The following is a 57,671-nucleotide window of genomic DNA, read 5'->3' as shown; positions in this document are numbered from 1 at the left end:
CCGATGAACGCGCTGGACATCGCCACACAGGACCGGCTGCGCGAGCTCGCCGAGGAGGCGTCGCGCCGCGAGGACGTGCGCGCCGTCGTCCTCTACGGCGGGGAGAAGGTGTTCGCGGCCGGCGCGGACATCAAGGAGATGCAGGCCATGGACCACACGGCCATGGTGCTCCGCTCCCGCGGACTGCAGGAGGCGTTCACCGCCGTGGCCCGCATCCCCAAGCCCGTCGTCGCCGCCGTCACCGGATACGCCCTCGGCGGCGGCTGCGAACTGGCGCTCTGCGCCGACTACCGGATCGCCGGGGAGAACGCCAAGCTCGGCCAGCCGGAGATCCTGCTCGGACTGATCCCCGGCGCGGGCGGCACCCAGCGGCTGTCCCGGCTGGTCGGCCCCTCGCGCGCCAAGGACCTGATTTTCACCGGCCGGATGGTGAAGGCCGAGGAGGCGCTGTCGATCGGCCTCGTCGACCGGGTCGTCCCGGCGGCCGAGGTGTATGAGCAGGCACACGCCTGGGCGGCCGCACTGGCGAAGGGCCCGGCGCTGGCGCTGCGTGCCGCCAAGGAGTGTGTCGACGCGGGTCTGGAGGCGGACATCGAGACGGGCCTCGCCATCGAACGGAACTGGTTCGCCGGCCTGTTCGCCACCGAGGACCGCGAGCGCGGCATGCGCAGCTTCGTCGAGGAAGGCCCGGGCAAGGCCGAGTTCCGCTGAGTCCGGCCGGGTCCGGCTGAGTCCTGTTGGAGTCTGAACGAGTTTCTCCGGGTTCCACCGAACGCCTTCGCTGCGGCGTCAACCTTGTGCATGCCTTAGCTGCGCCTTAAGGGGTCCTTAAGGCGCAGCGCGCCGACTGCATTCGGCGATCAAACGTAAGCGAGGCGTCAGCGCAGTTCGGAGTGGGTGTAGGCACCCGCATATGGCCACAGTCATATGCCAAGGGCTCCGCCTGGAACGGGCAATTCCGGGGGCCCTATTCCAGCGGAACGGCCACGGGGGCCGTCCGTTGCGGCCATCATGGGGGGCATGGCGGGCCTCGAGGGTGTGGAGCAGCCGCGGCAGCGCATGGGTGCGACGGCCGCGAAATGGGCGCCGACCGTGGAGGACGAACGGGCGCTCAAGGCGGTGGAGTTGTTCGGCAACCCCGCCGAAGAGGTGGTCCGGCTGCCGTCCCGCCCGGAGTCCGCCGCGACCGCGCGCCGGCTTGCGCAGAGCGTGGCGCAGCGTCAGTGGATGCTTCCCCTGCAGTGCTCCGAGAATGTGGTGCTCCTGGTCTCGGAGCTCGTCGGCAACGCGGTCCGGCACACCGGCGCACGCATCTTCGGTCTGCGGATGCGGCGGCCGCGCCCCTGCTGGGTCAGGGTCGAGGTCCAGGACCCCTCGCGCGGGCTGCCGTGTCTGATGCCGGTGCAGCCGCTGGATGTCAGCGGCCGCGGGCTGTTTCTCGTCGACAAGCTCTCCGACCGGTGGGGCGTCGATCTGCTGCCGCGGGGCAAGACGACCTGGTTCGAACTGCGCGTCGCCGAGCGCTGAGGCGGCTCCGGCGCACAGAAGCCCCCTCGCGCCGGGTTGGGGCGCCGCGGGGGCTTCTATGGAGAGCGTGCGTGGATCAAGGGGGTGTATCCGCCGCCGCTGAGACGACCTGGCCCGGGTCAATGGGGGTCGTGGCATCGACTATGGCAGACGGGGGCCTCCTCTCCAAAAGAACACACTGGCGTATACCTCAATGAATCGGGTGTTTCGGATAGTGAATCGTAGGTGAAGTAGGCCACCCACCTCGTAATCAATGAACAAATGGCGACTTAACAGCGGGAATCCTTAGTCGATCAGCCCGGTGGTCATCGGGTTGGGCGGCGACCCGCGAACATCCGAAATTGTGTCAAACATCAGCTTTCGGGCATTTCGCCCCTACTGTGCTCTTCCGTGACCGCGATCGACCACCCCTCCCAGCAAGCCGCCCTCCCCGCGCACCCGGCGAAGGCGCTCGCCCGCCGGGCCGCCGCACTCGCCGCCGGCGCCGTGCTCGTCCTGCTGGCCGGCTGCGGCGCCGCCTCGCAGACCAACGAGGCGCGCGGCACAAACGCCGCCCCGCCCGAGAAGCCGAAGAAGCCCGCCGTACCGGACGGGCTGCCCGGCATGCCGCCGGTGCTCGACCCCAAGGACATCTACGCCGCCGACCGGCCGGGCAAGCTCTCGCCCGTGGTCAAGGACTTCCCCTCACGGGTGTACGTCCCCAACACCACCTCGAACACCGTCTCCGTCATCGACCCGGAGACGTACAAGGTCATCGAGACGATCCCGGTGGGCAACCATCCACAGCACGTCGTGCCCTCCTGGGACCTCAAGACGCTCTGGGTGAACAACAACCGGGGCAACACGCTCACCCCGATCGACCCGGCCACCGGCGCCGCGGGCAAGCCGGTCGACGTCCACGACCCGTACAACCTGTACTTCACGCCCAACGGCAAGCACGCCGTCGTGATGGCCTCCCTCGACCGGGAGCTGGCCTTCCGCGACCCACACACCATGGAGCGCGTGCACACCGAGCCGGTCTCCTGCTACGGCGTCAACCACGCCGACTTCTCAGCGGACGGCCGGTACTTCATCGTCTCCTGCGAGTTCTCCGGCGAACTCCTCAAGGTCGACACCCAGAAGATGAAGGTCGTCGGCCAGCAGAAGCTGCCGTTCGAGGGGGCGATGCCGCAGGATGTGAAACTCTCCCCGGACGGCAAGACCTTCTACATCGCCGACATGATGGCGCACGGCATGTGGGTGCTGGACGGCGAGAAGTTCACCACGCCCAGGCTGCTGCCCACGGGCAAGGGCTGCCACGGCCTCTACGTCAGCCGTGACTCCAAGGAGATGTACATCTCCAACCGCGGCGAGGGCTCCGTCTCCGTCTTCGACTTCCCCAAGAACAAGCTGACGAAGAAGTGGCGGCTGCCGGACGGCGGCAGCCCCGACATGGGCGGCGTCTCCGCGGACGGCAAGGTGCTGTGGCTGTCCGGCCGCTACGACGACGAGGTCTACGCCATCGACACCCGCACCGGCAAGCAACTCGCCCGCATCCCGGTGGGCGGCGGCCCCCACGGCCTGGCGGTCTATCCGCAGCCCGGCCGCTACTCGCTGGGCCACACCGGAATCTTCCGCTGAGCCGGATGCGCCCCGCCGCACGGAGCGGCCGCCGCCGGCCCGGCGGCGGCGGGGCGCATCGCCCACACGCGGGCGCGCTCGCCCTGACCGGCCCCGCTTACGCTGACCGGCCTCGCCTTCCCGCCTGCCCTGCCTAGCAGCCGACAGGCAGAACCGACTCGACGGCCCGGGCATCCGCGACCGGGCTGTCCTGCGTCTGCCAGCCGCCTACAGGCTGAACCCTCCTACGGAACCGTCGCGAGCGGGAGCGCAGCCCTCATGGGGTCAGGCCGGCGGTCCGGCCGTCGCAGGCGCCCTCGCGCTCGCCCGGGCAGAAGGACTAGCCTGCTGCTCCAGCACCTCAGCGGTGATCGGGGGGTACACGTGGGCGATGGGATCACTCAGGTGCGGCTCGACGACGGGACGGTCGTCTGGGCCCGGGTCAGCCAGCCGGAACAGCTCGACACCGGCGGCGGCGCCTACCAGGACTCCGGTGTCGGCAGCCGGATCGCCGATCTGGCCGGTGGCCTGGCGGACACCGTTCGCGGCGTCGTCGGCTCACTGCGCATGGGTATGGCCGCCGCGGCCCCGCACGAGGTCACGGTCGAGTTCGGCCTCGAACTGGCCGCCAAGTCGGGCCAGGTGGTCAGCCTGGTGGCGGACGGTGAGGGCAAGGCCGCCATCACGGTCACGCTCACCTGGTCCGAGCGCGGCAGCTCTGAGCGCGGCAGCTCCGAGCGTGGCGACACCCCCTGCGCCGTATGAGCCCCTTGGACGCTCTCGTGCGCAGGGCCGTGGTGTGCATCTCCGGGCCCGCGGCCGGGTATGACGAGCGCAGCGCAGGGTACTGGGGCAGCGGCTTCTTCATCGCACCGACCTGGGTGCTGACCTGTGCGCACGTGGTGGGCAAGGGGGGTGGCGCCGTGTGGAGCGGAGAAGACGCCGTCGATGTTTCCTGGGCCGGCGGCACCAGCGCCGGCACCGTGCGGCTCGCGCTGCCGGTGCCCGACCCGCCTGGGGCCGCGTTCCACCGCTGGCCCGCCCCTGATCTGGCCCTGGTGCAGGTCCCGGAGGCCGCTGATGCCGAGTGTGTGTGGCTCGGCGACCGGCCCGGGCCGTTCTCCGGAGCGCGGATTTCGCTCCACGGCTGGTCGCTGGAGACCGGCACGCGCAGCTACCGGCCCGCCGCGGGGCAGGTCACCGGCGCGGACGGGCCGTTGATGCTGTTACGCGGCGAGCGCCCGGTCGAGGGCACCTCGGGCGGCCCGGTCGTGGACACCGCCCGCGGCGCCGTCATCGGCGTGTGCAAGGCGCGTGACGAGGCCGACCCCACCGCCGGGATCGCCGTCCCCGTCACCGCCCTGCACGGCCTGTACGAGCTGCCCGGCGGCGAACTGCTGCACGAGGTGATCAGTGCCCACGACAGGCATCATCTGCACCGTCACCGCGCGCTGGGCGGTGATTCCTCCTGGATCGACGCCCACTTCGAGCTGCGGGCCAACCGCTTCGGCGGGTTCGACCCGGGGCGGCGGGCCCACCTCTTCGGCCGGCTCGCCGAGCTGACCCCGCCCACGACCCCCGGCGAGGTCGCCGCCCTGGTGGACGCCGTGCGCCGCCGCAAGATGCTGGGGCGCTGCCAGGGCCTCGACGAGGCCGCCCCGCGCACCTGGAGGGAGGGCGTGGGACTGCTCTACGAGCCGGACGAGACCCAGGAGCTGATGGCGGTTGCCCTGTATGCCGCCAAGGTGGTGGCCGCCGTCCGGGCCCGGGGCCATGCCGGAGACGCAGCCGCGCTGCGGGAGCTGGGCGACTGGGTGCGGGAGACCGTCGAGCCGCTCATCGGCGTCCGGCAGGAGGTGCAGACGATCCTCGACGGCAGCGGCCCCGTCGCCGATGTTTCCTGGCCGCGGCCCCGTGCCGCAGTCCGCGTCGTCATCCGCCCCCGCAGCTACGGCGACCGTCACCCTTGGGAGGTCAAGCTGGACTTCGGCCGGGGCGAGGTGACCGGGCTCAGCGGCGATGACACCGGGACGGTGCGCGGGAAGCTGCGGGACGCCCTGCTGCAGCCGATCGCCGAGGCGCTGGGCCGGTGCGACGTCGGGGACGAGCCGGCTGCCGTGGAGTTCGTGGTGCCGCGCGAGTTGTTCGACGAACCGTTCCACACCTGGCAGCTCGCCCCGCGCCGCACCCCCGAGGGCGGCACCGACCCCAACGGGCTGCCGCTGGGCCAGCGCCGCTTCGTCGTGGTGCGCGACCTGCTGCGCACCACCATGGCGCCCACCCAGGAGTGGCAGCGCCGCTGGGCGGGCGTCGCCGAAGGCCCGCCCACGGCGGTGCCGCTGCGCGCCGAGGTGGCCCGGGAGGGCGCGCACACCCGGCGCGGTGAGTCCTGGCACGCCGCCTACGACCGGCTCTCCGGCGCCGCGCCGGAGAGCGTGGCGGTGTTCTGCGGTCCGGTCGCCGCGGGGGAGGGGGCCGAGGCCATGGACGCGGCGCTCGCCGCCGGGTATCCGGTCGCCATCTGGCGCAGCCTGGCCGCCGGGCACCGGGATTGCGCCGAATTCCACCAGCAGGCCGAGAAGTTCGTGGCCGCCGTCCGCAGCGCCGCGGGGCTGGACTGGCCCGTGCGCAGCCTGCGCATCCGCACCGACGACCCCGGCCTGCAGGACCCCAGGATGACCTGGGGTCGCTCCATCGTCCTGCTGTACGACTCGCCCGAACAGTTGCCGGAGGAGGATGGACCGATACGCGAGCCCTGTCCAGCCCCGCCGATGACATGGTGATTCGTGCGATGGCAACGGACTGTCGTGTTCCCGCCGTTCGGGCCGTTCCGGGGCTTCCGGCCGGTGCCGCGAGCGGTACCGTCGACCTTCCTGGCCTGTGAGGAGGCCCTTGGTGACTGACTGGCGCATCTACCGCGGCGCGGGGCTCCCACACGACGGAATAGGGCGGTTGCCCGCCCCTCCGCCGTGGCGGGACTTCACCGTGGCCGAATCGGGCTCGGAACCGGGCGCGCCGGACGGCACATCCGGTGTGGACCAGGACGCGGCCCGGCGTCTTGGCGTGCGTCGGCGGCTGGTGGAGAATCACCATCCGCGCCCCGAGGAGGTCGAGGCCGTCAACGCCGCCCTCTATCTGCGTCGCCCCCTGCTGGTCACCGGCAATCCGGGCGCGGGCAAGTCCACGCTCGCCCACGCCGTGGCCTTCGAGCTCCAGCTGGGCCGGGTGCTGCGCTGGCCCATCGTCAGCCGCTCCACGTTGCTGGACGGCCTCTACCGCTACGACGCGATCGGCCGGCTCCAGGACGTGCAGCTGGAACGGGCCTCCGGAGCGGCCGGCGCGGAGGAGCCCCGTTCCATCGGGGCGTACGTCCGGCTCGGGCCGCTGGGCACCGCTCTGCTGCCTTCGTCCACCCCGCGGGCAGTCCTTGTCGACGAGCTCGACAAGAGCGACCTCGACCTCCCAAACGACCTGCTGAACGTACTGGAGGAAGGCGAGTTCACCATCCCCGAGCTGGAGCGGGTCGCCGACCGCGAGCCGGATGTCGAGGTCCTCACCGACGACGGCACCCGCACCACCGTGCACGCCGGCCGAGTGCGCTGCACGACCTTTCCCTTCATGGTCCTGACCTCCAACGGGGAGCGCGACTTCCCGCCCGCGCTGCTGCGCCGCTGCATCCAGCTGGAGCTGGAGCCGCCCGGAGAGGAGCAGCTCGTGGCCATGGTCAAGGCCCATCTGGGCGACTGCGCCGCCACCGAGGGCGAGGATCTGATCGAACAGTTCCTCGGCCGCGAACCCGGCGTCGTCATCGCCGCGGACCAGTTGCTGAACGCGCTGTTCCTCACCCAGCACGCGCCGAGCGCCGAGCGCGTCACCCGGGACCGGCTGGCCGAGATGCTGATGCAGCCTCTGGACCGGCCGAGGTGATCGCCGATGATGTCGCCTCCGCGCGATCAGCGGCTCGCCGTGCTGATGGCACGGTTGCGCGCCGCGGGCTGGGAGCCGACCGCCGAGGAGGTCGCCGACGCCCTGTGGCTGGCCCAGTGGACAGGCTCGGCTACGCGGCCCGGGACGGCCGGCGACCTGCCCGGTGCCGACCCGCCCGAACCGCCCCCGGCAGCGGACCCCGGCAGGCCCCCGGCCGAGCGCCCCAGGACACCGGAGCCGCACGGCAGCAGCGCCCAGCCGCAGCGGCAGACGGGCGACCGGGCCGCTGACGGCTCCGTCTCGCTGTTCGCCGAAGGACCCGGCGTAGGCGGGCGCGCCCATGCCTTCCCGGTCCGGGCCCCGGCCGCAGCGGCCCTGCCCGGGCTGCTCGGGCTGCAGCGGGCCCTTCGACCGCTGCGCCGCTACCGGCCGTTGGCCCCGCCCACCCGGCGCCGCCTCGACGAGGAGGCCACCGCCGACCGCAGCGCCCGCGCCGGGGTGCTGCGGCCTGTCTTCCGCCCCGTCGAGCGGTGGGACATCGACATCCAGCTGCTGCTGGACTCCTCGCCCTCGATGGTCGTCTGGGAGCGGATGTTCCAGGAGTTACGCCAGGTCTGCGAGCAGCTGGGCGTCTTCCGGGACGTTCAGGCGCACTATCTGCACCGCGGCGAGGACGGGACGCCGCAGATCGGCACCGCAGCCCGGGCCCGCGACGGCGGGCGGCTGCGGCTGCGCCCCGCGGGACAGTTCCGCGACCCCACCGGGCGGAGGCTGACCTTGGTGATCAGCGATTGCGTGGGGCCGCTGTGGCGGGAGGGCAGCGCCCAGCGCCTGCTCCACCGGTGGCTGTCCTGCTCCCCGGTCGCCCTCGTGCAACCGCTGCCGCCCCGCCTGTGGCACCGCACCGGACTGCCCGCCGCCACCGGGCTGCTGACCCGAGACCGGTCCCTGGGAACCTCGCTCGGCTTCCGGCCCGAGTCGTACGGTCCGGGGCGGCCCCCGGACCGGCGGGCGTTGCCCGTGCCGGTGCTGCTGCCCACTGCCCCGGCGCTGGGCACATGGGCCGGGCTGCTTTCCCGAACCGGGCCCGCCGCGGTGCGCGGCGCGGCCGCCTGGGTGCGCCCGGACCATCCGCCGGCGCCCCCGCCCCGGCAGGAGCAGACGGCCCGCAAAGCCGATGAGCTGGTGCGGGCCTTCGCTGCCAGCGCCTCACCAGGCGCCCGCAGGCTCGCCGTCCACCTGGCGGCGGCCCCCACCACGCTGCCCGTCATGCAGGTGGTGCAGCGGGCGGTGCTGCCCGACACCGGGCCCATGGAACTGGCCGAAGTTCTGCTCGGCGGGCTGCTGTGGCAGGTGCCGGGGCCCGGCAGCGAGGCTGATCTGCCGGCGGAGGTGGCGTTCGGCCCCTGGTACGAGTTCGCAGACGGGGTGCAGGAGATCCTGCTCCACTCGCTGGACCAGGACGCGGCCGCGCTGGTGCTCAAGCGCTGCTCGGCGTTCATGGCCCAGCACTTCGGCAAGGGCACGCGGAACTTCTTCGCGCTCGCCGCCGCCCGCCTCGCCGACACGGCCGCCGCTTCGCAGCAGGAGCCCGCAGCGCAGGAGCCGGAGCGGGACGAGCCGGCCGCCGCCGAGAGCGCCCTGTTCGCCGAGGTGCCCGCCCGGGTGGTGCGCTGGTTCCAGCCCGCGCCCTCGGTCGAGGGCGAGGCGGGCCCTGTCGGCAAGGCGGAGGACCTGCTGCGGATGTGGCAACAGCAGCGGGACCCGGTCCTGCTGGAGGAGGCCCGCACCTACGCTGAGGAGGCCCTCGCTGCCGAGACCGCGCCGGGTGAACGTGCCGTGGAGAGTCCGGCGGCGATTGAGGACAACGGGGTCCGATCACGCCTTGTGCTGGGCCGGGTGCTGCTCGCGCTCTGCGGCACCCGGACCGTGCGGCACACCGCCGGAGCCCTGCACCGCACGCTGGAACGGGCCGTCGCCGTGCTCACCGAGGCGGTGGCGCGGACCGAGCCCGGCACCGAGCGGCACACGCACGGCGCGCTGGAGCTCGCCGCCGCGCACTACGCCGCCTGGCGGGCCGGGGAGCCGTCCGCCCATCTGGCCGCCGCGGAAGAGGTCCTACGGGCCCTGTCGCCCACCGGGCTCGCCGCCGCGGATCGCCGCACCCGCCATCTGCGCCTGGGCCGGGTGCTGCTCGCCGGCGCGGGCGCGGCCCAAGAACCCCACAGCGCGGCCGACGCCGCCGCCGAGGCCGTGACCGAACTGCGCGCCGCCTGTGACCAGTCGACGTCAGGCGAGGTCCCGGACGTGCTGCGGGCCGGGGCGCTGGTCGACCTCGCCGAGGCGCTGCGGCTGGCCGGGGACCGCGGGGCCGAGGTGCTGGACGCCCTGGACCGGGCCGACCGTCTGGCCGACGGCGACGAGGGGCTGCACGCCCGCGTGCTGCCCGCCCGCGCCCGCGCCCTGGGCGAGGCCGGACGCTGGGCCGAGTCCGACGCCGCCTATGCCGCGGCGGCCGACCTCGCGCCCCGGGACAGTCTGCTGCGCGGCGAACTCCTCGCGGAGTGGAGTGAGTCGCTGCTGCGGCGCGGGCCGGAAGCGGAGCCGGAGGAGGCCCCGGCCCGGGACGAGGGCGCCGCCGCCCAGGCGATCGCGCGCGCGGAGGGCGTGCTGCGCGAGGCGTCCGCCACCGTGCCCAGCCGCGAGCCGCTCTTCGGACGGCTGCAACTCCTGCTCGGCCGGACCCTGCTGCTGCGCTACCGCCAGGACCAGCTGCCGCCCGATCTTTACGAGGGCGTCTACCTGCTCGAACAGGCCGCTCGCCGGTCCGCGGACCCCGCGGTTCGCATCGACGCCTGGCTGGAGCTGGGCGCGGCCCGGATGCGGTCCCCGGACAGCCCGAACAGCGAGACGACGCAGACCTGGCTGGCTGCGGCCGCCGCAGCCTATGCGGCGGCGCTGCAAGAGGCCAGGGCGCAGGGCGAGGCCGGGCCGGGCTCGGTGGCCGCGGCCCGGGCCCTGCACGGGCGGGGTGTCGCCCTGGAGCTGATGGGCAGCCACGCCGCGGCGCTGGCGGCCTACGAGGAAGCCGCACGCGAATGGCAGCGGCTGGCAAGCCTTTCCGACCCGGTGCCCTGGCCGGAGGTCGAGGCCACCCGGGCCCGTATCGCAGAGCTGACACGCCCCAGCGGTGCGGAGGCCGAATGACCAGGGGCCCCAGCTCAAGCGGGTTTCCACGTCAGACGACACGGGAAGAACTACCCACCGTGACCGAGCCTCCGGGGCGGGGCCGCAGGGAGGAGAAGAACGTGCCAGAGCAGACCCACGGCACGTCCACCGGATCGGGCCAAGTCAGCTCCGCAACACCTCCGCTTCCCAACCTCAACCACGTTGACTTGCATGTTCTGCTGACCACGGAAGACCCTGCCGTCACAGCCGCGGCGGACCACGCACTGCGCCGGCCAGAGCAGTTCACCGAGATCTGGTGGGGGGACAGTCCGAAGGGCGGGGAAGGAAACAATGGGGGCAGGTGCGGCGCGGGCTCGGCACTGGATGCGATCCGGCCAATCTCAGTGCGCCAAGAGGGCGACTGTGCCGGCCCAGACTACTGCGTTTGAGCTCCCCGAGGCGGTGCTCGCGCGGCTGGGAAGCACCCGCCCGAGGCCCGCAGACTCCGTGTTTCTACGGGGTGCTCTGCACAGCAGACGGCTCGTGCTGCTCAAGTCCCTGCTCACCAGGGCGGAACGGCACGCGCCTGAGACATGCCGGCGGCGGCTGCTGCTGCACTGGCGGCTGCTGGAGAGAGCCGAAGCCGCCCACCCGGCCGCCGCGCGAACGACACTCGGCTATCCGGCCGTCGGCAACTGGCTTCTGCACACGCTCGACGTGCCTGACGGGCCACCCTTCGACAAGTCGCTGGCGGGACTGGGCGCTGCGGCCGCTGCCGCCGCCCTGGGCGCCGGGACCGGCTTCCGGCTCACCCTGCCCACCGACGAGGGGAGACTGGCCCTTCCCGGCATCGGCGCATTCGACGCCCGGGCGGCGAACGTACGCATCGTCGCCGGGCCCGGCAGCGTGTGCCTGACCGCCGAAGGGCGCAGGACGGCGATCCGGCTGCCGCGCCCGGCCGTCCTCGCCGCCCCTCTTCAGGGGTGGCGTCGGCTGCGCCCACTGCCCGGCGGGTCCGGCGTCCTCGACGATCTGGACCCGTACTGGTCCGGTCGCCACCCCAGCCATGGCCGCGCACTGCCCCGCAGCCCGGTCCGGTCGGCCGCCGCCGCCCGCCCCTGGCTGGCCCGCTGGCGCGCGGCGCTGGCCCTGCTGTCGTCGGCCGATCCGCCGCGGGCGGCCGAAGTGGCCTCGCTGGTCGACTCGGTCGTGCCGATCGCCGGGGACGGACCGGGCGTGGCCAGCGGGACACTGCGCGCGGCGCCCTGGGCCGTGCTGACAACGCTGCCGGCCTCGTCTCGGACGATGGCCGAGGTCCTGGTCCACGAGGTGCAGCACAGCAAACTCGCCGTCATCAGCGATGCCGTGCCGCTGCTGCTTCCGGGAGGAGACGCGGAGCACATGGTGGCGTGGCGTGCGGATCCCCGTCCGCTGCCCGCGGTTCTGCAGGGCACCTACGCCCATCTGGCGCTCGCCGACCTGTGGCGTCGGCTCGCCGGGCGACGCGGCGCGACCCCGGGGGGCCGGAAGGCGGCCCTCGCACGGTCCGCCGCCTACGCCGAACAGGTCTCCGCGCCCCTGCGCACCCTGATGGAATCAGGCCAACTCACGGCTGAAGGAAAGGTGTTCGTGGCCGGCATGAAGTGCTATCTGGAGAGTTTGAGCGGTGTTTCGTCGGACGACTCATATCTGCACCCATTGTCATGATCGATAACGTAAAGTAGCCGTCCAAGGGTCGCTGCAGAGCGACGGGGACCTGATCACAAGGGAGAGCGCACCCATGGTCGCTGAACGGGGCCCGGACGGGAGCGAGGCACCGGTCCAGGAGTCCGAGCACTTCGTCGTCGCCTTCTCCGGCCACGACCGCGCCTGGGCGACATGGATCGCCCACCGCCTGGAGTACCACGGCCACCGGGCCTCGCTGTACCGCTGGGACCCCTCCCGTGAGCAGCCGCTGCAGGAGGCCCTCAGCGACCTGCAGCTCGCCTCCGGCCGGGTCCTGCTTGTGCTCAGCGATGTGTTCTTCCAACTCGGCCTCCGCCGCGAGGGCGAATGGAACACGGTCCTGCGCGGCTTCGTCGCCCAGCAGTCGGACCGGTTCGCCGCCGTGACCCTCACCAACCGCCCGTTGCTGCCCGCGACGGCCGTCCTGGAACCGGCCGACCTATGGCAGTTGGACGAGAAGGAGGCCGAGCGACGACTGCTCTACCGGCTCTCGCTGTCCTCCAGGCCGGCCCGGCGGGCCGCCGTCTCCTCGGTCTCCCGCTACCCCCGCAACCAGCCGGCGGCATGGGGGAACGTTCCCCGCCGCAACTCCCGGTTCACCGGGCGGGACGAGATCCTCAATGCGCTGCAGCAGCGGCTGATGGACGCCGAGCCCGGCGCGGCCGTGTGCGCCCTCGTCGGGATGGCCGGCATCGGCAAGACTCAGATCGCGGTCGAATACGCCTACCGCTTCCTCCCCGACTACGACGTCGTGTGGTGGGTCAACTCCGACCAGCGCAACACCCAGCGCGACACCTTCGCGGGGCTGACCACCGCGCTCGGCCTGCCCAGCGGTTCCGAGCCCGGAGAGCGCATCCGCGTCGTCCGCGAGTCCCTGCGCAGAGGCGTGCCGTACGGGCGCTGGCTGGTCATTTTCGACGGATGGGAGAGCCCGGAGGACGCCGCCGCCTTCCTGCCCCAGGGCGGCGCCGGGCACGTTCTGATCACATCCCGCAACCACAACTGGCGGGCCGCGACGGACACCCTGGAGATCTCCGGCTTCCGAAGGGCGGAATCCACCGCCTATCTCCTGCGCCGCGCGCCGCACATCACCGCCGAGCAGGCCGATCAGGTGGCCGTCGAATTCCACGACGTCCCCCTGCAGCTCGCGCAGGCCGCCGCCTGGCTGGGCGAGTCACGCATGGAGGTCCCCGAGTACCTGCGCATGGTGCGCGACGGCGGCCTCGCCCGCTTCGAGGGACTGGTGATGCCCGACGACTACCCGCAGTCCTCCCTCACCTCGTGGTCGATACTCATCAACAAGCTCAAGCGCAGCGAGCGGCACACCGTCGAACTCCTCACGCTGTGCACCGCCTTCGCACCCGGCCGCATTCCACTGGGGCTCGTGCGCGGGCTGCGCGCCTCCGACCTGCCGGAGAACCTGCGCTGGATCACCAGCGACCTGCCCAGCTGGACGCGAGCCCTGGACTCCCTGGTGAACTACTCCGTGCTGACCAGGGAGACGAGGGGCTCGGCCTTCGACGAGACCGGCCGCGACGAGGAGGCCGCGCACGAGCACGAAACCGTACGCATGCACGGGGTCGTGCACGCCATCGTCAGCGAGCTGGCCAGCGGCCGGGAACGCGAGGAATACCGGAAAGTGGTGCACCGGTTGCTCGCCGACGCCGACCCCGGCGCCCCCAACGACAGCAAACAGTGGCCCCGCTACGCGGAGCTGCTGCCGCACCTGTCCGCGTCCGGCGCCCTCGACAGCCAGAACCAGCGGGTCCAGAACACCCTGCTGAACTGCCTGCGCTACTGCTTCGCCAGCGGCGAGAACCGGGCCGGCTCCCAGCTGGCAGAGCAGATCAGGGCCAGGTGGTCGCAGTACATGACTCCCGACGCCCCGCTCATGCTCAGCCTCACCACGCTCCAGGGCAACGTCCTGCGGGCCAGCAGCCGGTTCCGCGAGGCCTACGAACTCGACCACGCACGCCTGGACCGGCTGCGCACCGCCGAACACTCCAACGAGCACGCCCTGCTGGAGGCCACCAGCTGCCTGGCCGCGGACACGCGCTTCCTCGGGCAGTACGACAAGGCTCTGCGTATGCAGGAGGAGGTGGTGGCCACGGCCCACCGCCTCTTCGGAGCCGAAGAGCGCACGACCCTGCTCGCCCAGTACAACCTGGCCACCGGCCTCAGACTGCTGGGCCGCTACCAGGAGGCATACGACGTCGACCTGGACACCCTCCGCAAACGCGAGGTCTCCCTGCGGGAACGCCACCCGGACACACTGCGCTCCATCAACACCTGCGCCCGCGACCTGCGGGTCATGGGCCATTACCGGGACGCCCTGGCCCGGCAGGAACTGGGGATGCGTCTGCACGTCCAGGTGCTGGGGCCGCAGCATCCGCAGACTCTGTGGGCCCGCCACAACCTGCTGCTGTGCCAGTGGCGGGCGGGAACGTCCGGTGAGGAGATCGCATCGGCCATGGCCGCCCTGCTGGAACTGCAGGAGCAGGTGCACGGCCGCAGCCACTTCTACACACTGGCCCTGATCGCCGACTACGGCAGCTTCCTTCGGGAACACGGCGAACTGGCCCGGGCCAAGAAACTGATCAGCGAGGCGGAGAACGGCTACCGCCAACTGCTCGGCCAAGCCCATCCGGTGCCCACCGGAATGCAGTCCAACGCCGGTCTGGTGCTTCAGGCGGAAGGCGACCGCGACGGGGCGCTCAGCATGTTCGAGCAGGCCATGGTGGGGCTGCGCCCGTGGCTGGGCGACGACCATCCCGTGATGCTGGGGTGCGCCCTCAACACCGCCGCCGGGCGGAACTTCACCGGACGACTGGAGGACGCCGCCGAACTGAGCCGGAACACCCTGCGGAGGTCGCGGCGGGTGCTGGGCGAGGACCACCCCCTGACCCTCTCCTGCATGGTCGCACTCGCCGCGGACCTGCGGGCGCTACAGGAGCGGGACGAGGCCGGCAAGCTGGAGGAGGATGCGCTGCAACGCCTGACCCGCACCCTGGGAGCGCAGCACCACCACACCCTCTCCGCCCGCCAGCGGGTGCGCCCCTACTGGGACTTCGAGCCCTATCTCGGCTGAGCCGCGAACCGCACGCACCCCCGGAGCACCCGCGGGGTGCACTCGCCTCTGCCCCGTGCTCGCGCAGCACCTCCCGGCGCGGCCCGGCCCCGCCGGGAAGCCATACGTCAGGGGCTCTTCGCCCGCAGCTTGGCCAGTGTGGTGTTCATCGCAGCCACTTCGGCGTTGTACTCCGTGGTCGCCTGCTCGTACACACCAAGAGTCGGCCCCAGGGGCTTCCCGGCCCGGGCCGCGTCCAGCGCGTCCTCCGCCGCCGCGACGACATCCTCCTGCAACGTGCGCAGCCTGACCGCTCCAGTGTGGAGATCACGGGCTTCCGGTGTCTTGGTGCGGCCCGCCAGGTCCTCCAACTCGACGTCGGTGCCGACCATGGACTCCCGCGCGCCGGCCAGGGTGGTCTCGGCGGTGTCCAGACGTCCGTCGGCGATCGCCTGCACCCCCTTGTTGACCTGCTCCACGGGCGGGTTGAGGATGCTGATGACCTCCTGGGAGTTCCGCAGCACCGGCTCCACGTTGGTGAACCACTCCAAGGTGTCGTTGAGCTCCTCCGGCGTCTCTGCGAAGCTGGGCGCAGGGGCGTTCGCTCCGGTGGCGAGCCGCTGCAGCCGCTCCCGCTGCTCGTCGGGCACCTGATACCCGATGAGCCTGAAGTCGATCGCCAGCCCGGCGGCAGCGAGCCGGGTGCGGATCTCCCGCTCCACGAACCCGGTGTCGGAGTCGCAGGCGTCCTCTCCGTGCCGAGTGATCACGATGATCCGGTTGACCTGCTTGGCTTCCCGCCCGAATGGTCTTGAGAAGTCCTCCACCGCCTCGACGATGCCCCGCACCAGGGTGGGCTTCCCCGTCCGTGACAGCGCACCGGCCGCTTCCGTGATCTGCTGCCGGTTGCCGGTACCGAAGTCGACATGGCGGGTGGTGTTGTCCTTCGCGCCACAATCGCCGCCGAAGGTACGCAGGGCCATGGCCTCGCTGTCGCCGGAGTTCTCCAGCACGGACTGCAGGGAGTCGGTGACGCTCGTTACGCCCTCGGCGCCGTCGGCGATATCGACGAGGAACTCCGTCTTGTACGTGGGGGCGTACTCCGGCAGCACCTTCTCGACCACGATCCACGCGGCGCCCGCCAGCAGCCCCACCACGGTGGTGAGGATCAGCGTGATCCGCAGGCTGCGGGGGATGCTGAGGATGAAGCGGTTGACCTGGCGACCGTAGTCACCGATCAGCACGCCCCGAGCCTCGCTCAGGTCGTACGAGGCGGACCGGCCCAGCCGGACACCCTTCCTTCCCTCCCCCCTGTTCCGCCCGTTCTCGCCTCCGTCGGCTCTGGCGTCATCCCCGACGTCCCCGGAGTCGTTCGCCTCTCCGCTCCGGTGTTCCTCGTCGTCGACGCCTTCCCGCACCGGGTTCTCCGTCACCCGTTCCGCCCCCTCGGCACCTTTGCAGGGACCGCTGTGCCTTTCCATGGCGCGCCGGGTGCGCTAGGAGAAGTGGTTGGTCTGGCTGGCGTGGTCGCCCACGACCACGCCCCTGGCTTCGCGCAGATCCGCCAGGTACGCGCCGACGGACCCGGCGGCGCCGGGGTGGGTCGTGGCCAGCACCCGGCGCGCCGCCTCGATCAGCTCCGCGTCGCGGCCTGCCCCGGCCTTGGCCAAAGCCCGGGCGAGCCGCTCGTGTTGACCAGCCGGGTCCTGCAGGTACGCCTCCAGCGCCGCCGGGTCCGCGGGGTCGGTCGCGTCCTGGCCATGTGTGTCACGGCCGCGCGTCAGACGGTTCCGTACAGCGCCGCAGAGTGCTCGGCTCGACTCCTGGACGGCCGCCGAAGAAGTGCCGGCCACCAGGGCGGTCAGAATGACGGTAACGGGATCCATGGGCCCCCCAAAGATCAGCTTTCCCCGTGTGGTGAAGAGACACGAGAGTTTACATCGCGCGTACGTTTCGGGATCCCCAACGCGAGAACCCGGAAATCGGATCTCTGTGCGCAGAGGAGTTCGCAAATTTGTTCGGCGAGACCATTGTGGTCGAACGCGGCGATCTCTATCCGCATGCTCGATTCGGAATGCCGTACTCCGCGCCCGGGATATCGGCGAAGCTTCCTCTGTAGTTCCCACTCGGTTTCCGCAACTCGCTGAAAGATCTTGCGCGGTAGTGGATGATGGCCGAGGCGTCGGAACCGGGCGTCCGGCGAATCCTGAGCAGGAATTCCGGTTTGCTGCGTGTGCCGCGGCGAAAGGGCGCCTGCATAACCCCGGTTCGGTCGGACGGAACTGCGCCTCGCGCCCGTCAGCAAGCCCTGGCCTGCGCCAAGGTGTCCACCTCGCGGAAGGAGGCGGGCCTTGCCCCTCACCTCACGATTAAGCCGGCGCCGGTTACTGCTTCTCACCGTCGTGGGGGCAGCCCTGGCCGTTGCCGCCACAGCCGCGGCGGTGACGCTGTTCCTGGGGCGGACCGCTTCCGGCCCTGAGCATCGCGCGGTGTTCCTCGTCGACGCCTCCGCCGTCCCGTCAGCGGACGCGGGGAATGTCTACGAATTCACCGACATCACTGATGCCGTCGCCGCCACCGCCCTCAATGCCGCTGATGACGATGCCTTATCTCTCCGTCGCTTCGGCGGCGCGTGCGACACCCCCGACAATACCGCTCAACTCGTCCCCGACGCCGCTCAGAACGGCCGCCCCGTCGCCAACGCGGTCCGCAACCTGAAGCCCAGCGGTCAGGCCACGCTCCACAGTGGAATCCTCGCCGCCGTCGACGACCTCGCTGAAAGCAACGCCGCCCACAACCGCATCATCGTCATCACCGCCCACGGTGCCGACGCCTGCACCGATCCCGAGTCCCTGGACCGTGACATCACCCGACGCCTCGACGAAACCGACCTCGACCTCGACTTCCGCTACGTCGGCTACCGTCTCACCGACGAGGATCGGCGAACCCTCGCACGGACCGCCGCCGCAACCGACGCCCCAGACCCCGTCCAGACCGACACCACTGAGGACCTCGCCACCACCCTGCGGGAGTTCACCGTCCCTAGTTCCTACGAGGCGGCCCCCGCCGAAGTGCCGCGACAGTCGACGTCCGTGACGGCCTGCAAGACGGGGGAACACCACATGGGCAGGGAGATCGGCCCGGTACCCGCCTCCCTCCCGCTGCCTGAGGGGTTCAGCCTCCCGAGCGGCACGGCACTCTACGGATACGGCGACGGAGGGTTCCTGGTCGGACCGGCGCAAGCGCGGTGCACGATGCTGACGATCGGTGCGGCAGCGGGCACCTCTGTCGAGGTGTCGGCCGCAAACGGCTCCCGGACCATGACTTACTTCCTTGGTTCGGCCCACAATCACGTTACGGCCGCCTGCAACGATTTCGGAGGCATCGCGCCCGAGCTGGAAGAGGAGCTACGGGGCTCACCATGGCAAGGCTGCAAGGCCGACGGCGACACCCAAAACATCCCCACCGGCTCCCCGGGTCTCTACATCGGGGTGAGCCAGTGGGAGCCGGAGCGAAGGGACTTCGAAACACCGCTTCCCGAAGGCTCCCTGTCGTTCTCCCTCGATGTCTCTGACCTGCGGAAGGGGATCTCCTCGCACTCTTCGTCATGCACGGCCCACAAGGACCGGCTCGACCTCTGCACCGCCGCGTTCACATATCACTTCATCCAGCTCGCGGAAGAACGCGGGACGTCCGCCGAGGACATCGACCGGGTGAGCGGGAAGATCGCCTCGATCATCTCCGACGCCGCGTGAGTCGATGCCCCCGCGCAACCTGCGAGGATTTCCGAGAGGGGCTGCCATGACCACTGCGACAGCCACAGCGGCAGAACCGAGCGGATCCCGATGGCGATGGTGGGCCGTGCCGGCCGTGCTCCTCGCCGTCGTGGCAGCGGCCGGGGCGCTGATCCTGGGGCGGGCCGGTTCTGGTGCTGAGCACCGCGTGGTGTTTCTTGTCGACGCCTCCGCCGTCCCTTCACCGGATGGGGGGAAGGGCTACGATTTCGCTGACATCAGCGGTGCCGTCGCCGCGAGTGCTCTCAATGCTGCCGATGACGACGCCCTTTCGCTCCGCCGCTTCGGCGGCACGTGCGACGCCTCTGACAACACTGCTCAACTCGTTCCCGCCGCTACTGAGAACGGTCGCCCCATCGTCGACGCGGCCCGCGGCCTCGAGCCCACCGGGCGAGCCACCCTTCACAGTGGAATCCTCGCCGCCGTCGACGACCTCGCTGAAAGCGACGCCGCCCACAACCGCATCATCGTCATCACTGCCCACGGTGCCGACGCCTGCACCGACAACACCACTGAATTCGACAAGGAGTTGCGGGAGCGGCTGGACAGCTCCGGGCTGCGACTGGACTTCAGGTTCGTCGGCCACCGTGTGCCAACGGCGGAGCAACGCGCCCTCACGAAGACCGCCACCGCCAGCGACGCCCCCAGGCCTGTCTTTACCGACACGGCAGAGGAACTGACCGGCGCTCTCCAGGAGTTCGTCGTGCCCGACTCCTATGAGGCGCTGCCCGCCGACGTCCCCACATCGGGAACCGGCGATGTCTTCCATCCATTCGCCTGGACAACGGCGAAGGAGGTCCGCCTCCTTGAGGACCCGGAAGCGGAACCGCGAACTCTCGCGTCCCTGGACTCAGAGACGAACCCCGGGACGGTGGCCTGGTCGGAGGACCGCACCCGGATCGCCTGGACCGAGATGTCGGAGGCCGGCACCGCCGAGTCGCTGATCGGTTATGTTCCCGAGGGGTCGATCCGCTTGATGAACCTGGCCGACGACACCGTCCGCACCTGGGACTGCGAGCAATGCGACATCGCCTTCGCAGGCGATCGGCTGATCTCTGCGGGGCCCGGTGGCACCGGCCTGTGGGCGTACCCCGCCGACGGCGGCGCCCCAGCTCAGTGGCGGGTCGAAGGGCTGCCGGCGATGCCGTCCGGGGAGCTTCACGGCCCTGCGTACGTCCTGTCCTCCTACCGACAGGGAGAGGAACTGGTCGCCTATGTGCGTCCGCTGTACGACGACACGTCGGCCCACAGCGTGTACCGCCTCACGGCGGACGGGGCAGCCCAGGGAGTCCTGCCCCGCAGGCTCGCGGAGAACTTCCAAGCCGTCGACCACGACGGCGCACGAATGATCGTCAGCGACGTGGTCGTCGGACGGGACGCCGCCGGCTCCTGCGAACCGATGAGCCAGCGGACCAAGGTCCTCACCCCGGACTCAGGGGAGGAGTCGGTCGCGGTGGCCCCGGGAGCCGGCTGGGCGCCCTTTGACGCGTGGTTCACGGCCGACGGGAGCGCCCACGTCTCCTATCTGCCCTATCGCACACAGCGCATCGCGACCGGATCCTGCGACTTCGTCCGCAGCGAGGACCCGCGTGTCTACGCACTGGAAGAGGGAGCGGAGCAGTGGGTGGCTGTCTCGGACGCCAAGCGTCGCGTCTGGGACGTCGGCGGCGGCTCCCAGGCCGTAACGGTGCTCGGCGAGGGCGGCACAGCCACCCTCACTCTCACCGGGGAGGGTGCGGAACGGACCCTTGACGGTGCCGTCGGCGAGCTGTTCCCCTCCTCGGCTCCCTGAGCACCACCGGCTCTCGTGCCGAAGGCGACAGTCCTCAGCACTCGATGATGTTGACCGCCAGGCCGCCGCGCGCGGTCTCCTTGTACTTGACGGACATGTCCGCGCCGGTGTCCTTCATCGTCTTGATGACCTTGTCCAGCGAGACCTTGTGGCTGCCGTCGCCGCGCATCGCCATCTTCGCGGCCGTCACGGCCTTCACCGCCGCCATGCCGTTGCGCTCGATGCACGGAATCTGCACAAGGCCGCCGACCGGGTCGCACGTCAGGCCCAGATTGTGCTCCATGCCGATCTCCGCGGCGTTCTCCACCTGTTCGGGGCTGCCGCCCAGCACCTCGGCCAGCGCGCCCGCGGCCATGGAGCAGGCGGAGCCGACCTCGCCCTGGCAGCCGACCTCGGCGCCTGAGATCGAGGCGTTCTCCTTGAACAGCATGCCGATCGCGCCCGCGGCGAGCAGGAAGCGGACCACGCCCTCCTCGTCCGCGCCCGGGACGAAGTTCATGTAGTAGTGCAGGACGGCCGGGATGATGCCCGCCGCGCCGTTCGTCGGGGCGGTCACCACGCGACCGCCTGCGGCGTTCTCCTCGTTGACCGCCATCGCGTAGAGCGTGATCCACTCCATGGCGCGGGCCTGCGCATCGCCCTCGGCGCGCAGCTGCCGGGCCGAGTTCGCGGCCCGGCGGCGCACCTTCAGGCCGCCGGGCAGGATGCCCTCCCGGGACATGCCGCGGGTCACGCACGCCTGCATCACCCGCCAGATGTCCAGCAGGCCCTCGCGGATCTCCTCCTCCGAGCGCCATGCCTTCTCGTTCTCCAGCATCAGCGCGGAGATCGACAGGCCGGTTTCCCGGGTGAGGCGCAGCAGCTCGTCACCGGTGCGGAAGGGGTGCTTCAGGACCGTGTCGTCCAGCTTGATCCGGTCTTCTCCGACCGCGTCCTCGTCCACCACGAAGCCGCCGCCGACCGAGTAGTACGTCTTCTCCAGCAGCGGCCCGCCCTCGGCGTCGTACGCGAAGACCGTCATCCCGTTGGCGTGGTACGGCAGCGCCTTGCGGCGGTGCAGCACCAGGTCCTCGTCGAAGTCGAAGGCGATCTCGTGCATGCCCAGCAGGTTCAGCCGTCCCGCCGTCCTGATCTGCTCGACGCGGTCGTCGGCGCTCTCGACGTCGACGGTCCGCGGCGAGCTGCCCTCCAGGCCCAGCAGCACCGCCTTGGGTGTGCCATGGCCGTGGCCGGTCGCGCCGAGTGAGCCGTACAGCTCGGCCCGTATCGACGCGGTGTGCGCCAGCATGCCTTCGTTCTTCAGGCGCCGGGCGAACATCCGGGCGGCGCGCATCGGGCCGACCGTATGGGAGCTGGACGGGCCGATGCCGATCGAGAACAGGTCGAAGACCGAAATGGCCACGGATGTCTCCTAGGGGTGGTAGACGCCGTCGTCTGCCGGGTGGTGCAGGGCGTGCGGGGGGGAAAGAGCGGGGAAGAGGCGGGGCTGCGAGAGGCGAGGGCATGGTGCGGGGCACCGTGCTCACTGGCGCTCACCGTCCAGTGTGCGCGGTGCCCCGACTTTTTGGACCTCGGAGGCTTTGCCTCCGGATTACAGACCGGGGTAGAGCGGGTGCTTCTCGGCGAGGGCCGTGACCCGGGCGCGCAGGGCGGCCGCGTCGTATGAGGGCTTCAGGGCCTCGGCGATGATGTCGGCGACCTCGGTGAAGTCCTCGGCCGTGAAGCCGCGGGTGGCCAGCGCCGGGGTGCCGATCCGCAGCCCCGAGGTGACCATCGGCGGCCGCGGGTCGTTCGGGATCGCGTTCCGGTTGACCGTGATGCCGACCTCGTGCAGCCGGTCCTCGGCCTGCTGGCCGTCCAGCTCCGAGTGCCGCAGGTCCACCAGGACCAGGTGGACGTCCGTGCCGCCGGACAGCACCGACACGCCGTGCTCGGCCACATCGTCCTGCACCAGGCGCTCCGCGAGGATGCGGGCGCCGTCCAGGGTGCGCTGCTGGCGCTCCTTGAAGTCCTCAGAGGCCGCGACCTTGAAGGACACCGCCTTGGCGGCGATCACATGCTCCAGCGGGCCGCCCTGCTGACCGGGGAAGACAGCGGAGTTGATCTTCTTGGCGAGGTCGGCCGTGCAGAGGATCACACCGCCGCGCGGACCGCCGAGGGTCTTGTGCGTGGTGGTGGTCACGACATGCGCGTGCGGCACCGGGTTGGGGTGCAGACCGGCGGCGACAAGGCCCGCGAAGTGGGCCATGTCGACCATCAGGTACGCGCCGACCTCGTCCGCGATCCGGCGGAAGGCGGCGAAGTCGAGCTGACGCGGGTACGCGGACCAGCCGGCCACGATCAGCTTCGGCTTGGCCTCCTTGGCGAGCCGCTCGACCTCGGCCATGTCGACCTGGCCGGTGGCGTCGTCCACGTGGTAGGCCACCACGTTGTAGAGCTTGCCGGAGAAGTTGATCTTCATTCCGTGGGTCAGATGACCGCCGTGGGCCAGGTTCAGACCCATGATCGTGTCGCCCGGCTTCAGCAGCGCGAACATCGCCGCCGCGTTGGCCTGGGCGCCCGAGTGCGGCTGCACATTGGCGTGCTCGGCGCCGAAGAGCTCCTTGATCCGGTCGATCGCGATCTGCTCGACGACGTCGACGTGCTCACAGCCGCCGTAGTAGCGGCGGCCCGGGTAGCCCTCGGCGTACTTGTTGGTGAGGACCGAGCCCTGTGCCTCCATGACCGCGACCGGAGCGAAGTTCTCCGAGGCGATCATCTCGAGGGTGGACTGCTGACGGTGAAGCTCGGCGTCGACGGCGGCGGCGACGTCCGGGTCCAGCTCATGGAGGGGGGTGTTCAGAAGCGACATGGTGACATCCCTTGGGGTCGTGAGTCGGCGGTCAGCCGGCGAACTCGGTGTACTCGTCCGCGGAGAGCAGGTCCTTCGGCTCCTCCGCCACGCGCACCTTGAACAGCCAGCCGCCCTCGAACGGGGCCGTGTTCACCAGCGACGGGTCGTCCACGACCGCCTGGTTCGCCTCGACGACCTCGCCCGTCACCGGGGAGTACAGGTCGCTGACCGACTTGGTCGACTCCAGCTCGCCGCAGGTCTCGCCCGCGGACACCGTGTCGCCCACCTCCGGGAGCTGGACGTACACCACGTCGCCGAGGGCGTTCGCCGCGTGCTCCGTGATGCCGACCGCCGACACGCCGTCCTCGGCGGCCGACAGCCACTCGTGCTCCTTGCTGTAACGCAGCTGCTGGGGGTTGCTCATGATCTGAATTCTCCTGTACGCGGGTGAGTGCTGGGGGAAGGGGAGACGCGCGTCACTTCTGGCGCTTGTAGAAGGGCAGCGCCACGACCTCGTACGGCTCGTGCGCACCGCGGATGTCCACGCCGACGCCTGCCGTGCCGGGGGCGGCGTGCGCCGCGTCCACATAGGCCATGGCGATCGGCTTGCCGAGCGTCGGGGACGGCGCGCCGGAGGTCACCTCGCCGATCACCTGGCCGTCCGCCACCACGGACATCCCGGCGCGCGGCACCCGCCGCCCCTCGGCGATCAGGCCGACCAGCTTGCGCGGCGGGCTGGACTCGGCGCGCTCCTTGGCGTCGGCCAGCGCCGCGCGGCCCACGAAGTCACCGTCCTTCTCGAACTTGACCACCCGGCCCAGACCCGCGTCGAACGGCGTCAGGGAGGTCGTCAGCTCATGCCCGTACAGCGGCATGCCCGCCTCCAGGCGCAGGGTGTCCCGGCAGGACAGGCCGCACGGAATCAGACCGGCGGGGGCGCCGGCCTCGGTGATCGCCTGCCAGAGCTTCTCCGCGTGCTGCGGCTCGACGAACAGCTCGAAGCCGTCCTCGCCCGTGTAACCGGTTCGGGCGATCAGCGCCGGAACCCCGGCGACCGTGCCCGGCAGGCCCGCGTAGTACTTCAGGCCGTCCAGGTCGGCGTCCGTGAGGGACTTCAGGATGCCGGGGGACTCGGGCCCCTGGACGGCGATCAGCGCATAGGCGTCGCGGTCGTCGCGCACCTGTGCGTCGAAGCCCGCGGCGCGCTCGGTCAGCGCATCCAGCACGATCTGGGCGTTGCCCGCGTTCGCGACGACCATGTACTCGGCGTCGGCGAGGCGGTAGACGATCAGATCGTCCAGGATGCCGCCGTCCTCCTGGCAGATCATGGTGTAGCGGGCGCGGCCCACGCCGACGCCGCCGATGTTGCCCACCAGCGCGTGGTCGAGGAGGGCGGCGGCCTGCGGCCCGGTGACGGTGATCTCACCCATGTGGGAGAGGTCGAAGAGACCGGCCTTGGTGCGTACGGCGTTGTGCTCGTCGCGCTCACTGCCGTACCGCAGCGGCATGTCCCAGCCCGCGAAGTCGGTCATGGTCGCGCCCAGCGACCGGTGGAGGGCGTCGAGGGCGGTACGGCGCGGGGAGGTGCTCGAAGGGGCGTTGCTCATAGACAGGGCTCCCAGGGGCATGGTCAGGGCGAGGACAATCCTCCCCATCTGTCATCGGAACCTGAGAGGTTCGTCGCGACCGCACATATGGGTAGTCGTGACTTGCACCTTGGGTGGAGCCGCTCGACGGCGGCTCGCTTTTCAGATCTGCCTCGTCGCACGCGGTACGGGGCCTGAGAGATTCAAGGGAGGAACTTGCTCCTTCGGCGCCCGGCGGACACTCGTGTCGCCGGGACTCTCCCGCGTGGATTCAAACGGCCGGTATGCAGTTGGCGCGCACATCATTGCATGCATCGGGGAAGAGTGGGGGGTCCGGCCACGATACGGGAAAGGTTGTGCCGCATTACCGGTTCTTTACACTCCATGAGCAAGGGTTGGGTGGTCCTGCACAGGGCCCGACATGGGGGAGGGGCGATGACGTCGCAACGGACCGGTCAGATCGCACCGGCGGCCGCGGGCGTCCCGGCGCGACCCGCGCCGGGAATCGCCGTACGGGCCTCCGCGCCGCTCCTGCGCGACCTGCGCGAACGGGCCGGGCGCAGCCCCGGCAGCCTGCTGTTCGCCGCGGGCGACGTGGTGGTGGTCTCCGGGCTGCCCGGCAGCGGCAAGTCCACCCTCATCAGACGTGCCGTCCCCGGCGGGGGCGTCGACTCCCAGGACGCGCGGGAGCGCTGGGAGGCCCGGCTGCCGCGGTTCCTGCCGTACGCCGTCTACCGTCCGCTGGTGCGCGTCGCCCACTACGCCGGGCTGCGGCGGGCCCTGCGCTCCGGCGCCGGCGTCGTCGTCCACGACTGCGGCACCCAGGCGTGGGTGCGCCGCTGGCTCGCCCGCGAGGCCCGCCGGCGCGGCAGCGGGCTCCACCTCGTCCTTCTCGACGTCCCGCCCGAGGCGGCCCGCGCAGGCCAGCGCGCCCGCGGCCGCGGGGTCTCCCGCTACGCCTTCACCCGCCACCTCCGCGCCGTGTCCCGCCTCCTGCGCGCCGCCGAATCCGGCGACCTGCCGGCCGGGTGCGCCTCCGCGACCCTCCTGGACCAGGAGTCGGCGAAGGCGCTGGGGGTGCTGGGCTTCCGGCGGTCCTGAGGTGCGGGGGCTCCGCCCGGACTCCCGTACCGGGGCTCCGCCCCGGACCCCGCGCCTCAAACGCCGGCGAGGCTGGATGTGCGGCCTCGCGCCTCAAACGCCGGCGAGGCTGGATGTGCGGCCTCGCGCCTCAAACGCCGGCGAGGCTGGATGTGCGGCCTCGCGCCTCAAACGCCGGCGAGGCTGGATCGTGCCCCCGGGCGAGGCTGGTTTGTCCTCGGTCGCCGGACGGGCTGGACCTTCCGGCCCGTCCAGGGACGCCGCCCGGACGAAATCCGGGGCAGATCGAGGACACGGCTTTCATGCCGTACGGGGGTCCGGGGGCGGAGCCCCCGGTTTCGGGAAGGGCGGGGCAGCAGCCCGCCGCAGGCGCCCCCGAGCCCCGACCCGCCGCACGCTAGGGTCGCCCCGTAGCACCGAGGGAAGAAGAGGAAAGAAGAGGGGCGCCGCACGCATGGACATCCCGCCGCAGGCCCACACCGCCTGGCCCGGCAACGAGCTGGAGGAGACGCTCGCCGCCTCCGTCGGCAACCCCGCCGCCGGCCCCCGCCTCGTCGAGGTCCTCGCCCGCAGCCATGTCTGGGTGCCCCTCCCCAACGGCGGCGGACCCGACAGCCCCTCCCTCGACCTGCCCACCGTGGAGGTCGACGGCGCGGCCTACGTTCCCGTCTTCAGCTCCGAGCAGCAGTTCCTCCAGTGCGCGGGCGCGCATATGTCGTTCACCGTCGCGCCCGCCCGCGACTTCGCCCGCGGTCTGCCCCCGCAGCTCGGCATCGCCGTCAACCCGGGCGGCGCCGTCGGCATGCCCCTGCCGCCGCCCGCCGTAGCGGAGCTCTGCGGCCCCGGGCGGACTTCTCCGGACGCCCCGGTGACCGGCGGCCGAGTGCGGCTTTTCGAGCCGGACTGGCAGGAGGAGCCCGTCGACTTCCTCGCCGCAGCAGCCGGCGAGTTCGAGGAGTCCGGCGTCGTCCTCACCGCCCGCCGCGCCCTCGCCTCCGTCGAGGGCGAAGCGCCCTCGCTCTTCGTCGGCGTCCAGCTCTCCTCCTGGGACGGCCCCGACCGCAATGCGCCCATGGACGCCCTCGGCCGGGCCCTCGGCCGCGTCCAGGTGAGCTGGCCGGTCAGTCTCGTACTGCTGGACGTGGCCCAGGACCCGGTCGGCGACTGGATGCTGGAGCGCGTCCGCCCCTTCTACGAGCGCCGGCGCGCATGACCTGCCGTATGACGCGCCGCCGGACTCGTCAAGTCTGCGTTAAGAGGGCCGATTAAGCTGGTCCCCGAGGGACGACGAGGGACGACGAGGGGCGGAACCCAGAGTGAGCGCGTCAGGCACCGCTGCGGCCGGGCAGGTCGAGCACATGCTGCGCCAGGTGACTCCCGGACGCTACGACTCCTACGAGGCGTTGCTGCACGCGCTCGCCGACCCCGCTCAGGGCCGGGTCTGGATGCTGCTCTGGCAAGGCGCACCCGGCGCGCCCGACGCCCAGTTCGGCAACATGGAGGTCGACGGCGTCGGATACGCCCCCTGCGTCACCTCGGCCCAGGAGCTCGCCGCCTCGGGCTGGAACCGCGCCCATGAGGTGGTCAGCGGGCTCGACATCGCCCGCGCCCTCTTCCCCGAGCGCTGGGGCATCTGGCTCAACCCGCACGCCCCCGGCGGCGGGGTCGGCATCCCCTGGCCGGATCTGCGGAGGATCGCCACCGGCCTGGACCGGATGCCCGCCGGCCCGCTGACCCTGTCCGAGCCCGTCATCGAGCTGCCCCACTTCTACGGCCTGCTCGCGCAGAACGCCCACCGCACCCCCGCGGTCCGCTCGCTGCGCCGGGCCTGGGTGCAGCCTTCGCTCGGCGCCCCGTATCTCGCCATCGGCCTGGATCTGTACGACACGGGCGCCGCCTCCGTCGACGCGGTGCGCGCGATGATGCGGCAGACGGTGACGGCGGTCCCTGACGGGCTGCCCGTCTCCACGGTGGCGATGTCCGACGAGTACGACCCCGTGGCGATGTGGCTGCGTGCCCGCGCGCGCCCCTTCTACGACCGTGAGGCACACGGCCCGTCCCGGCCCGTGGACGGCGGCTATGGCTATCCGCCCGTCCCGCCCCGCTGATCGCTGCTGAACCACGGGTCAATAGCTGCACTCAACTTCTTTGTATGTCAACGGTGTTAATTCGGGCATCATGTGGCGTTCGCTGTTGTCCCGTATCTGCCCGGTTTGTTGAGTGTCCGGGTCTCAGCTAGGTATCACCGCTATCCGGACTGTTCTCCGCCGTCCTACTCGTCTGTAGTGTTCGGCCGGTCAAGACCTCTTCTCCACACGGCGGAATCCCTGGGGTGGACCCATGCGTATTAGCAAGTCGAGAGCCGTCCGGGCGGTGACAGCGGCGGTCGCCGTTGGCCTGATCGCCACGGGTTGCTCCAGTGAGCGGGGCAAGGACGACGCGAAGGGCGGCGACAAGGACACGTTCGTGTTCGCCGGCACCGGAGATCCCGGCTCGCTGGACCCCGCCCTCGCGGCTGACGGCGAGACCTACCGGGTCACCCGCCAGGCCTTCGAGGCGCTGCTCAAGCACGAGCCCGGCGGCTCCAAGCTGGTCGGCGGCCTGGCCGAATCCTGGGAGGGCAACGACGCCGGCACGGTGTGGACGTTCAACCTCCGCAAGGGTGTGAAGTTCCACGACGGCGAGGCGTTCAACGCGGCCGCGGTGTGCGCGAATTACGACCACTGGTTCAACTGGACGGGCACGTACCAGACCAGCGCGGTCTCGTACTACTGGCAGTCCATCATGGGCGGCTTCAAGAACAACGAAGACCCCGAGACGCCGAAGCCGAACTACAAGTCGTGCACCGCGAAGGACGAGCACACCGCCGTCATCGAGGTCAACGAGGCCTCCGCCAATCTGCCGGGCGGCTTCTCCCTCCAGGCCCTGGCGATCCACTCGCCCAAGGCCATCAAGGAGTATGAGAAGCAGGAAGCTTCCGCCAAGGGCGACGCGATCACCTACCCCAAGTACAGCCAGGAGGCCGGCACGGTCGCCGGCACCGGGCCGTACAAGATCACGGATTGGAACAAGGGGAACAAGGAAGTCGCCCTTGAGCGCTTCGACGACTACTGGGGTGAGAAGGCCAAGGTGAAGAACCTGGTCATCCGCACCATTGACACCCCGGAAGGCCGCCGCCAGGCCCTCCAGGCCGGGGACATCGACGGCTACGACCTGGTCGCGCCCGCCGACGTCAAGACCCTGGAGGAAGCGGGCTTCCAGGTCCCGACCCGCGACGTCTTCAACCTCTTCTATCTGGGCATGACCCAGGAGGCCAACCCGGCGCTGAAGAAGCGCGAGGTGCGCCAGGCCATCGCGCACGCCGTCGACCGCGAGAACATGGTCAAGACCCAGCTTCCCGAGGGCGGCAAGGTCGCGACCCAGTTCATGCCCCACACGGTCGCCGGTCACTCGGACAAGGTGAAGACGTACGCGTACGACACCAACAAGGCCAAGCAGCTGCTCAAGGACGCCGGCGAGTCCGCTCTGAAGATCGACTTCTGCTACCCGACGGAGGTCACCCGCCCGTACATGCCCGCCCCGCAGGACATGTTCGAGCTGATGAAGGCCGACCTGGAGAAGGCCGGCATCACCGTCACCCCGAAGCCGATGAAGTGGGCCCCGGACTACCTGGACGCCACCGAGGCGGGCAGCTGCGCCCTGCACATGCTCGGCTGGACCGGTGACTTCAACGACGGCTACAACTTCATCGGCACCTGGTTCTCCGAGTACGACAAGCAGTGGGGCTTCAAGGACGAAACGGTCTTCACCGCGGTGAACGCCGGGTCCAAGGAGGGCGACCCCGCCAAGCGCATCGAGGCCTACAAGAAGGCCAACGAGGTCATCATGGAGTACCTGCCCGGTCTCCCGGTCTCCTCGTCCCCGCCGGCCATCGCGTTCGCCAAGAACGTCAACCCGCCGAACGTCTCCCCGCTGACGCAGGAGAGCTTCGCCGAGGTGTCGTTCAAGTAAGCACATCCGCACGCGGGGTCCGCCCGGCCACAGCACGTCGTGGCCGGGCGGACCCGCATCTCACGCACGTAGTCACGCACGTAAGAAAGGGGCATGCGGGGTGCTGCGACTCGTCGTACGAAGACTGCTACAGCTCATTCCCACCCTGCTCGGCCTGTCGGTTCTGCTCTTCCTCTGGCTGAACCGGCTGCCCGGCGGACCCGCCTCAGCGATCCTGGGCGAGCGGGCGACCGAAGCCGAAGTGGCACGTATCAACCGGGCACTGGGACTCGACCAGCCCGTCTACGTCCAGTACGGCAGATTCCTCAAGCGCATCTTCGAACTGGACCTCGGGACGTCGGTGCAGACCGGTCAGCCGGTGTGGGACGAGTTCGCCGTGCGCTTTCCGGCCACGGTGGAACTGAGCCTCATGGCGATGGCCATCGCCATCGCCGTCGGCATCCCGCTCGGCTACCTCGCCGCCAAGCGCCGCGGCGGCTGGCTCGATGTGGCCGCGGTGTCCGGCTCACTGGTCGGCATCTGCATCCCGGTGTTCTTCCTCGCCCTGATCCTCAAGGGCATCTTCGCCGTCAACCTCGGCATCTTCCCCTCCTACGGGCGTCTCACCACCGGAATCGACGCCACCAGCGTCACCGGATTCGCCGTCCTCGACGGCATTCTCACGGGCGAGTTCGACGCCTCCTGGGACGCGATCATGCACCTGGTGCTGCCCGCCGTCACCCTCGCCTCCATCCCGCTGGCCGTGATCGTCCGGATGACCCGCGCCAGCGTGCTGGAGGTGCTCGGCGAGGACTATGTACGCACCGCCGAGTCCAAGGGCCTGGAGAAGCGCGTCGTCCGCGCCCGCCATGTGCTGCGCAACGCCATGCTGCCGGTGACCACCGCCGTCGGCCTGCTCACCGGCAGCCTGCTGTCCGGCGCCGTCCTCACCGAGTCGGTCTTCTCCTTCAACGGCATCGGAAACTTCATCCGCACTGCCATCGACGCCCGTGACTACCCGGTGCTCGTCGGCTTCATCATGTTCATCGCGATGGTGTACGTCCTCATCAACCTGCTGGTCGACCTGGCGTACAGCCTCATTGACCCGAGAGTGCGGGTGCACTGACGTGAGCACCAAGACCGAGAAGATCGACCGCCTCGCATCCCTGATGCAGCAGCACGAGACGACCGTCGGCGCGAGCCTGTGGCGCGAGGCGTTCCGCAGACTGAAGGCCAGCAAGATGGCCGTGATCGGCGCCGCGATCATCGGCGTGTTCGTCGTGGTCGCGATCGTCGGGCCCTGGGTCGCCCCCCACTCGCCCTCCGCGCAGATCTGGCGCGGCGAAGTCTTCGTCAACCAGGGCGAGTTCGTCGGCGCCCGCGGTGAGAACTGGTTCGGCCTGGACCACCTCGGCCGCGACATGTTCTCCCGCTTCCTCGTCGGCGCCCGGCAGACCCTGCTCGTGGGCGTGGTCTCCATGCTCATCGGCCTGGTCGTCGGCGCGCTGATCGGAGTGGCCTCCGGGGCGTCGGCCACGCTCGGCGGCAGGGCCGGGCAGCGCGTCGACAACGTCATCATGCGCTTCATCGACATGATGCTGTCGCTGCCTTCGCTGCTGCTCGCGGTCTCGATAGCGGCCGTGATGGGCCAGTCGCTGACCACCGTGATGATCGCAGTCGGTGTCGTCCAGATCCCCATCTTCGCCCGCCTGCTGCGCGGTTCGATGCTCGCGCAGGGCGGCTCCGACTATGTGCTGGCGGCCAAGGCGCTGGGTGTGCGAAAGAAGCGGATCGTCCTCACCCAGATCCTGCCGAACTCGCTCAGCCCGGTCATCGTCCAGGCGACCCTCAGCCTCGCCACGGCGATCATCGAGGCCGCGGCCCTGTCCTATCTGGGTCTCGGCAACCCCGACCCGGCCGTCCCGGAGTGGGGCGTCATGCTCTCCCAGGCGCAGCGGTTCTTCGACAACGCGCCGATGATGGCCGTGTACCCGGCCGTCGGGATCATCATCACGGCCCTCGGCTTCACCCTGCTCGGCGAGGCCATGCGAGAAGCCCTCGACCCGAAGCTGCGAGGCTGAGAACCCATGCCACTGCTTACCGTTGACGAACTGACCGTCACTTTCGGCGGACGTGGCCGCACGCCCTCGACCGCCGTCGACGGGGTCTCCTTCACCGTCGACCAGGGCCAGGTCGTGGGACTGGTCGGCGAGTCGGGCTGCGGCAAGTCCGTGACGTCCCTGGCGCTGATGGGCCTGCTCCCGAGCAAGGGAGTCGCCATCGGCGGCCGCGCGGACTTCGAGGGCGAGGATCTGCTCGCCCTGAGCCCGAAGCGCATCCGGGACATGCGCGGCAGCCAGCTCGCGATGATCTTCCAGGATCCGCTGTCCTCGCTGAACCCGGTCGTCCCCATCGGCGTCCAGGTCACCGAGATCCTGCAGCGCCACCGCGGCATGAAGGGTGAGGCCGCCCGCAAGGAGGCCGCCCATCTGCTCGACCGGGTGGGCATCCCCGACCCCACGCGGCGGCTCAAGGAGTATCCGCATCAGCTCTCCGGCGGCATGCGCCAGCGCGCGCTGATCGCCATGGCCGTCGCCTGCGCCCCCCGGCTGCTGATCGCCGACGAGCCGACCACGGCCCTCGACGTGACCATCCAGGCCCAGATCCTGGAACTCCTCAAGGAACTGGTCGACGAGGAGGGCACCGCCCTGCTGATGATCACCCATGATCTGGGGGTCGTCGCCGGACTGTGCGACCAGGTGAACGTGCTCTACGCGGGCCGGGCGGTGGAGTCCGCGGACCGGCGTGAGCTGTTCGCCCACCCCACGCATCCGTACGCACACGGTCTGCTGGGCTCGATCCCGCGGCTGGACGCCCCGCGCGGGGAGCCCCTCAGCCCGATCCGCGGATCGATCAACGACAAGATCGCCTGGGCGGACGGCTGCGCGTTCGCGCCCCGCTGCGACCACTACACGATGGGGTGCCTGACGGGCACCCCCGAACTGACCGCGCCGCGGACCGAGGGGCACCTGGTGCGCTGCGTGAACCCGGTCCTGCCGCAGAACAGCGCTGAGGACTCGGACGGCGCCGAGGACTCGGACGGCGCCGAGGACTCGGACGGCGCGCAGGACGCGGACGGCGCGGAGGACGCGGAGAAGGAGGTCCCGGCATGAGCCTGCTCGAACTGGACGATGTGAAGGTCCACTTCCCCGTCAAGAAGGGCGTGCTCTTCGACCGCACGGTGGGCCATGTCTACGCGGTCGACGGCATCTCGCTGAGCGTCTCGGCCGGCCAGACATACGGACTGGTCGGCGAGTCGGGCTGCGGCAAGACGACGCTGGGCCGGGCCGTGCTGCGGCTGGTGGACATCACCGACGGCGAGGTCGTCTTCGACGGCACGGACCTCGCGAAGCTGCCCGAGGAGGAGATGCGGAGGTTCCGCCGCCGCCTCCAGATGGTCTTCCAGGACCCGCTGGGCAGCCTCAACCCGCGGCAGAACATCGAGTCGATCCTGTCCGAGGGCATGGCGGCGCACGGCATCGGCGCCAACCAGGAGGAGCGCCGGGAGAAGATCAAGGCGATCCTCACCCGCGTCGGCCTCCCCGCCAACGCCCTGTCCCGCTATCCGCACGAGTTCTCCGGCGGCCAGCGCCAGCGCATCGGCATCGCCCGCGCGCTGGTGCTGGAGCCGGACGTCATCATCTGCGACGAGCCGGTCTCGGCGCTCGACGTCTCGATCCAGGCGCAGGTGATCAACCTCCTGGAGGAGCTCCAGGAACAGCTCGGTCTGACGTACCTGGTCATCGCCCACGACCTCGCGGTGGTCCGCCATATCTCCGACGTGATCGGCGTGATGTACCTGGGCTCGCTGGTCGAGGAGGCGCCCAGCGACGCCCTGTACGCCTCCCCCCGGCACCCGTACACCAAGGCCCTGATGTCCGCGGTCCCCGTCCCGGACCCGGACATCGAGGACCGTCGCGAGCGCATCCTCCTCCGCGGCGACCTCCCCTCACCGGCCGACCCCCCGGCGGGCTGCCGCTTCCACACCCGCTGTCCCTGGGCCCAGCCCGGCAAATGCGCCACGGAGCGTCCCGGGCTCACGGACCTGGGGGACGGCCACAAGGTGGCCTGCCACTTCGCGAAGGAGATCGAGGACGGCACGGTCCAGCGCGGCGACGAGTCGTAGGCGACGAGTCGCAGCGGGAACTCCGCCCCCGGACCCCGTACGGCCTTCGGCCGTGCCTCGAGCTCCGGAGCGGCTGAATCGCAGCCGCTCCGGCGTTCGGGGAGCGGGCGTCCTGGGGCGGAGCCCCCGGGTGTAAAACGGTCCAGTGCTCCCCGACCTGTTCACGCCCTCCACCCTCCGCGCCCTCGAACTCGCCGGAATCTTCGTCTTCGCCATCTCCGGCGCCCTCCTGGCCGTCCGCAAGAACTTCGACGTGTTCGGCATCGCGGTCCTCGCCGAGGCCACGGCCCTGGGCGGCGGAATCTTCCGGGATCTGATCATCGGCGCCGTTCCGCCCGCCGCCTTCACGGACCTCGGGTACTTTCTGACCCCGCTGGTGGCCACGGTGCTGGTCTTCTTCCTCCACCCCCAGGTCGAGCGCATCCAGCGCGGCGTCTATGTCTTCGACGCGGCGGGGCTGGGGCTGTTCTGCGTCACCGGCACCACCAAGGCGTACGAGTACGGCCTCGGCCTGACCTCGTCCGCCACCCTCGGACTGGCCACCGCGGTCGGCGGCGGAGTCATCCGGGACGTCCTCGCCAACGAGATCCCCTCACTGCTGCGCTGGGACCGCGACCTCTACGCGGTCCCGGCGATCATCGGCGCGACGATCGTCGCGCTCGCCATCCGCCTCGACGCCCTGAACACGGCGACCAGCATGCTGGCCGCCGCAACCGCCTTCGGCGTACGCCTGCTGGCGATCCGCTACCACCTGCGCGCCCCACGGGCCTGGAACCGCAGATCGGAGACGGCGGAGGAAGAATAGAAGCAGCGGAAGGAGAAGCGGGAGAAGCGGGAGAAAAAGGGAGCAGAGAAAAGCTACCGCTTAGTAGTTTCCTGTTATACGGTGCAAGCATGGCAGAGGCAGTAACCATCGGGGACAGCGAGTTCGATCGCGACACGGCTGTCGCCCTCCGCGAACCGGGCGTGTACGACGCCGAACTCTCCGCAGGCTGGACCATCATCCGCGCCGTCAACGGCGGCTATCTGCTGGCGCTGCTCGGCCGTGCGCTGGGCGAGGCGCTGCCGCACCCCGACCCGCTCGCCGTCTCCGCGCACTACCTCACGGCCTCCCAGCCAGGCCCGGCGGTGATCCGGACGCAGACCGTGCGCTCCGGGCGGACGATGTCCACCGGCCAGGCGTCGCTGTTCCAGCGGGACGAGGACGGCGGCGAGGTCGAGCGCATCCGCGTGCTGGCGACGTACGGCGATCTCGACCGGCTCCCCGACGACGTCCGCACCTCCGCGAAGCCGCCGGCGATCCCGCCCCGCGAGCACTGCTTCGGGCCGTCCGACGGACCCGCGCCGATCCCCGGCAGCTCGGCGATCACCGACCGGCTGGACATCAAGCTCGATCCGGCCACCCTCGGCTGGGCGCTGGGCGCGCCGTCCGGCAAGGGGGAGATGCGGGCCTGGTTCGGGCTCGCCGACGGCCGGGACCCGGACCCGCTCTCGCTTCTGCTCGCCGTGGACGCGCTGCCGCCGACCGCCTTCGAGCTCGGTCTGGAGGGCTGGACGCCCACCGTGGAACTCACCGTGCACATCCGCTGCCGCCCGGCGCCCGGGCCGCTCCGGGTCTCGATCACGACCCGCAATCTCGCGGGCGGCTTCCTGGAGGAGGACGCGGACGTATGGGACTCGGCGGACCGCCTGGTCGCCCAGTCGCGCCAGCTCGCCATGGCCCCGCGCGGCTGACCTGACAGCGAGGGATGGGGGCCGTCCCTGCTGGGACGGCCCCCTCCTCTGTGCTGCGGAGCCCGTGCGGCAGCGCCGAGCCGCGGCCGCTGGGCCGCCGCTCGCCGGGCCGGGGCGGGGCGCTGCTCGCCGGGCCAGGGCACCCCTCGTCAGGTCGGCGTGCCCCTCGTCGGGTCGGGGCGCCTCCGGCCCGGATGGCGGCGGCGTTGAGATCGCACCAGACGGTCGACGTCCCGTCGGACGGACCCTGTTGCCGAAGTGGCGACAGCTGAAACAGGGCTTCCGGGGCGGGCGATCGGCCTCAGCCGTCCAGCCAGTGCTTTCTGCCCAGGCTCACCAGCCTCAGCTGCCGCCGCGCCAGTGAGCCGATCCGCTCCGCCTCCTCCGGGCCCGCCTCCAGCAGGGCGCTCGCCGTCATCACCATGTGGTCGACGTAGACGCCGGCGAGCATCAGCAGATCTTTCTCTTTCCACCCCGCCGACTCCGGCTCCCGTGCGAACGCCGCCGCCACCTCCGCGGCGAACAGCCGCAGTTGCGCCCCTATCGCCTCCCGCACCGGCTGCACGCCTCCGTGCCGCTCGCGCGCGACGAAGCGGACGTGCGCGGGGGAGTCGCGTACGAGGGCCGCGATGAGCGCCACCGTACGGTCGATCCGCCGCTCGTCGCGGGAGTCCCCGAGCGCCTCGCCGATCGTGGCGTGCAGGCTGCCGAGCGTCTCCTCGACCAGCGCGACCCCGAGATCCGCCGTGTCCCGGAAGTGCCGGTAGAACGCGGTCGGCGCGACACCGGCGGCACGTGTCACCTCGCGCAGTCCGAGGCTGCTCAGGCTCTGGTCCTCGAGGAGCCGGAGCGCTGCGTCCATGAGGGCCTGACGGGTCTTCTGCTTCTGGGCCTGACGGATGCCGAGGGTGTGACTCATGACATTCAGTAAACAACCGTTCGCTGGATACGGGAAGAGTAGACTGACAAGTCAGTGAACAGTCGTACTCACAGGTGTTCACCGAAAGGATGACGATGATCGCCCTCGTCGCAGCGCTCCTCCTCCTGGGGATCATGCTGGGCGCCGTGGTCCAGCTCCCCGCAGCAGCAAGCATCCCCGCCGCCGCCGTCATCGGCGTATGGCTGATCGTCTTCGCGGTGCGCGAGCGCCGCTCCACCCGCTTCGGAAGGAGCTGAGCCCGCCCATGCCCGCGCCCGTCTCCATGCAGCTCGCCGCGGACCCGGCGACCCGAGGCCGTACCCGGAGCGCGGCGCCCGCCGCCGACGGCATGGCCGTGGCCGCCTTCGTCCTCGGCCTTGTCGGCCTGCTCGTGATGAACATCCTGCTCGGCCCGATCGCCATCGGTCTGGCCGCGACAGCCCTCCGCCGGGGGACCGCGCGCCGCGGGCGGGCCCTTCTCGGCCTGGCCCTGGGCATCGCCGACCTCGTGGTGCTCACCGTGCTGATCACGGTCAACGGGACGGTGATCTGGACGTTCGGCGGCTGACGGGCCGAACCGGCAGTCGCCGCGCCGGTAGGGCGCGACCGTGGGCAGGGGCGTACGAGGGGGACTGTGCGCCCCTGCGCCGCGTCCGCGCCCCCGCCCCGCCTCGTAGAATCGAGGCCACCATGGCTTACCTCGACCACGCCGCGACCACTCCGATGCTGCCGGAGGCCATTGAGGCGCTGACCGCCCAGCTGGCCGTCACCGGCAACGCCTCCGCCCTGCACGCCGCGGGCCGCCGCGCCCGCCGCGCCGTCGAGGAGGCGCGCGAGACGCTCGCCGAAGCGCTGGGCGCGCGGCCCAGCGAAGTGGTCTTCACCGCCGGCGGCACAGAGGCCGACAATCTCGCCGTCAAGGGGCTGTACTGGGCGCGGCGCGACGCCGACCCGGCGAGGACGCGGGTCCTGGCCAGCCCCGTCGAGCACCACGCCGTCCTCGACGCGGTCGAGTGGCTCGCCGAGCACGAGGGCGCGAACGTCGAGTACCTGCCGGTCGACCGATACGGGCGGGTGCACCCCAAGGCCCTGCGGGAGGCCGTCGAGCGCAACCCCGACGATGTCGCGCTCGCCACCGTCATGTGGGCGAACAACGAGATCGGAACGGTCCTCCCCATCGCCGAACTCTCCGCCGTGGCACAGGAATTCGGCATTCCGCTGCACTCCGACGCCGTCCAGGCCGTCGGCCAGCTCGACATCTCCTTCGAGCGCTCCGGCCTCGCCGCGATGACGGTCTCCGGCCATAAGATCGGCGGCCCGTACGGCATCGGCGCGCTGCTGCTCGGCCGCGAACACAGCCCCGTCCCCGTCCTGCACGGCGGCGGCCAGGAACGCCATGTCCGCTCCGGAACCCTCGACACGCCCGCCATCGCAGCCTTCGCCGTGGCCGCCCGCCTCGCCGCCGAGCGCCGCGAGCGGTTCGCCCGCGAGGTCGGCGCGCTGCGCGACGCCCTGATCGACGCCGTACGCACCGCCGTCCCGGACGCGATCCTCGGCGGCGACCCCGGCGACCGGCTCCCCGCCAACGCGCACTTCTCGTTCCCGGGCTGTGAGGGCGACTCCCTGCTGCTCCTCCTCGACGCCCAGGGCATCCAGTGCTCCACGGGATCGGCCTGCACGGCGGGCGTCGCCCAGCCCAGTCATGTGCTGCTGGCCGCCGGCAGCGACCCTGACCTGGCCCGCGGCACCCTCCGCTTCAGCCTCGGCCACACCTCCACCAAGGCGGACGTGGACGCCCTCGCGGAGGCCATCGGCCCGGCGGTGGAACGCGCCCGGACGGCCGGCCTCACCTGACGCGCCCGGACGGCCGGCCTCACCTGACGCGCCCGGACCGCCGGCCTCACCTGACGCGCCCGGACCGCCCCGCGTCGCCCGGTGATCGGCCGTCGGCTGATTGTCAGTGGTCCCTTCTACGGTTTGAGCAGTGGGACCTGCAGAAAGGCAGCGGGTCCGTCTCGGGGAGGGGTGTGCCATGACCGGATCCGCGGTCTCGACGACGTATCTGGAGCTGTCGCAGGAGGGCGGCGGCGCGCACAAGTTCTATGAAGTGGCCGTCGACGGCCTGGTGGTGACGGTGCGGTACGGGCGCATCGGCGCGGCCGGCCAGACGCAGACGACGACCTTCCCCACCGCGGAGAAGGCGCGGGCCGCCGCCGCGAAGAAGGTCGGGGAGAAGGTCCGCAGGGGATACGCCCCCGCCGTCCCGGGGCAGCGCGCGCCGCGTGCGGTGACCCGGCGTCAGGTGACGTCGGCTCCGTCCACCGCGCGCGCCGTGGCGCCCGTGCTGTGGCGGTTCCGCACCGGCTCCTCGGCGTTCGGCATCCATGTCGACGGCGAGCGCTGCTGGGTCGGCAACCAGGCGGGCGATGTGTACACCCTGGACCACGACGGCGGGGTCCTGGCCCGCTTCAGCCTGCCGGACGGTGTGAAGTGCCTGGTCGCCGACGACTTCTGGATCTATGCGGGCTGTGACGACGGCAAGGTCTACGACCTGTCCTCGAAGCTGCCGTTCGCGGCGTACGACATCGCGGCGGACGTCGACATCTTCTGGCTGGACATCCACGAGGGCATCCTGGACGTCTCGGACCGCGACGGCCGGCTGACCGTCATCGACCACGAGGACGAGCACCAGTGGGCCCGCCGCAGCCAGGGCGAGCACGCCTGGATGGTCCGCGCCGACGACCGGGCCGTCTACCACGGCCACCACCGTGGCGTCACCGCCTACGCCCCCGACGGAGGCGGCGAACTGTGGCACACGCCCACGAAGGGCGGCGTGCTGTTCGGCTGGCAGGAGGACGACGCCGTGTACGCGGGAACCGCGCACCGCGTGGTCCAGCGGCTGTCGAAGGCGACCGGCGCGATCGAGGCCACCTACGCCTGCGACAGCGCGGTGTACTCGTGCGCCGCCTCGCCCGGCGGCCGGTACGTCTTCGCCGGCGACGCCGCGTCGTCCGTCTACTGCTTCGACCGGGACGGCACGCGCCTGTGGAAGCTCGGCACCGGCGGCGGCTCGGCGCTGTCGATGCAGTACCGCGACGAGCGGCTGTACCTGGTGACCACGGACGGCTCCCTGGTCTGCGTGGACGCGAGCGAGACGGCCGTCGCCGCGGCACAGCAGGGCACGGTCCCGCAGGCGCGGGACGTCAAGCTCGCCGCCGCCCTGCCGGCCTACGCGCCCGTCACTGCCGCGGCGGCGGTGACCGCCGTCGCCGACGCCCCCGCCGGAGCCGTCGTCGAGTGCGTACAGGACGGCGGCCGGATGCGCGTCCACGTGGTGTCCGAGGGCTACGAGCCCTCCTGGAACGTCCAGTTCCCCCGCGCCATACGGGAGCCCGGCGCGCGCTATGTGGTCGACGCCCTGCACGCTGCCGCCGGCGGCTTCTACCGCGTCCGCGGCGACATCCGGCGGCTGCTCTGACCGAGGACCGTCGAGGCCGGGGCGCCGCTCGCCCAGCGGGCCCGGGTTTCAGCGGCGCCTCCGGGTCCCCCGCGGTTCGCGGCCCCGCCTCGCTGGTCCGCTGCCCGGGGGTGCCCCGGGGCGCAGTCCGGGCGACTGCGAGCCGGCGCTTCAGGGGTTGCCGTACACGCCGACGAGTGCGCGCACCGCGGCGGCCATCGCCTGCCGCAGTTCGGGCGGCGCGACGACCTCCACGTCGACGCCGAGCCGCAGCAGCTCACCGCACGCGTGCTCGGTGCTCTCGGTCGGGATGACCGCCTCCACCCATCCGTCGTCGCCCACTGCCCTCGCGGTGGCCTCGACGGCCCGTACGACCTCCGGGGGGACGTTGTCGGGCAGCCGTCCGCGTCCCCGGGGAGACAGCCGGACGGTGGCGGCGCCGGTGTACCGCCGTGTCTCGAAGCCGTCGAGGTAGGCGCTCCAGTACGCGCCCAGGTCGAAGTCCTGCGGCCTGTCGAACCGCTCGTCGCTCGGTTCCGCGTCCAGGACACGAGCGACCCGGTAGGTTCCGACACGGCTCTCCGCGGCGGCCACCAGATACCAGACGCCCGACTTGAGCACCAGCCCGTAGGGCCGAAGGCGGCGCTCGACCTCCTGCGGCGCGCGCCAACGGCGGTACCGCACGTCCACCGCCCGCCGGGCGAGCACCGCATCGACGAACAGCGGCAGATACGGCGTCCGTTCGGGCTCCCGGTACCAGCCGGGAGCATCCACATGGAAGACCGCCGCGGTCCGCGCGGCCTCCTCGCGCACCCCGGCGGGAAGCGCCGCCAGCAGCTTCAGCCGTGCGGACGTCACCTCCGCCGCCAGCCCCAAGTCCGCGGCCGGACCGGGCAGCCCGGCGAAGAACAGCGCCCTCGCCTCGCTCTCGCTCATTCCGGTGAGGCGGGTGCGGTAGCCGTCGAGCAGCTGATAGCCGCCCCCGCGGCCCGGCTCCGCATAGACCGGGATCCCGGCGGCCTGCAGCCTCGTCAGGTCACGGTAGGCGGTCCGTACGGACACCCCCAGCTCGTCGGCGATCCCCCGCGCGGGCATGCGGCCGCGGGACTGCAGCAACAGCAGCACCGACAGCAGTCGACCGGCAGACATGGACGCATTCTCCACGGAAACCCTGACAGCACGTGGCACACGGCCTTCGTACCTTCGATCTGCGCCCGGCTCCGGCCGTACCAGCCGGGAACCCGCATCCGCAGGACAAGAACCGAACCCGACAGGAGCCTCGCCGTGACCGCCGCCGCACCCGTCGCCCGCCCCGCTGTGATCGAGCTGCGCCAGTACACACTGCGTCCGGGCCGGCGCGACGAACTGATCGAACTGTTCGACCGGCAGTTCGTGGAGACCCAGGAAGAAACCGGGATGACCGTGCTCGGCCAGTTCCGGGACCTCGACGATCCTGACCGCTTCGTCTGGCTGCGGGGGTTCCGGGACATGGAGGCGCGCCGCCACGCGCTGACCGCCTTCTACGGCGGCCCGGTCTGGGCCGAACACGGCCCGCAGGCGAATGCCACGATGATCGACTCGGATGACGTACTCCTGCTGACGCCCCTGTCGGCCGGGAGCGGCTTCGCCGTCTCCCCGTCCGAACGGCCACCCGTCGGATCCGGTGCGCCGGACCGCTTGGTGTCCGTCACGGTGTGGTCCTTCCCTCCCGGACAGCACGACGGCGTCGCACTGGTCCGGGACGGTCTGCTCCCCGTCCTGCGGGAGACCGGCCCCGCACCGCTCGCCGCCCTCACCACCGAGGCCGCGCCCAACACCTTCCCCAGGCTGCCCGTCCGCGCCGGAGAGAACGTGGCCGTGGTCGTCGCCTCCCACCCGGACCAGGACGCGGCGCGGCGGCATGCCGACGCAGTGCGCGCCCACCCCACGGCCCGGGACGCGATCCTGCCCGGCATCCAGCGGGAGCAGCGGGCGGCCCCGCAGATGCTCCGGCTCGCGCCCACGGCCCGCTCACTCCTCCGCTGACCCCGGACAGGCCGCTGACCCCGGACAGGCCGCGCCGTCCTCCGCTCTCAGGCCCCGGCCTGCTCGGCCTGCGCCGCCTCGGCCGCTTCCCGCACCAGCTGCATATAGCGGTCCCAGTCCCAGTGCGGCCCGGGGTCCGTGTGATCCGTCCCCGGGACCTCGACATGCCCGATGATGTGCTTCCGGTCGACCGGCAGGCCGTACCGGGCGCAGATTCCCGCCGTCAGCTTCGCCGACGCCTCGTACATCGCGTCCGTGAAGTCCTCCGGCCGGTCCACGAACCCCTCGTGCTCGATCCCGACGCTGCGTTCGTTGTACTCGCGGTTGCCGGCGTGGAACGCCACGTCCAGCTCGCGGATCATCTGCGCCACGTGTCCGTCCTTGCGGACGACGTAGTGGGTCGCCGCGCCGTGCCAGGGGTCCTTGAAGACCTTCAGCGCCGTCGGATAGCTGCCCTGGACGACATGGACGACCACCCGGTCGATCCGGTAGTCGTCGGGGCGGTCGGCCAGCCGCCAGTTCGCCGGATTCGCCGCGATCCACTCCGCGCCCGCATGATCCAGCTCACCCTCCTTGCGGGGCTTGCGCGCCCAGGGCATGCCGCGCCATATGCGCCGGATCTCGTCCTGCGCCCAGACGCCCCCGCCGACGACGGCCGCGCCGCCTCCCAGCAGCACGGCCCGTCTCCCGATATGACGCTTGTGCCGCTGCTTGTCATCACTCCCCATGCGATCCACAACGCATACGCGCAAGCTTTCGGTTCCCCCTGCCCGTACCCTGGTGGGGCTATGACTGAGACTTCCCCGCGCTCCCGCCCGCTCCGGGTCCTCGCCGCCATGTCCGGAGGAGTGGACTCCGCCGTCGCCGCCGCCCGTGCCGCCGAAGCCGGGCATGACGTCACCGGGGTGCATCTGGCGCTCTCCGCGAACCCCCAGTCCTTCCGGACGGGCGCCCGCGGCTGCTGCACCATCGAGGACTCCCGGGACGCCCGCCGGGCCGCCGACGTCATCGGCATCCCCTTCTACGTCTGGGATCTCGCCGAGCGCTTCCGCGAGGACGTCGTCGAGGACTTCATCGCCGAGTACGAGGCCGGGCGCACCCCCAACCCCTGCCTCCGCTGCAACGAGAAGATCAAGTTCGCCGCGCTGCTCGACAAGGCCCTCGCCCTCGGCTTCGACGCGGTCTGCACCGGTCACTACGCGACGGTCGTCACCCGCGAGGACGGCGCGCGCGAGCTGCACCGCGCCAGCGACATGGCCAAGGACCAGTCGTACGTCCTCGGCGTGCTGGACGAGAAGCAGCTCGCCCATGCGATGTTCCCGCTGGGCGACACCCTCACCACCAAGGACGAGATCCGCGCGGAGGCCGAGCGCCGGGGCCTGGCGGTCGCGAAGAAGCCGGACAGCCACGACATCTGCTTTATCGCCGACGGGGACACCCAGGGCTTCCTCACCTCCCGTCTGGGCAAGGCGGAGGGCGACATCGTCGACGAGTCCGGCGCAAAGCTCGGCACCCACGAGGGCGCGTACGGCTTCACCATCGGCCAGCGCAAGGGCCTCCGCATCGGTCACCCCGCGCCGGACGGCAAGCCGCGGTACGTCCTGGACATCTCGCCGGTCGACAACACGGTCACCGTGGGCCCCGCGGACGCCCTCGACGTCACCGCCCTCACCGCCGTCAAGCCCCGCTGGTGCGGCACGGCCCCCTCGGGTCCGGGCACGTACACCGCGCAGCTCCGCGCCCACGGGGGCGAGACGCAGGTCACGGCGGAGCCGGCCGGCGACGAACTGCACGTCACCTTCGCCGAGCCGGTCCGCGGCGTGGCCCCCGGTCAGGCGATCGTGCTGTACGACGGCACCCGCGTGGTCGGCTCGGCGACGATCGCGACGACGGCACGGCGCACGGCCGCGGCGGTCTGACCCCGGGGACGGTCAGCCCCCGAGGACCCCGGCCCGCACCCCGGCGAGGAGATGCTCCAGCGCGGCGCGCTGGACGGTGATGACCGGCGTCGGGCGGACGCTGTCCCGAATTGCGACGGTCCGACCGTCGGGGACGGCTATCTCCACGCAGTTATTGCCACCGCCCCCGCTGTACGACGAGCGCTTCCAGTCAAGTGAGGTCAACACTCTCGCCCCTTCAGAGTTCGCTTCTGATGGACCGGATGAGCTCCTGCGACTCCTTGGCCGGGAGCGCGTACTGCTCCATCCGGTCCAATAGCGAACGGTAGTTCGCCAGGGGCGTCGGTGCATCCACGAACTCCGCGCCCAGCGCAGTGTCCAACTGGACGGTGTCCAGTACCCGTACCGGCCCGGCGACGTACAGCACCGATTGATCCGCACCAGGGAACCCGCCGGCGCTGAACGGGATCACGCGCAACGTGACGTTGGGCCAGTCCGACGCTTCCTCAAGCTGCTTCAACTGACGTCGTGCGACATCCCTCCCGCCGAACTCCAGGCGCAACGCGGTTTCGTGGACGATGCCGATGTACGTCGTCGGGTTCGGTCCCTGCAGCACGGTTTGGCGCTCCATGCGGTGCGCGACGCGGAGCTCGACGTTGAGGCGGGACGGCTTCGGCACGGTCAGTTCGAAGAGAGACCTGGCATGGTCCTCGGTCTGCAGCAGCCCCGGCACATGCACCGTCTGTGCGGTTCGGATGGCGGTCGCGTAGTGCTCCAGCTCGGAGATGTCCAAATGCCCTTCGGGGAGCTTTCCCCGGTACTCGCTCCACCAGTTCCTGGCCCTGCGGCTGTTGGCCATATCCGCGAGCGCGTCGACGAGAGCCTGGTCCGGGCATTTGTAGTGGCTGGCGAGTTGCCGTACCCGCTCATCGCTGACGGTGGTCCGCCCGGCCTCGATGTTGGAGATCATCGTGCGATCCGCGCCGAGCATCGAGGCCGCTTCCTGAATGGAAACGCCCGCGTGTTCGCGCATGCGGCGCAGCTCGGTGGCAAGGCGGCGCTGACGGCCGGTGGGTGCGCTCCGTGGTGCCATGGTTCCTCTCCTGAAGCGAACGGCCAGTCTGGCAGCGGGTGTTAGGGCGGTCTAGTGAACCGAGTCGCTATTCACTCGTTCGTGGCTAAGCGCCTCACGTGTGAGCTGAGCTGTCCTATCGTGTGAGCCACGCCACTCAACTCGCCCGGAGGAGGCCCCCACATGGCACAGGCCGACCACGACCACCCGGCCGCAAGCGGACACGCCCCCGCCCCCATCCCCTTCGCAGACCCCTGGGAGTACGAGCTCCACTTCCCGCGGGACCCCCGCGGCCCCGCCATCGCCCGGACGACGCTCCGCGCCGTACTCACCGCGCACCGGCTGCACGAACTCACCGACCGGGCCGAGCTGCTGACGGCGGAGTTGGCCGCGAACGCCGTCTGCTACTCCTCCGGGCCCGCGACCGTCCGGCTGCGCTGGACGCTTCCCGTGCTCCGGGTGAGCGTGATGGACACAAGCCCCGAGTTCCCCGTCCCGCTGATCCCGGAAGGGCCGGACGCCGAACGGGGCCGCGGGCTGCTGATCCTGGATCTGCTCGCCGACGCCTGGGGCGGCTGCCGCGTCGGGGAGGCGCTCCTCGGCGTGGGCGGCAAGAGCATCTGGTTCGAACTGGTCCACGGCGACGACGGCCCGCCCCCGCCCGGGGGCCTCCCTCTCCTGGGTGCGGGTCCCCCGGCCCCCACCGCACCCGCGCTGGCAGCGTGACCGGCCAGGAGGTTCAGGCGCCGTCCGGTCGGGCCCCCATCACTTCCACCTCGTAGAAGCAGAAGAGCCCCTTGATCTGAGCCACGTCCGGCTTCGGGTCCGGGTAGGCCCACACCAGATCTTCGGCGCCTGGGCGGGACCAGTAGGAGGCCGTGCCCTTGAAGGGGCAGTACGTGTGGGTGTCCGACTCCGTCAGCAAGTCGGTGCGGACGTCCTCCGGAGGGATGTAGTAGCGCACGGGGCAGCCCGTCTCGCGCAGCACCACAGGGCGGCGGCTCTCCGCCAGGACGGCTCCGTCGGAGACGACGCGGACGTGGTGCGTGGAGGGTTCGATGGTGATGCGGTGGCCTGAGGTCATGTACGGCACAACGAGAACGCTGGGACGGGGATTCCCCCACCCGAGGCATCGGCAATTAGCATCCGCGGCGAGCGCTGCACCCGGCCCGCGCGCATTCGCGCAGCTCATCGGCGAGGGCGGGCACACCCTGGAGGAGTGCGCCGGCCGGCGGTGATGCGAGCATGGGGCCATGGCTACACATGTGATCACCGGAGCCGGTTCCGGAATCGGCGCGGCCGTGGCGCGGCGGCTCGATGAGCGCGGCGACGACCTCGTACTGCTGGCGCGGGATGCCGGGCGGGCCAAGGAGCTGGCAGGGCAGTTCCCCGGGGCCCGTACCCTCGTCGCCGATCTCGCGGAACCGGACCGGATCTCGTGGGCGTTCGGGCATCAGACCATGCCGGAACGGATCGACTCGCTGGTGCACAGCGCGGGGGTCCTCGACCTCGGCACGGTCGGCGAGCTGGGCTGCAAGACCTGGCGGCAGCAGCTCAACGTCAACCTCATCGCACCCGCCGAGCTCACCCGGCTCTTCCTGCCCCAGCTGCGGGCCGCAAGGGGGCACGCGGTCTTCGTCAACTCCGGCGCCGGGCTCAACGCCCATGCCGGGTGGAGCGCGTACGCCGCCTCCAAGCACGGGCTGAAGGCGCTCGCGGACTCGCTGCGGCAGGAGGAGCACGGGAACGGCGTGCGGGTGACCTCCGTCTACCCGGGGCGCACCGCCAGCCCCATGCAGGCCAAGGTGCACGCTCAGGAGGGCAAGGAGTACGAACCGTCCCGCTGGATCGACCCCGAGTCCGTCGCGACGGCGATCCTCACCGCGATCGACCTGCCCCGGGACGCGGAGATCAACGATCTGACGGTGCGGCCGGGGCGATGAGCGAGCAGATGTTCCAGGGAGCGACCGGCGTCGGCTCCATGCCCGGCGGCGACGCGCGCGAGGCCGCGAAGACCGTCACCGGGACCTTCGAGGAGTTCCCCCACCTGCCCGAGCTGCCCGCCCGCGGGCCCGGCGCCGACATGATCGGGCGGACCGTGGGGCTGCTCGTCGACCTGTACGCGCACGTGGAGCCCAGCGGCTGGCGGATCAGCGACCGGCCCGGTCGGGACACCCGGCGCGCCCGCTCCTGGCTCGGCGAAGACCTCGACGCGCTGGAGGAGTTCACCCAGGGGTACACCGGTCCGCTCAAGGTGCAGGCCGCGGGGCCGTGGACGCTCGCCGCCGCCGTGGAGCTGCGCGGCGGCGAGGCGGCGCTCGCCGACCCGGGGGCCTGCCGCGACCTCGCGGCGTCGCTCGCGGAGGGGCTGCGCGCCCATCTCGCGGAGGTCGCCCGCCGGGTGCCGGGCGCGCAGCTCGTCCTCCAGCTCGACGAGCCGTCGCTCACCGCCGTACTGCGCGGACAGATCCGGACGGCCAGCGGCTACCGCACCCACCGGGCCGTCGACCGGCAGCTCGTCGAGAGCGCGCTGCGGGATGTGGCGGCGGTCCACGAGGGTCCGGTCGTGGTGCACTCCTGTGCGCCGGACGTGCCCTTCGCGCTGCTGCGGCGCGCCGGAGCGTCGGCCGTTTCGTTCGATTTCCAGCTGATCACCGAGCGTGATGAGGAGGCGATCGGTGAGGCGGTGGAGGCGGGCACCCGGCTGCTGGCCGGGGTCGTGCCGTCCGTCGACACGGCATTGTCAGACCCGGCGGGTAGCGTCATGGGTGTCAGGACGCTGTGGCGCAGGCTGGGGCTGAATCCGGGGACTCTCGCGGGGTCCGTGGTGATCACTCCCTCGTGCGGCCTCGCGGGTGCCTCACCCGCGTACGCCCGCGCGGCGCTCGCACACTGCGTCCGGGCCGCGAGATCGCTCGCGGACAACCCTGAGTGACGGGTGCTCGGGGTGCGGCGGCGCCCACGGCGGGACCGGCGGGAACCGGTGGCGGGTGGCATCGGTGGGACACGGGAGGACGAGACGGTGGCTGGGGAACAGCAGACGGCGCAGCAGGACCTGCCCGCAGAGGTGCGGGAGCGGCATGCGCAGCTGGCCGAGCAGGTCGAGGAGCACCGCTTCCGGTACTACGTGAAGGACCAGCCGGTCGTCAGCGACAGCGAGTTCGACAGGCTGATGCGCTCCCTGGAGCAGCTGGAGGAGGAGTACCCCCTGCTGCGCACTCCGGACTCCCCGACTCAGAAGGTCGCGGGGACCTATGAGACGGAGTTCACGGCCGTCGAGCACCGTGAGCGCATGCTGTCGCTCGACAACGCCTTCGACGACGAGGAACTGGCCGCCTGGGTCGAGCGGGTGGCGCGCGAGGTCGGGGACTCCGAGCACCACTTCCTGTGCGAGCTGAAGGTCGACGGCCTCGCGGTGAACCTGACGTACGAGAAGGGGCGGCTGACCCGGGCCGCCACCCGCGGCGACGGCCGCACCGGCGAGGACATCACACCCAACGTCCGCACCATCGGAGGCATTCCGGACCGGCTCAAGGGCGACCGCATCCCGGATCTCGTGGAGATCCGCGGTGAGGTCTACTTCCCGATGCACGCCTTCGAGGAGCTCAACGCCCGTCTGGTGGAGGCGGGGGACAAGCCGTTCGCCAATCCGCGCAACGCGGCGGCGGGCTCGCTGCGGCAGAAGGACCCCAAGGTCACCGCGACCCGTCCGCTGCACGTGCTGGTGCACGGCCTCGGCGCGCGTGACGGGCTGCAGATCGACCGCCTGTCGGAGGCGTACGAGCTGCTGCACGAGTGGGGTCTGCCGACCGCCGCGCGCAACAAGGTCGTCGACTCGCTCGACGAGGTGCGCGAGTTCATCGCGTACTTCGGCGAGAACCGCCACTCCATGGAGCACGAGATCGACGGCGTGGTCGTCAAGCTCGACGAGATCCCGCTCCAGGGGCGGCTGGGCTCCACCTCGCGCGCCCCGCGCTGGGCGATCGCGTGGAAGTACGCGCCGGAGGAGGTCAACACCAAGCTGGTCAACATCCGGGTGGGCGTCGGCCGCACCGGCCGGGTGACGCCGTACGCCCAGGTGGAGCCGGTCACGGTGGCAGGCTCCGAGGTCGAGTTCGCCACGCTGCACAACCAGGACGTGGTCAAGGCGAAGGGTGTCCTCATCGGCGACACGGTGGTGCTGCGCAAGGCCGGGGACGTCATCCCGGAGATCCTCGGGCCGGTCGTCGATCTGCGGGACGGCAGCGAGCGAGAGTTCGAGATGCCGTCCGAGTGCCCCGAGTGCGGGACGGCGCTGCGGCCCATGAAGGAGGGGGACGTCGATCTGCGCTGCCCCAACGCCCGCTCCTGCCCGGCGCAGTTGCGTGAGCGGCTGTTCTATCTGGGCGGCCGCAAGTGCCTGGACATCGAGAACTTCGGCTATGTGGCGGCCGCCGCGCTGACCAGGCCGCTGGAGCCCGCCGAGCCGCCGCTGACGGACGAGGGCGATCTGTTCGACCTCGCCGTCGAGCAGCTGCTGCCCATCAAGGCCTATGTCCTCGACCAGGACAGCGGGCTGCCCAAGCGCGATCCCAAGACGGGCGAGGAGAAGGTCGTCACGGTCTTCGCCAACCAGAAGGGCGAGCCGAAGAAGAACGCGGTCGCGATGCTGGAGAACATCGCGGCGGCCAAGGAGCGGCCCCTCGCTCGGATCATCACGGGGTTGTCGATCCGTCATGTCGGCCCGGTCGCCGCGGAGGCGCTGGCGCGCGAGTTCCGGTCGATCGAGCGGATCGAACGGGCGTCCGAGGAGGAGCTCGCGGCCGTCGAAGGGGTCGGTCCGACGATCGCCGCCTCGCTCAAGCAGTGGTTCGAAGAGGACTGGCACCGAGAGATTCTGCGCAAGTGGCGGGCCGCGGGCGTCCGGATGGAGGAAGAGGGCGCGGGGGAGGACGGGGAGCCCCGGCCGCTGGAGGGCGTCACCGTCGTCGTCACCGGCACCCTGCAGAACTACACCCGGGATGGCGCGAAAGCGGCGCTGCAGAAAATTGGCGCGAAAGTGACTGGCTCGGTCTCAAAGAAGACCGGATTTGTGATCGTCGGCGACAATCCCGGTTCCAAGTATGACAAGGCCATGCAGCTGAAGGTTCCCGTGCTGAACGAGGACGGCTTTGAAGTCCTTCTGAAACAGGGCCCGGACGCGGCGCGTGAGGCCGCTGTGCCCCAAGAGGCGTAATGGACAGTCAGTGTGCGGGGCTTGGGAGGGAGCCGTGAAGGGCTTACGCAGCGGCGTGCACAGGGTGCGGAAGGCCGGAAACGTACGGCGCGTCGGGTGGACGGAACACTCGGTACAGGTCACCCGTTTGGCCCATACCAGATGGATAAGGGTGGCCAGGTCGCATTCGGGCAAGAGCTGTAGAGCGCTGCCCGTCCGAGCTTCCTGCGGCCTACTGTTGAGATGCGCGCCTGTCGTGCACGGCTGCGTGGTGGGATTTCAGTCGTGGTGGCATGACAAAGGGAGCCATCGCGAGGCAGACGCATCGGCACCGCCGGCTGTGAGAGGGACGGGAATGAAACCGACCGAAAGCGCCGCCCCGGTCTCACGGCCGCGTGCCTTCGCGGCCCTTGCGGACACGGCGACCTGGCTGCCCCTCGTCGTCACGGCCGGCGCAGCCGGCGTCCTCGCCGCAGGCATCGTGTTCACCGTGCGCGAGGGCCGGGCACTCTTCCCCGGCGGCGCCCTCGGCTGGTCGCTGGCCCTTCTCACCGGCCTCGTCATCGGCCATCTCGTCGCGCTGGGGCGCGACCGCTGGTGGGGCGGCACCGGCTCCGGCGCCGCCCTCACCCTGGCCGTGCTGCTGCTGTTCGGCTGGGTGCCGGCCGGCCTCGTCAGCCTCGCCGTCGTCGCCCTCGTCGGAGCCGCCCGCCGGAGCCGCTGGCGGCAGGGCATGCTGCACGGCGCGGTCGACATACTCGGCATCGGCGCGGCCGCGCTCCTCCTCGCCGCGTTCGGGGTGGTCCCGAGCGTCGCCGCACCCTGGAACCCCCTCGGCTGGGGGGTCGCGGCCGTCCCCGGGGTCATGGCGGCCGCTGCCGCATATCTCGCCGTCACCCGCGTACTGCTGTGGTACGTGCTCGCGCCGCAGGGCGCCGGACTGCCCACCGCCGCGCGCACCGCCCTGCTGCGACAGGGGCTCGTCGCCGTCGCCCTCCTCGGCATCACCCCGCTGATCTGCGTCGTCGCCATGACCAGGCCGCTGTTCCTGCCGCTGTTCGCCGTGCCGCTGATCGCCCTGGACTCCACCCTGTGGATCGCGCGGGCCCGCGCGGAGGAGCAGCTCCGCGACCCGCTGACCGGACTGCCCAACCGCCAGTGGCTGCTGGAGCGCACCTGGGCCGCGCTGGAGGACGCCGAGGGAAACGGCGAGCGCGCCGCCCTCGTGCTGATCGACCTCGACCGCTTCCGCTCGGTCAATGACACACTCGGCCATCTGGCGGGCGACCGGCTGCTCCTCCAGATAGCCGACCGGCTGAAGGTCGCGCTCCCGCGCGGGGCGGAGGCCGCGCGGCTGGGCGGCGACGAGTTCGCGGTGCTGCTGCCCACGGCCGACTCCACCACCAGCGCCCAGCGCATCACCCGCCATCTCGTGGCCGCCCTGTCCTCACCGCTCGACCTGGACGGTCTCACCCTGGTGCTGGAGGCCAGCGCCGGCCTGGCGGTCTTCCCCGACCACGCCCATGACGCCGAAGGGCTGCTGCGCCGCGCCGACGTGGCCATGTACCAGGCCAAGCGGGACCGCACGGGCGTCGAGGTGTACGAGTCCAAGCGGGACAGCAACACCCCCGACCGGCTCGGTCTTCTCGGCGATCTGCGGCGGGCCCTCGACGCCGGCGAGGTGGAGCTGCACTACCAGCCCAAGGTCGGCTTCGACGGGCATGTCGCCGGTCTCGAAGCGCTGGTGCGCTGGGTCCACCCGGACCGGGGGCGAGTCCCTCCGGACGAGTTCATCGCGATCGCCGAGTCCTCCGGACTGATGCCGCATCTGACCGAGTACGTCCTGGAGACCGCGCTCGCGCAGGTCGCCCGCTGGCGCGAGCAGGGACTGACGGTCCCGGTGGCGGTCAACGTCTCCCCGCGCGACGTCCACACCCCCGGCTTCGCCGGGGCCGTCGCCGCACGGCTCGCCCGCCACGGGGTGCCGCCGGGCGCCCTCCAGTTGGAGATCACCGAGCATGTGCTGCTGGAGGAGCCGCAGCGTGCCGCCGACACCCTCGCCGGGCTCAGCGACCACGGCGTGAAGATGTCCCTCGACGACTTCGGCACCGGTTACTCCTCGCTGGTCCACCTCCGCCGCCTCCCGGTGAGCGAGCTCAAGATCGACCGCTCCTTCGTGGCCCGGCTCGCCGTCGACACCGAGGACGCGGAGATCGTCCGCTGCACGCTGGACCTCGCCCACTCGCTGGGACTGCTCGTGGTCGCGGAGGGCGTGGAGGACGACGAGACCTGGGAGCGGCTGCGGAGCATGGGATGCGACGCCGTGCAGGGCTGGCTGGTCGCCCCCGCGATGCCTCCGCAGGAGACCACGGCGTGGCTCCGCACCCGCGGCGAGCACGGCTGGCGCCGCCCGGCGGAGCTTCCTGCGGGTGCGGGTGCGGGTGCGGGTGCGGGTGCGGGGGCGTCGGCGGCCCCCGCGGTCTCCGCCGACGTGGAGAACCCCTCGGGGCAGACGGTCGCCTGACCCGCCCCCCCACACCCTGAACCGAACCGTTTACCGGCCGACGTCGCGCGCCCCATAGGATTGAGGCCAAATACTCACACTCACCCCTGAGGATCGCTGCATGCCTGGCATTACGCGCGAGGAGGTCGCCCACCTCGCCCGGCTGGCGCGTCTGGAGCTGAAGGACGAAGAGCTCGACCACTTCGCCGGACAGCTCGACGACATCATCGGCGCGGTCGCCCGCGTCTCCGAGGTCGCCGACCAAGACGTACCCCCGACCTCCCACCCGCTGCCGCTGACCAACGTCATGCGCGCGGACGAGGTTCGTCCGTCGCTCACCCCCGAGCAGGCGCTCTCCGGCGCCCCGGCCCAGGAGCAGCAGCGTTTCAAGGTGCCGCAGATCCTGGGGGAGGACTGAAAAGCCATGACGGACAGCATCATCAAGCTCACCGCGGCCGAGATCGCCGCGAAGATCGCCTCCGGCGAGCTCACGGCCGTCGAGGTCACCGAGGCGCACCTCGCCCGCATCGAGGCCGTCGATGAGAAGGTGCACGCGTTTCTGCACGTGGACCGGGAGGGCGCGCTCGCCCAGGCCCGCGCCGTGGACGCCAAGCGCGAGGCGGGCGAGAAGCTCGGCCCGCTGGCGGGCGTGCCGCTCGCGCTGAAGGACATCTTCACCACCGAGGGCATTCCCACCACCGTCGGCTCCAAGATCCTTGAAGGCTGGATCCCGCCGTACGACGCGACGCTCACCAAGAAGCTGAAGGCGGCGGACGTCGTCATCCTCGGCAAGACCAACATGGACGAGTTCGCCATGGGGTCCTCCACCGAGAACAGCGCCTACGGCCCCACCGGCAACCCCTGGGACCTGACGAAGATCCCCGGCGGATCGGGAGGCGGTTCCAGCGCCGCCCTCGCCTCGTACCAGGCGCCGCTGGCCATCGGGACCGACACCGGAGGCTCCATCCGCCAGCCGGCCTCGGTCACCGGCACGGTCGGCGTCAAGCCGACGTACGGCGGAGTCTCCCGCTACGGCATGGTCGCGTTCTCGTCCTCCCTCGACCAGGGCGGCCCGTGCGCCCGCACGGTCCTGGACGCCGCGCTGCTCCACGAGGCCATCGCCGGCCATGACCCGCTCGACTCGACGTCGATCGACGCCCCGGTCCCGCCGGTCGTCGAGGCCGCCCGCAACGGCTCGGTCGCCGGCATGCGCGTCGGCGTCGTCAAGCAGTTCCGCGGCGAGCACTACCAGGCCGGGGTGATGCAGCGCTTCGAGGAGTCCGTCGCGCTGCTGAAGGAGCTCGGCGCCGAGGTCGTCGAGCTGGACTGCCCGTCCTTTGACCTCGCGCTCTCCGCGTACTACCTGATCGCGCCGTCCGAGTGCTCCTCGAACCTGGCCCGCTTCGACGGCCTGCGGTACGGCCTGCGCACCGGCGACGACGGCACGAAGTCCGCCGAGGACGTCACCGCCGTCACCCGCGCGGACGGCTTCGGCCCCGAGGTCAAGCGCCGCATCATGCTCGGCACCTACGCGCTGAGCTCCGGCTACTACGACGCGTACTACGGCTCCGCCCAGAAGGTGCGCACCCTCATCGCGCAGGACTTCGAGAAGGCCTTCGAACAGGTCGACGTGATCGTCTCCCCGACGACCCCGACCACCGCCTTCCCGATCGGCGAGCGCGTGGACGACCCGATCGCCATGTACTACGCCGACCTGTGCACCATCCCGGTCAACCTGGCCGGGAACGCCGCGATGTCACTGCCCTGCGGTCTGGCCCCGGAGGACAATCTCCCGGTCGGTCTGCAGATCGTCGCCCCCGCCATGAAGGACGACCGCCTCTACACGGTGGGCGCCGCCGTCGAGGCCGCCTTCGTGGAAAAGTGGGGCCATCCGCTGCTGGAGGAGGCTCCCTCGCTGTGAGTGCCATGTCGAAGGCCAAGGGATTCAAGAAGTCCAAGGCCGGTACGTATCTGTCCATGGGCACCACCGCGTTCGGCGCGGTGAGTGTGATCAAGCAGGCCAAGAAGGCCCGCATGGAGCACGACACGCTTCGGCTGATCGACGCCGCCGTGTCCGCCGCGGCCATCGTGACCGGCCTTGCGCTGCTCTACCGCGAGCTGAAGCGCATCGGCGACGACGACGTCCTGCTCGGCTGAGAGGGAAAGTTTCACCGTGACCGTCACTGAACTGGTGTCGTACGAGGCGGCCCTCGCGGCCTACGACCCCGTCATGGGCCTGGAGGTCCATGTCGAGCTCGGCACCAAGACCAAGATGTTCTGCGGCTGCTCCACCGAGCTGGGCGCGGCGCCGAACTCGCAGACCTGTCCCACCTGCCTGGGCATGCCGGGATCTCTCCCGGTCGTCAACGCCACCGGCGTGGAGTCTGCGATCAAGATCGGCCTGGCGCTCAACTGCGAGATCGCCGAGTGGTGCCGCTTCGCCCGGAAGAACTACTTCTATCCGGACATGCCCAAGAACTTCCAGACCTCCCAGTACGACGAGCCGATCGCCTACAACGGCTATCTGGACGTCCAGCTGGAGGACGGCGAGGTCTTCCGCGTGGAGATCGAGCGCGCCCACATGGAGGAGGACACCGGCAAGTCGACGCACATCGGCGGCGCCACCGGCCGCATCCACGGCGCGTCCCACTCCCTGCTGGACTACAACCGCGCCGGCATCCCGCTGATCGAGATCGTCACCAAGCCGATCGTCGGCGCGGGCGAGCGTGCGCCGGAGGTCGCCAAGGCGTACGTCACCGAGCTGCGCGAGCTCATCCGGGCGCTGGGCGTCTCCGAGGCCCGGATGGAGATGGGCCAGATGCGCTGCGACGTCAACCTGTCGCTGCGCCCGCAGGGCGTCTCGGTCTTCGGCACCCGCAGTGAGACGAAGAACGTCAACTCGCTGCGGTCGGTCGAGCGGGCCGTCCGCTTCGAGATCCAGCGGCACGCGGCCGTGCTCACCGCGGGCGACAGGATCATCCAGGAGACCCGCCACTTCCACGAGGACGACGGCACGACGACGTCGGGCCGCGTCAAGGAGGAGGCCGAGGACTACCGCTACTTCCCGGAGCCCGACCTGGTGCCCGTCGCCCCGCCCCGCGCGTGGGTCGAGGAGCTGCGCGCCGTGCTGCCCGAGCTGCCGCGCGTACGCCGCAACCGGCTGCGGGAGGAGTGGGGCGTCTCCGAGCTGGACATGCAGTCCATCCTCAACGCGGGCGCGGTCGATCTGATCGTCGCCACCACTCAGGCGGGCGCGGACGCGGCAGGCGCCCGCAAGTGGTGGATGGGCGAGCTGGCCCGCCACGCCAACGAGGAGGGCGTGGAGCTCGGCTCCCTGCCGATCACCCCGGCGCAGGTGGCCCGTGTGGTCGAGCTGGTCGCCTCCGGCGATCTGAACGACAAGCTCGCCCGGCAGGTCATCGAGGGCGTGCTCGCCGGCGAAGGCGACCCGGACGCGGTCGTCGAGAAGCGCGGTCTGAAGGTCGTCTCGGACGAGGGCGCGCTCGGCGCGGCCGTCGACGAGGCGATCGCGGGCAACGCCGCCATCGCCGACAAGATCCGCGGCGGCAAGGTCGCGGCGGTCGGCGCACTCGTCGGCGCGGTCATGAAGGCCACGCGCGGCCAGGCGGACGCGGCCCGTGTCAAGGAGCTGATCCTGCAGAAGCTCGGCGTCGAGGCGTGACCGCCTGCGACTGAGGCCAACCCTCGCTCCAGGGGCGGCACACCGTCATATGACGGTGTGCCGCCCCTGGAGCGTTTTTCGGGCGCGGTGTGCCGCCCCCGACCGCGTTCGACGGGTGGCCGCCAGTGGCGGCAGGGGTCCTTCCAGCGGATGCCCGGCCGGCTGGTGCTCGCCCTCGGCCAGGCGTGCGCGCCGTGCCCGGAACCGTACGGGCACGGCGCGCACGCTGGTCCTTGAGGCCTGGTCGGCCGTCCGAGGAAGGGCCGGGCGGCGTCAGTCCTTGAGGCTCTTCTCGGCCTGGAAGTTCAGGGCCTCGGGGTCGGTGAGTTGGACCCAGGCCTCGTCCCAGATGAAGTTGAGGCCATTGACGTCACCGTGGGTCTCCCACACCTCGTTGTCGAGGGTGAGCACCTTGGCGTAGGCGGAGTTGCCCTGGGACGTGATGGACACGGAGCACGGGTTGTCGGGGAAGTCGGGGTTGTCGTCACCGCTGATGAGCGTCCACTCGTAGTCCCCGATCGCCTCGAAGTCGACGCCGTCGCCGTCCTCGTCGAGGTCCGGGACGCCGTTGCCGTTCGAGTCCACGGCGGCCTCGTGGAGCCGCTGGCCGGCGTAGTAGTTCCCGGTGGTGGTGAGCAGCACGCTGAACTCTTCGGCGTTGTTGGGCGCGTAGGAGTCGATGTCGACGCACTCACTGGGGCCCGTCGGACCAGTCGGGCCCGTCGGACCTGTCGGGCCCGTCGGACCTGTCGGTCCGGTGGGGCCGGTGGGTCCGGTGGGGCCGGTCGGACCCGTGGGCCCGATCTTGCCCTTGCAGCGGTCCCCGCCTTCCACGGTCGCGCCGAGGGCGCTCGCCGAGACCACGCACCTGTCGTTCTCCGTCGCGGTCGGG

At 71.1% G+C, this 57,671-nt stretch carries 48 protein-coding genes, 1 pseudogene and 1 riboswitch (1 of these 50 running past the window's edge); of the genes and pseudogenes, 36 read left to right on the top strand and 13 right to left on the bottom strand.

What is annotated here, in order from left to right:
- The 9 genes from QCN29_RS00245 to fxsT all read left to right on the top strand — a co-directional run.
- Positions 1–711: the 3' portion of an enoyl-CoA hydratase/isomerase family protein gene (locus QCN29_RS00245; RefSeq protein ID WP_279925377.1), read on the top strand. Its footprint begins 57 nt before the window's first position; the window shows 711 of its 768 coding nt (coding positions 58–768); its start codon lies beyond the left edge, outside the window; its stop codon occupies positions 709–711.
- Positions 712–1,020: 309 nt separating this feature from the next.
- Entirely contained in the window at positions 1,021–1,527 is a 507-nt protein-coding gene (locus QCN29_RS00240) for an ATP-binding protein (RefSeq protein ID WP_240137999.1), read from the top strand.
- 486 nt (positions 1,528–2,013) lie between these two features.
- A complete protein-coding gene (locus QCN29_RS00235; RefSeq protein WP_240138017.1) occupies positions 2,014–3,147 on the top strand; it encodes a YncE family protein in 1,134 nt (377 codons plus the stop codon).
- 363 nt (positions 3,148–3,510) lie between these two features.
- Complete coding sequence (locus QCN29_RS00230) at positions 3,511–3,891, top strand: CU044_2847 family protein (RefSeq protein WP_279925376.1); 381 nt, start codon at positions 3,511–3,513, stop codon at positions 3,889–3,891.
- A complete protein-coding gene (locus tag QCN29_RS00225) occupies positions 3,888–5,909 on the top strand; it encodes a VMAP-C domain-containing protein (RefSeq protein WP_279925375.1) in 2,022 nt (673 codons plus the stop codon). The genes QCN29_RS00230 and QCN29_RS00225 overlap by 4 nt, the downstream gene beginning before the upstream one ends.
- Before the next feature lie 112 nt (positions 5,910–6,021).
- A complete protein-coding gene (locus QCN29_RS00220; protein ID WP_279925374.1) occupies positions 6,022–7,053 on the top strand; it encodes an AAA family ATPase in 1,032 nt (343 codons plus the stop codon).
- A gap of 6 nt (positions 7,054–7,059) precedes the next feature.
- Positions 7,060–10,260 carry an SAV_2336 N-terminal domain-related protein gene (locus QCN29_RS00215; protein ID WP_279925373.1) on the top strand — a complete coding sequence of 1,067 codons (3,201 nt, stop codon included), beginning with the start codon at positions 7,060–7,062 and terminating at the stop codon, positions 10,258–10,260.
- A 504-nt stretch (positions 10,261–10,764) separates the two neighbouring features.
- Entirely contained in the window at positions 10,765–11,928 is a 1,164-nt protein-coding gene (locus QCN29_RS00210; protein WP_279925372.1) for an aKG-HExxH-type peptide beta-hydroxylase, read from the top strand.
- Between the two features lie 73 nt (positions 11,929–12,001).
- The gene (gene fxsT / locus QCN29_RS00205; protein WP_279925371.1) at positions 12,002–15,034 is read left to right on the top strand and encodes an FxSxx-COOH system tetratricopeptide repeat protein; all 3,033 of its coding nucleotides are present in this window, start codon (positions 12,002–12,004) and stop codon (positions 15,032–15,034) included.
- Positions 15,035–15,141: 107 nt separating this feature from the next.
- Here the strand turns inward: fxsT and QCN29_RS00200 are convergent, their stop codons facing one another.
- A complete protein-coding gene (locus QCN29_RS00200) occupies positions 15,142–16,446 on the bottom strand; it encodes a hypothetical protein (RefSeq protein WP_279925370.1) in 1,305 nt (434 codons plus the stop codon).
- Between the two features lie 63 nt (positions 16,447–16,509).
- Positions 16,510–16,899: a hypothetical protein gene (locus QCN29_RS00195; RefSeq protein WP_279925369.1), complete on the bottom strand. Its 390-nt coding sequence runs from the start codon at positions 16,897–16,899 to the stop codon at positions 16,510–16,512.
- 465 nt (positions 16,900–17,364) lie between these two features.
- Here QCN29_RS00195 and QCN29_RS00190 point away from each other — a divergent pair, with 465 nt between their 5' ends.
- Together QCN29_RS00190 and QCN29_RS00185 are read left to right on the top strand one after the other, a co-directional pair.
- Positions 17,365–18,768 carry a hypothetical protein gene (locus QCN29_RS00190; RefSeq protein ID WP_279925368.1) on the top strand — a complete coding sequence of 468 codons (1,404 nt, stop codon included), beginning with the start codon at positions 17,365–17,367 and terminating at the stop codon, positions 18,766–18,768.
- 46 nt (positions 18,769–18,814) lie between these two features.
- Positions 18,815–20,599 carry a hypothetical protein gene (locus QCN29_RS00185; protein WP_279925367.1) on the top strand — a complete coding sequence of 595 codons (1,785 nt, stop codon included), beginning with the start codon at positions 18,815–18,817 and terminating at the stop codon, positions 20,597–20,599.
- A 34-nt stretch (positions 20,600–20,633) separates the two neighbouring features.
- Here the strand turns inward: QCN29_RS00185 and QCN29_RS00180 are convergent, their stop codons facing one another.
- The 4 genes from QCN29_RS00180 to gcvT form a co-directional block, all read right to left on the bottom strand.
- Positions 20,634–22,001, bottom strand: coding sequence for an L-serine ammonia-lyase (locus tag QCN29_RS00180; protein ID WP_279925364.1), 1,368 nt, complete (start codon positions 21,999–22,001; stop codon positions 20,634–20,636).
- Between the two features lie 189 nt (positions 22,002–22,190).
- On the bottom strand, positions 22,191–23,450 hold the full coding sequence (glyA, locus tag QCN29_RS00175) for a serine hydroxymethyltransferase (RefSeq protein WP_240137275.1): 1,260 nt from the start codon (positions 23,448–23,450) through the stop codon (positions 22,191–22,193).
- A 31-nt stretch (positions 23,451–23,481) separates the two neighbouring features.
- On the bottom strand, positions 23,482–23,856 hold the full coding sequence (gcvH, locus tag QCN29_RS00170; protein WP_279925363.1) for a glycine cleavage system protein GcvH: 375 nt from the start codon (positions 23,854–23,856) through the stop codon (positions 23,482–23,484).
- Positions 23,857–23,908: 52 nt separating this feature from the next.
- A complete protein-coding gene (gcvT, locus tag QCN29_RS00165) occupies positions 23,909–25,039 on the bottom strand; it encodes a glycine cleavage system aminomethyltransferase GcvT (RefSeq protein WP_279925362.1) in 1,131 nt (376 codons plus the stop codon).
- Positions 25,040–25,191: 152 nt separating this feature from the next.
- A riboswitch (glycine riboswitch) is annotated at positions 25,192–25,292 on the bottom strand.
- A gap of 161 nt (positions 25,293–25,453) precedes the next feature.
- On the opposite strand from gcvT, the gene QCN29_RS00160 reads away from it, so the two are divergent.
- From QCN29_RS00160 to QCN29_RS00115, 10 genes are all read left to right on the top strand, one after another.
- Positions 25,454–26,119 carry an AAA family ATPase gene (locus QCN29_RS00160; RefSeq protein WP_279925361.1) on the top strand — a complete coding sequence of 222 codons (666 nt, stop codon included), beginning with the start codon at positions 25,454–25,456 and terminating at the stop codon, positions 26,117–26,119.
- A 454-nt stretch (positions 26,120–26,573) separates the two neighbouring features.
- Positions 26,574–27,332 carry an enhanced serine sensitivity protein SseB gene (locus QCN29_RS00155; RefSeq protein WP_279925360.1) on the top strand — a complete coding sequence of 253 codons (759 nt, stop codon included), beginning with the start codon at positions 26,574–26,576 and terminating at the stop codon, positions 27,330–27,332.
- 103 nt (positions 27,333–27,435) lie between these two features.
- The gene (locus QCN29_RS00150; RefSeq protein ID WP_240137270.1) at positions 27,436–28,227 is read left to right on the top strand and encodes an enhanced serine sensitivity protein SseB C-terminal domain-containing protein; all 792 of its coding nucleotides are present in this window, start codon (positions 27,436–27,438) and stop codon (positions 28,225–28,227) included.
- Positions 28,228–28,459: 232 nt separating this feature from the next.
- A complete protein-coding gene (locus QCN29_RS00145) occupies positions 28,460–30,130 on the top strand; it encodes an ABC transporter substrate-binding protein (RefSeq protein WP_279925359.1) in 1,671 nt (556 codons plus the stop codon).
- Positions 30,131–30,230: 100 nt separating this feature from the next.
- Positions 30,231–31,235 (top strand): ABC transporter permease, encoded by a 1,005-nt coding sequence (locus QCN29_RS00140; RefSeq protein WP_279925358.1) that lies wholly within the window; start codon positions 30,231–30,233, stop codon positions 31,233–31,235.
- 43 nt (positions 31,236–31,278) lie between these two features.
- On the top strand, positions 31,279–32,190 hold the full coding sequence (locus QCN29_RS00135) for an ABC transporter permease (RefSeq protein ID WP_279925645.1): 912 nt from the start codon (positions 31,279–31,281) through the stop codon (positions 32,188–32,190).
- A gap of 6 nt (positions 32,191–32,196) precedes the next feature.
- The gene (locus QCN29_RS00130) at positions 32,197–33,282 is read left to right on the top strand and encodes an ABC transporter ATP-binding protein (protein WP_279925357.1); all 1,086 of its coding nucleotides are present in this window, start codon (positions 32,197–32,199) and stop codon (positions 33,280–33,282) included.
- Entirely contained in the window at positions 33,279–34,295 is a 1,017-nt protein-coding gene (locus QCN29_RS00125; protein ID WP_240137266.1) for an ABC transporter ATP-binding protein, read from the top strand. Before QCN29_RS00130 ends, QCN29_RS00125 begins: the two co-directional genes overlap by 4 nt.
- A 145-nt stretch (positions 34,296–34,440) precedes the next feature.
- A complete protein-coding gene (locus QCN29_RS00120; protein ID WP_279925355.1) occupies positions 34,441–35,100 on the top strand; it encodes a trimeric intracellular cation channel family protein in 660 nt (219 codons plus the stop codon).
- Between the two features lie 89 nt (positions 35,101–35,189).
- On the top strand, positions 35,190–36,029 hold the full coding sequence (locus QCN29_RS00115) for a thioesterase family protein (RefSeq protein ID WP_279925354.1): 840 nt from the start codon (positions 35,190–35,192) through the stop codon (positions 36,027–36,029).
- 301 nt (positions 36,030–36,330) lie between these two features.
- Here the strand turns inward: QCN29_RS00115 and QCN29_RS00110 are convergent, their stop codons facing one another.
- Positions 36,331–36,948: a TetR family transcriptional regulator gene (locus QCN29_RS00110; RefSeq protein WP_279925353.1), complete on the bottom strand. Its 618-nt coding sequence runs from the start codon at positions 36,946–36,948 to the stop codon at positions 36,331–36,333.
- Positions 36,949–37,037: 89 nt separating this feature from the next.
- Here QCN29_RS00110 and QCN29_RS00105 point away from each other — a divergent pair, with 89 nt between their 5' ends.
- From QCN29_RS00105 to QCN29_RS00090, 4 genes are all read left to right on the top strand, one after another.
- Positions 37,038–37,205: a hypothetical protein gene (locus QCN29_RS00105; protein WP_279925668.1), complete on the top strand. Its 168-nt coding sequence runs from the start codon at positions 37,038–37,040 to the stop codon at positions 37,203–37,205.
- Between the two features lie 26 nt (positions 37,206–37,231).
- Positions 37,232–37,516: a DUF4190 domain-containing protein gene (locus QCN29_RS00100; RefSeq protein ID WP_279925643.1), complete on the top strand. Its 285-nt coding sequence runs from the start codon at positions 37,232–37,234 to the stop codon at positions 37,514–37,516.
- A gap of 122 nt (positions 37,517–37,638) precedes the next feature.
- Positions 37,639–38,802 (top strand): cysteine desulfurase family protein, encoded by a 1,164-nt coding sequence (locus QCN29_RS00095; RefSeq protein WP_279925351.1) that lies wholly within the window; start codon positions 37,639–37,641, stop codon positions 38,800–38,802.
- 178 nt (positions 38,803–38,980) lie between these two features.
- A complete protein-coding gene (locus QCN29_RS00090; protein ID WP_279925350.1) occupies positions 38,981–40,426 on the top strand; it encodes a WGR domain-containing protein in 1,446 nt (481 codons plus the stop codon).
- A gap of 150 nt (positions 40,427–40,576) precedes the next feature.
- Here the strand turns inward: QCN29_RS00090 and QCN29_RS00085 are convergent, their stop codons facing one another.
- On the bottom strand, positions 40,577–41,554 hold the full coding sequence (locus QCN29_RS00085) for a helix-turn-helix transcriptional regulator (RefSeq protein WP_279925349.1): 978 nt from the start codon (positions 41,552–41,554) through the stop codon (positions 40,577–40,579).
- A 135-nt stretch (positions 41,555–41,689) separates the two neighbouring features.
- On the opposite strand from QCN29_RS00085, the gene QCN29_RS00080 reads away from it, so the two are divergent.
- Positions 41,690–42,430, top strand: a complete 741-nt coding sequence (locus QCN29_RS00080; protein ID WP_279925347.1) for an NIPSNAP family protein — start codon at positions 41,690–41,692, stop codon at positions 42,428–42,430.
- A 47-nt stretch (positions 42,431–42,477) separates the two neighbouring features.
- On the opposite strand, the gene QCN29_RS00075 is transcribed toward QCN29_RS00080, so the two are convergent.
- Positions 42,478–43,158 (bottom strand): N-acetylmuramoyl-L-alanine amidase, encoded by a 681-nt coding sequence (locus QCN29_RS00075; RefSeq protein ID WP_279925346.1) that lies wholly within the window; start codon positions 43,156–43,158, stop codon positions 42,478–42,480.
- Between the two features lie 60 nt (positions 43,159–43,218).
- On the opposite strand from QCN29_RS00075, the gene mnmA reads away from it, so the two are divergent.
- Positions 43,219–44,349 (top strand): tRNA 2-thiouridine(34) synthase MnmA, encoded by a 1,131-nt coding sequence (gene mnmA / locus QCN29_RS00070; RefSeq protein WP_279925345.1) that lies wholly within the window; start codon positions 43,219–43,221, stop codon positions 44,347–44,349.
- 12 nt (positions 44,350–44,361) lie between these two features.
- Here the strand turns inward: mnmA and QCN29_RS00065 are convergent, their stop codons facing one another.
- Both QCN29_RS00065 and QCN29_RS00060 read right to left on the bottom strand, forming a co-directional pair.
- Positions 44,362–44,553 (bottom strand): DUF397 domain-containing protein, encoded by a 192-nt coding sequence (locus QCN29_RS00065; protein WP_398859068.1) that lies wholly within the window; start codon positions 44,551–44,553, stop codon positions 44,362–44,364.
- 13 nt (positions 44,554–44,566) lie between these two features.
- Positions 44,567–45,421 (bottom strand): helix-turn-helix domain-containing protein, encoded by an 855-nt coding sequence (locus QCN29_RS00060; RefSeq protein WP_279925342.1) that lies wholly within the window; start codon positions 45,419–45,421, stop codon positions 44,567–44,569.
- Between the two features lie 162 nt (positions 45,422–45,583).
- On the opposite strand from QCN29_RS00060, the gene QCN29_RS00055 reads away from it, so the two are divergent.
- Entirely contained in the window at positions 45,584–46,126 is a 543-nt protein-coding gene (locus QCN29_RS00055; RefSeq protein ID WP_279925341.1) for an ATP-binding protein, read from the top strand.
- Positions 46,127–46,139: 13 nt separating this feature from the next.
- Here QCN29_RS00055 and QCN29_RS00050 read toward each other — a convergent pair whose 3' ends face one another.
- Positions 46,140–46,484, bottom strand: coding sequence for a DUF427 domain-containing protein (locus QCN29_RS00050; protein WP_279925641.1), 345 nt, complete (start codon positions 46,482–46,484; stop codon positions 46,140–46,142).
- 169 nt (positions 46,485–46,653) lie between these two features.
- On the opposite strand from QCN29_RS00050, the gene QCN29_RS00045 reads away from it, so the two are divergent.
- From QCN29_RS00045 to gatB, 8 genes are all read left to right on the top strand, one after another.
- A complete protein-coding gene (locus QCN29_RS00045; RefSeq protein WP_279925340.1) occupies positions 46,654–47,343 on the top strand; it encodes an SDR family oxidoreductase in 690 nt (229 codons plus the stop codon).
- On the top strand, positions 47,340–48,335 hold the full coding sequence (locus tag QCN29_RS00040) for a methionine synthase (RefSeq protein WP_279925339.1): 996 nt from the start codon (positions 47,340–47,342) through the stop codon (positions 48,333–48,335). Before QCN29_RS00045 ends, QCN29_RS00040 begins: the two co-directional genes overlap by 4 nt.
- Before the next feature lie 87 nt (positions 48,336–48,422).
- Positions 48,423–50,615 carry an NAD-dependent DNA ligase LigA gene (gene ligA, locus QCN29_RS00035; RefSeq protein WP_279925338.1) on the top strand — a complete coding sequence of 731 codons (2,193 nt, stop codon included), beginning with the start codon at positions 48,423–48,425 and terminating at the stop codon, positions 50,613–50,615.
- A gap of 334 nt (positions 50,616–50,949) precedes the next feature.
- Complete coding sequence (locus tag QCN29_RS00030) at positions 50,950–53,118, top strand: putative bifunctional diguanylate cyclase/phosphodiesterase (protein ID WP_279925337.1); 2,169 nt, start codon at positions 50,950–50,952, stop codon at positions 53,116–53,118.
- A 100-nt stretch (positions 53,119–53,218) separates the two neighbouring features.
- Complete coding sequence (gene gatC, locus QCN29_RS00025) at positions 53,219–53,515, top strand: Asp-tRNA(Asn)/Glu-tRNA(Gln) amidotransferase subunit GatC (RefSeq protein ID WP_016642027.1); 297 nt, start codon at positions 53,219–53,221, stop codon at positions 53,513–53,515.
- Positions 53,516–53,521: 6 nt separating this feature from the next.
- Positions 53,522–55,018, top strand: a complete 1,497-nt coding sequence (gatA, locus tag QCN29_RS00020) for an Asp-tRNA(Asn)/Glu-tRNA(Gln) amidotransferase subunit GatA (RefSeq protein WP_279925336.1) — start codon at positions 53,522–53,524, stop codon at positions 55,016–55,018.
- Between the two features lie 5 nt (positions 55,019–55,023).
- Entirely contained in the window at positions 55,024–55,254 is a 231-nt protein-coding gene (locus QCN29_RS00015; RefSeq protein ID WP_240137288.1) for a hypothetical protein, read from the top strand.
- Positions 55,255–55,270: 16 nt separating this feature from the next.
- Positions 55,271–56,779 carry an Asp-tRNA(Asn)/Glu-tRNA(Gln) amidotransferase subunit GatB gene (gene gatB, locus QCN29_RS00010; protein WP_279925335.1) on the top strand — a complete coding sequence of 503 codons (1,509 nt, stop codon included), beginning with the start codon at positions 55,271–55,273 and terminating at the stop codon, positions 56,777–56,779.
- A gap of 273 nt (positions 56,780–57,052) precedes the next feature.
- On the opposite strand, the pseudogene QCN29_RS00005 reads toward gatB, so the two are convergent.
- Positions 57,053–57,671: pseudogene (locus QCN29_RS00005) on the bottom strand (hypothetical protein); the annotation flags it as partial.

It is taken from the genome of Streptomyces chengmaiensis (assembly GCF_029846775.1).
Classification (GTDB): Bacteria; Actinomycetota; Actinomycetes; order Streptomycetales; family Streptomycetaceae; genus Streptomyces; species Streptomyces chengmaiensis.
This window is presented reverse-complemented; position numbering and strand designations above follow the sequence as displayed.

Coding starts and splice junctions, on each gene's coding strand:
- QCN29_RS00240 (WP_240137999.1), top strand. CDS start 1,021: ATGGCGGGCCTCGAGGGTGTGGAGCAGCCGCGGCAGCGCATGGGTGCG.
- QCN29_RS00225 (WP_279925375.1), top strand. CDS start 3,888: ATGAGCCCCTTGGACGCTCTCGTGCGCAGGGCCGTGGTGTGCATCTCC.
- QCN29_RS00215 (WP_279925373.1), top strand. CDS start 7,060: ATGATGTCGCCTCCGCGCGATCAGCGGCTCGCCGTGCTGATGGCACGG.
- fxsT (WP_279925371.1), top strand. CDS start 12,002: ATGGTCGCTGAACGGGGCCCGGACGGGAGCGAGGCACCGGTCCAGGAG.
- QCN29_RS00195 (WP_279925369.1), bottom strand. CDS start 16,899: ATGGATCCCGTTACCGTCATTCTGACCGCCCTGGTGGCCGGCACTTCT.
- QCN29_RS00185 (WP_279925367.1), top strand. CDS start 18,815: ATGACCACTGCGACAGCCACAGCGGCAGAACCGAGCGGATCCCGATGG.
- glyA (WP_240137275.1), bottom strand. CDS start 23,450: ATGTCGCTTCTGAACACCCCCCTCCATGAGCTGGACCCGGACGTCGCC.
- gcvH (WP_279925363.1), bottom strand. CDS start 23,856: ATGAGCAACCCCCAGCAGCTGCGTTACAGCAAGGAGCACGAGTGGCTG.
- gcvT (WP_279925362.1), bottom strand. CDS start 25,039: ATGAGCAACGCCCCTTCGAGCACCTCCCCGCGCCGTACCGCCCTCGAC.
- QCN29_RS00160 (WP_279925361.1), top strand. CDS start 25,454: ATGACGTCGCAACGGACCGGTCAGATCGCACCGGCGGCCGCGGGCGTC.
- QCN29_RS00155 (WP_279925360.1), top strand. CDS start 26,574: ATGGACATCCCGCCGCAGGCCCACACCGCCTGGCCCGGCAACGAGCTG.
- QCN29_RS00145 (WP_279925359.1), top strand. CDS start 28,460: ATGCGTATTAGCAAGTCGAGAGCCGTCCGGGCGGTGACAGCGGCGGTC.
- QCN29_RS00135 (WP_279925645.1), top strand. CDS start 31,279: ATGCAGCAGCACGAGACGACCGTCGGCGCGAGCCTGTGGCGCGAGGCG.
- QCN29_RS00130 (WP_279925357.1), top strand. CDS start 32,197: ATGCCACTGCTTACCGTTGACGAACTGACCGTCACTTTCGGCGGACGT.
- QCN29_RS00125 (WP_240137266.1), top strand. CDS start 33,279: ATGAGCCTGCTCGAACTGGACGATGTGAAGGTCCACTTCCCCGTCAAG.
- QCN29_RS00115 (WP_279925354.1), top strand. CDS start 35,190: ATGGCAGAGGCAGTAACCATCGGGGACAGCGAGTTCGATCGCGACACG.
- QCN29_RS00110 (WP_279925353.1), bottom strand. CDS start 36,948: ATGAGTCACACCCTCGGCATCCGTCAGGCCCAGAAGCAGAAGACCCGT.
- QCN29_RS00105 (WP_279925668.1), top strand. CDS start 37,038: ATGACGATGATCGCCCTCGTCGCAGCGCTCCTCCTCCTGGGGATCATG.
- QCN29_RS00100 (WP_279925643.1), top strand. CDS start 37,232: ATGCAGCTCGCCGCGGACCCGGCGACCCGAGGCCGTACCCGGAGCGCG.
- QCN29_RS00095 (WP_279925351.1), top strand. CDS start 37,639: ATGGCTTACCTCGACCACGCCGCGACCACTCCGATGCTGCCGGAGGCC.
- QCN29_RS00090 (WP_279925350.1), top strand. CDS start 38,981: ATGACCGGATCCGCGGTCTCGACGACGTATCTGGAGCTGTCGCAGGAG.
- QCN29_RS00085 (WP_279925349.1), bottom strand. CDS start 41,554: ATGTCTGCCGGTCGACTGCTGTCGGTGCTGCTGTTGCTGCAGTCCCGC.
- QCN29_RS00075 (WP_279925346.1), bottom strand. CDS start 43,158: ATGGGGAGTGATGACAAGCAGCGGCACAAGCGTCATATCGGGAGACGG.
- mnmA (WP_279925345.1), top strand. CDS start 43,219: ATGACTGAGACTTCCCCGCGCTCCCGCCCGCTCCGGGTCCTCGCCGCC.
- QCN29_RS00060 (WP_279925342.1), bottom strand. CDS start 45,421: ATGGCACCACGGAGCGCACCCACCGGCCGTCAGCGCCGCCTTGCCACC.
- QCN29_RS00055 (WP_279925341.1), top strand. CDS start 45,584: ATGGCACAGGCCGACCACGACCACCCGGCCGCAAGCGGACACGCCCCC.
- QCN29_RS00050 (WP_279925641.1), bottom strand. CDS start 46,484: ATGACCTCAGGCCACCGCATCACCATCGAACCCTCCACGCACCACGTC.
- QCN29_RS00045 (WP_279925340.1), top strand. CDS start 46,654: ATGGCTACACATGTGATCACCGGAGCCGGTTCCGGAATCGGCGCGGCC.
- QCN29_RS00040 (WP_279925339.1), top strand. CDS start 47,340: ATGAGCGAGCAGATGTTCCAGGGAGCGACCGGCGTCGGCTCCATGCCC.
- QCN29_RS00030 (WP_279925337.1), top strand. CDS start 50,950: ATGAAACCGACCGAAAGCGCCGCCCCGGTCTCACGGCCGCGTGCCTTC.
- gatC (WP_016642027.1), top strand. CDS start 53,219: ATGCCTGGCATTACGCGCGAGGAGGTCGCCCACCTCGCCCGGCTGGCG.
- gatA (WP_279925336.1), top strand. CDS start 53,522: ATGACGGACAGCATCATCAAGCTCACCGCGGCCGAGATCGCCGCGAAG.
- QCN29_RS00015 (WP_240137288.1), top strand. CDS start 55,024: ATGTCGAAGGCCAAGGGATTCAAGAAGTCCAAGGCCGGTACGTATCTG.